Source organism: Rhizobium sp. CFBP 8762 (genome assembly GCF_014841565.1).
Taxonomy (GTDB): domain Bacteria; phylum Pseudomonadota; class Alphaproteobacteria; order Rhizobiales; family Rhizobiaceae; genus CFBP-8762.
Genome location: NZ_JACYUD010000009.1, coordinates 1 through 57,671, shown reverse-complemented (window position 1 = coordinate 57,671; position 57,671 = coordinate 1). Strand labels below are relative to the sequence as shown.

49 protein-coding genes and 1 pseudogene (1 of these 50 running past the window's edge) are annotated in these 57,671 nt (G+C 57.3%); 28 read left to right on the top strand and 22 right to left on the bottom strand.

Annotation, left to right across the window (positions count from 1 at the left end):
- The 3 genes in view from IFT84_RS18560 to IFT84_RS18550 are tightly spaced (at most 13 nt apart) and all read left to right on the top strand, a layout consistent with a single transcriptional unit that may run on beyond the window.
- A protein-coding gene (locus IFT84_RS18560; protein ID WP_192122107.1) for an AAA family ATPase crosses the window boundary here: on the top strand, positions 1 to 23 show its 3' end. It extends 1,891 nt beyond the left edge of the window; 23 of the gene's 1,914 nt are visible here — the last part of the coding sequence; the start codon falls outside the window, past its left edge; it ends in the stop codon at positions 21 to 23.
- A gap of 13 nt (positions 24 to 36) precedes the next feature.
- On the top strand, positions 37 to 1,338 hold the full coding sequence (locus IFT84_RS18555; RefSeq protein WP_192122106.1) for a DUF6638 family protein: 1,302 nt from the start codon (positions 37 to 39) through the stop codon (positions 1,336 to 1,338).
- Positions 1,331 to 2,485, top strand: coding sequence for a DUF2333 family protein (locus tag IFT84_RS18550; protein ID WP_192122105.1), 1,155 nt, complete (start codon positions 1,331 to 1,333; stop codon positions 2,483 to 2,485). Before IFT84_RS18555 ends, IFT84_RS18550 begins: the two co-directional genes overlap by 8 nt.
- Here IFT84_RS18550 and IFT84_RS18545 read toward each other — a convergent pair whose 3' ends face one another.
- Positions 2,486 to 3,292, bottom strand: coding sequence for an extensin-like domain-containing protein (locus IFT84_RS18545; RefSeq protein WP_192122104.1), 807 nt, complete (start codon positions 3,290 to 3,292; stop codon positions 2,486 to 2,488).
- 245 nt (positions 3,293 to 3,537) lie between these two features.
- On the opposite strand from IFT84_RS18545, the gene IFT84_RS18540 reads away from it, so the two are divergent.
- From IFT84_RS18540 to queF, 5 genes are all read left to right on the top strand, one after another.
- Positions 3,538 to 5,751, top strand: a complete 2,214-nt coding sequence (locus IFT84_RS18540; protein ID WP_192122103.1) for a TonB-dependent hemoglobin/transferrin/lactoferrin family receptor — start codon at positions 3,538 to 3,540, stop codon at positions 5,749 to 5,751.
- A gap of 399 nt (positions 5,752 to 6,150) precedes the next feature.
- Positions 6,151 to 8,439 carry a TonB-dependent hemoglobin/transferrin/lactoferrin family receptor gene (locus tag IFT84_RS18535; RefSeq protein ID WP_192122102.1) on the top strand — a complete coding sequence of 763 codons (2,289 nt, stop codon included), beginning with the start codon at positions 6,151 to 6,153 and terminating at the stop codon, positions 8,437 to 8,439.
- A 270-nt stretch (positions 8,440 to 8,709) separates the two neighbouring features.
- Positions 8,710 to 10,899: an anthranilate synthase gene (locus tag IFT84_RS18530; protein WP_192122101.1), complete on the top strand. Its 2,190-nt coding sequence runs from the start codon at positions 8,710 to 8,712 to the stop codon at positions 10,897 to 10,899.
- Positions 10,896 to 11,810 (top strand): cation diffusion facilitator family transporter, encoded by a 915-nt coding sequence (locus IFT84_RS18525; protein WP_192122100.1) that lies wholly within the window; start codon positions 10,896 to 10,898, stop codon positions 11,808 to 11,810. The genes IFT84_RS18530 and IFT84_RS18525 overlap by 4 nt, the downstream gene beginning before the upstream one ends.
- Complete coding sequence (gene queF / locus IFT84_RS18520) at positions 11,807 to 12,265, top strand: preQ(1) synthase (protein WP_192122099.1); 459 nt, start codon at positions 11,807 to 11,809, stop codon at positions 12,263 to 12,265. Before IFT84_RS18525 ends, queF begins: the two co-directional genes overlap by 4 nt.
- A 46-nt stretch (positions 12,266 to 12,311) precedes the next feature.
- Here queF and IFT84_RS18515 read toward each other — a convergent pair whose 3' ends face one another.
- Positions 12,312 to 12,881: a HupE/UreJ family protein gene (locus tag IFT84_RS18515; RefSeq protein WP_192122098.1), complete on the bottom strand. Its 570-nt coding sequence runs from the start codon at positions 12,879 to 12,881 to the stop codon at positions 12,312 to 12,314.
- A 180-nt stretch (positions 12,882 to 13,061) separates the two neighbouring features.
- Between IFT84_RS18515 and IFT84_RS18510 the strand changes: the two genes are divergently transcribed.
- Positions 13,062 to 13,640, top strand: a complete 579-nt coding sequence (locus IFT84_RS18510) for an ATP-dependent Clp protease proteolytic subunit (RefSeq protein ID WP_192122097.1) — start codon at positions 13,062 to 13,064, stop codon at positions 13,638 to 13,640.
- A 412-nt stretch (positions 13,641 to 14,052) separates the two neighbouring features.
- The gene (gene leuA, locus IFT84_RS18505) at positions 14,053 to 15,789 is read left to right on the top strand and encodes a 2-isopropylmalate synthase (protein WP_446737622.1); all 1,737 of its coding nucleotides are present in this window, start codon (positions 14,053 to 14,055) and stop codon (positions 15,787 to 15,789) included.
- Here the strand turns inward: leuA and IFT84_RS18500 are convergent.
- Positions 15,786 to 16,688: a metallophosphoesterase family protein gene (locus IFT84_RS18500; RefSeq protein ID WP_192122096.1), complete on the bottom strand. Its 903-nt coding sequence runs from the start codon at positions 16,686 to 16,688 to the stop codon at positions 15,786 to 15,788. The genes leuA and IFT84_RS18500 overlap by 4 nt on opposite strands.
- 59 nt (positions 16,689 to 16,747) lie before the next feature.
- Between IFT84_RS18500 and IFT84_RS18495 the strand changes: the two genes are divergently transcribed.
- Positions 16,748 to 17,227, top strand: coding sequence for an NUDIX domain-containing protein (locus tag IFT84_RS18495; protein ID WP_192122095.1), 480 nt, complete (start codon positions 16,748 to 16,750; stop codon positions 17,225 to 17,227).
- Between the two features lie 103 nt (positions 17,228 to 17,330).
- On the opposite strand, the gene IFT84_RS18490 is transcribed toward IFT84_RS18495, so the two are convergent.
- Positions 17,331 to 18,308 carry a glutathione S-transferase family protein gene (locus IFT84_RS18490; protein WP_192122094.1) on the bottom strand — a complete coding sequence of 326 codons (978 nt, stop codon included), beginning with the start codon at positions 18,306 to 18,308 and terminating at the stop codon, positions 17,331 to 17,333.
- 242 nt (positions 18,309 to 18,550) lie between these two features.
- Between IFT84_RS18490 and IFT84_RS18485 the strand changes: the two genes are divergently transcribed.
- The gene (locus IFT84_RS18485) at positions 18,551 to 19,057 is read left to right on the top strand and encodes a GNAT family N-acetyltransferase (protein WP_192122093.1); all 507 of its coding nucleotides are present in this window, start codon (positions 18,551 to 18,553) and stop codon (positions 19,055 to 19,057) included.
- Here the strand turns inward: IFT84_RS18485 and IFT84_RS18480 are convergent.
- Genes IFT84_RS18480 through IFT84_RS18465 form a run of 4 tightly spaced genes read right to left on the bottom strand, consistent with a single transcriptional unit; the run spans position 19,054 to position 25,876 of the window.
- Entirely contained in the window at positions 19,054 to 21,126 is a 2,073-nt protein-coding gene (locus IFT84_RS18480; protein WP_192122092.1) for a hypothetical protein, read from the bottom strand. The two genes, IFT84_RS18485 and IFT84_RS18480, sit on opposite strands and share 4 nt — an antisense overlap.
- Entirely contained in the window at positions 21,123 to 23,906 is a 2,784-nt protein-coding gene (locus IFT84_RS18475) for a DUF4159 domain-containing protein (RefSeq protein WP_192122091.1), read from the bottom strand. The genes IFT84_RS18480 and IFT84_RS18475 overlap by 4 nt, the downstream gene beginning before the upstream one ends.
- Positions 23,903 to 24,832 (bottom strand): DUF58 domain-containing protein, encoded by a 930-nt coding sequence (locus IFT84_RS18470; RefSeq protein WP_192122090.1) that lies wholly within the window; start codon positions 24,830 to 24,832, stop codon positions 23,903 to 23,905. Before IFT84_RS18470 ends, IFT84_RS18475 begins: the two co-directional genes overlap by 4 nt.
- 6 nt (positions 24,833 to 24,838) lie before the next feature.
- On the bottom strand, positions 24,839 to 25,876 hold the full coding sequence (locus tag IFT84_RS18465) for an AAA family ATPase (RefSeq protein ID WP_192122089.1): 1,038 nt from the start codon (positions 25,874 to 25,876) through the stop codon (positions 24,839 to 24,841).
- 138 nt (positions 25,877 to 26,014) lie between these two features.
- Between IFT84_RS18465 and IFT84_RS18460 the strand changes: the two genes are divergently transcribed.
- The 3 genes from IFT84_RS18460 to IFT84_RS18450 are packed head-to-tail and all read left to right on the top strand — an operon-like array spanning position 26,015 to position 28,525.
- On the top strand, positions 26,015 to 26,641 hold the full coding sequence (locus IFT84_RS18460; RefSeq protein WP_192122088.1) for a DUF1285 domain-containing protein: 627 nt from the start codon (positions 26,015 to 26,017) through the stop codon (positions 26,639 to 26,641).
- Positions 26,638 to 27,276: an NUDIX hydrolase gene (locus IFT84_RS18455; protein WP_446737621.1), complete on the top strand. Its 639-nt coding sequence runs from the start codon at positions 26,638 to 26,640 to the stop codon at positions 27,274 to 27,276. The genes IFT84_RS18460 and IFT84_RS18455 overlap by 4 nt, the downstream gene beginning before the upstream one ends.
- Entirely contained in the window at positions 27,260 to 28,525 is a 1,266-nt protein-coding gene (locus IFT84_RS18450; protein ID WP_192122087.1) for a CCA tRNA nucleotidyltransferase, read from the top strand. The genes IFT84_RS18455 and IFT84_RS18450 overlap by 17 nt, the downstream gene beginning before the upstream one ends.
- On the opposite strand, the gene IFT84_RS18445 is transcribed toward IFT84_RS18450, so the two are convergent.
- On the bottom strand, positions 28,510 to 28,707 hold the full coding sequence (locus IFT84_RS18445) for a DUF1059 domain-containing protein (protein WP_192122086.1): 198 nt from the start codon (positions 28,705 to 28,707) through the stop codon (positions 28,510 to 28,512). The two genes, IFT84_RS18450 and IFT84_RS18445, sit on opposite strands and share 16 nt — an antisense overlap.
- Before the next feature lie 154 nt (positions 28,708 to 28,861).
- Complete coding sequence (hemF, locus tag IFT84_RS18440; protein WP_192122085.1) at positions 28,862 to 29,773, bottom strand: oxygen-dependent coproporphyrinogen oxidase; 912 nt, start codon at positions 29,771 to 29,773, stop codon at positions 28,862 to 28,864.
- 143 nt (positions 29,774 to 29,916) lie between these two features.
- On the opposite strand from hemF, the gene IFT84_RS18435 reads away from it, so the two are divergent.
- Positions 29,917 to 30,177, top strand: coding sequence for a hypothetical protein (locus tag IFT84_RS18435; RefSeq protein ID WP_192122084.1), 261 nt, complete (start codon positions 29,917 to 29,919; stop codon positions 30,175 to 30,177).
- Here the strand turns inward: IFT84_RS18435 and IFT84_RS18430 are convergent.
- Positions 30,174 to 30,644, bottom strand: a complete 471-nt coding sequence (locus IFT84_RS18430) for a tRNA (cytidine(34)-2'-O)-methyltransferase (RefSeq protein WP_192122083.1) — start codon at positions 30,642 to 30,644, stop codon at positions 30,174 to 30,176. The genes IFT84_RS18435 and IFT84_RS18430 overlap by 4 nt on opposite strands.
- A 272-nt stretch (positions 30,645 to 30,916) precedes the next feature.
- On the opposite strand from IFT84_RS18430, the gene IFT84_RS18425 reads away from it, so the two are divergent.
- Positions 30,917 to 32,773, top strand: coding sequence for an ABC transporter ATP-binding protein (locus IFT84_RS18425; protein WP_192122082.1), 1,857 nt, complete (start codon positions 30,917 to 30,919; stop codon positions 32,771 to 32,773).
- Positions 32,774 to 32,915: 142 nt separating this feature from the next.
- On the opposite strand, the gene IFT84_RS18420 is transcribed toward IFT84_RS18425, so the two are convergent.
- On the bottom strand, positions 32,916 to 34,181 hold the full coding sequence (locus IFT84_RS18420; protein WP_192122081.1) for a Glu/Leu/Phe/Val family dehydrogenase: 1,266 nt from the start codon (positions 34,179 to 34,181) through the stop codon (positions 32,916 to 32,918).
- A gap of 167 nt (positions 34,182 to 34,348) precedes the next feature.
- Between IFT84_RS18420 and IFT84_RS18415 the strand changes: the two genes are divergently transcribed.
- From IFT84_RS18415 to IFT84_RS18395, 5 genes are all read left to right on the top strand, one after another.
- Complete coding sequence (locus IFT84_RS18415; RefSeq protein ID WP_192122080.1) at positions 34,349 to 36,211, top strand: ABC transporter ATP-binding protein; 1,863 nt, start codon at positions 34,349 to 34,351, stop codon at positions 36,209 to 36,211.
- 200 nt (positions 36,212 to 36,411) lie between these two features.
- The gene (petA, locus tag IFT84_RS18410) at positions 36,412 to 36,978 is read left to right on the top strand and encodes a ubiquinol-cytochrome c reductase iron-sulfur subunit (protein WP_192122079.1); all 567 of its coding nucleotides are present in this window, start codon (positions 36,412 to 36,414) and stop codon (positions 36,976 to 36,978) included.
- Positions 36,979 to 36,992: 14 nt separating this feature from the next.
- Complete coding sequence (locus IFT84_RS18405; RefSeq protein WP_192122078.1) at positions 36,993 to 38,282, top strand: cytochrome b; 1,290 nt, start codon at positions 36,993 to 36,995, stop codon at positions 38,280 to 38,282.
- Positions 38,283 to 38,313: 31 nt separating this feature from the next.
- Positions 38,314 to 39,186, top strand: coding sequence for a cytochrome c1 (locus IFT84_RS18400; RefSeq protein ID WP_192122252.1), 873 nt, complete (start codon positions 38,314 to 38,316; stop codon positions 39,184 to 39,186).
- 129 nt (positions 39,187 to 39,315) lie between these two features.
- Entirely contained in the window at positions 39,316 to 39,858 is a 543-nt protein-coding gene (locus IFT84_RS18395; protein WP_192122077.1) for an adenine phosphoribosyltransferase, read from the top strand.
- Between the two features lie 61 nt (positions 39,859 to 39,919).
- Here IFT84_RS18395 and ychF read toward each other — a convergent pair whose 3' ends face one another.
- The 4 genes from ychF to IFT84_RS18375 all read right to left on the bottom strand — a co-directional run bounded on the left by ychF (position 39,920) and on the right by IFT84_RS18375 (position 45,119).
- A complete protein-coding gene (gene ychF, locus IFT84_RS18390; protein ID WP_192122076.1) occupies positions 39,920 to 41,023 on the bottom strand; it encodes a redox-regulated ATPase YchF in 1,104 nt (367 codons plus the stop codon).
- Positions 41,024 to 41,122: 99 nt separating this feature from the next.
- Complete coding sequence (pth, locus tag IFT84_RS18385; protein WP_192122075.1) at positions 41,123 to 41,827, bottom strand: aminoacyl-tRNA hydrolase; 705 nt, start codon at positions 41,825 to 41,827, stop codon at positions 41,123 to 41,125.
- Between the two features lie 77 nt (positions 41,828 to 41,904).
- Positions 41,905 to 44,286: an EAL domain-containing protein gene (locus IFT84_RS18380; protein ID WP_446737620.1), complete on the bottom strand. Its 2,382-nt coding sequence runs from the start codon at positions 44,284 to 44,286 to the stop codon at positions 41,905 to 41,907.
- Positions 44,287 to 44,504: 218 nt separating this feature from the next.
- Positions 44,505 to 45,119, bottom strand: coding sequence for a 50S ribosomal protein L25/general stress protein Ctc (locus IFT84_RS18375; protein ID WP_192122074.1), 615 nt, complete (start codon positions 45,117 to 45,119; stop codon positions 44,505 to 44,507).
- A 326-nt stretch (positions 45,120 to 45,445) separates the two neighbouring features.
- On the opposite strand from IFT84_RS18375, the gene IFT84_RS18370 reads away from it, so the two are divergent.
- A complete protein-coding gene (locus tag IFT84_RS18370) occupies positions 45,446 to 47,527 on the top strand; it encodes a putative bifunctional diguanylate cyclase/phosphodiesterase (protein WP_192122073.1) in 2,082 nt (693 codons plus the stop codon).
- Positions 47,528 to 47,663: 136 nt separating this feature from the next.
- On the opposite strand, the gene IFT84_RS18365 is transcribed toward IFT84_RS18370, so the two are convergent.
- The 6 genes from IFT84_RS18365 to lgt form a co-directional block, all read right to left on the bottom strand.
- Positions 47,664 to 48,596: a ribose-phosphate pyrophosphokinase gene (locus IFT84_RS18365; protein ID WP_192122072.1), complete on the bottom strand. Its 933-nt coding sequence runs from the start codon at positions 48,594 to 48,596 to the stop codon at positions 47,664 to 47,666.
- Between the two features lie 232 nt (positions 48,597 to 48,828).
- Positions 48,829 to 49,689 carry a hypothetical protein gene (locus IFT84_RS18360; RefSeq protein ID WP_192122071.1) on the bottom strand — a complete coding sequence of 287 codons (861 nt, stop codon included), beginning with the start codon at positions 49,687 to 49,689 and terminating at the stop codon, positions 48,829 to 48,831.
- Positions 49,690 to 49,735: 46 nt separating this feature from the next.
- Positions 49,736 to 50,887, bottom strand: coding sequence for a M24 family metallopeptidase (locus tag IFT84_RS18355; protein ID WP_192122070.1), 1,152 nt, complete (start codon positions 50,885 to 50,887; stop codon positions 49,736 to 49,738).
- A gap of 1 nt (position 50,888) precedes the next feature.
- Complete coding sequence (gene pgeF, locus IFT84_RS18350) at positions 50,889 to 51,668, bottom strand: peptidoglycan editing factor PgeF (protein WP_192122069.1); 780 nt, start codon at positions 51,666 to 51,668, stop codon at positions 50,889 to 50,891.
- Between the two features lie 30 nt (positions 51,669 to 51,698).
- The gene (locus IFT84_RS18345) at positions 51,699 to 52,802 is read right to left on the bottom strand and encodes a class I SAM-dependent methyltransferase (protein ID WP_342212895.1); all 1,104 of its coding nucleotides are present in this window, start codon (positions 52,800 to 52,802) and stop codon (positions 51,699 to 51,701) included.
- Positions 52,799 to 53,659, bottom strand: coding sequence for a prolipoprotein diacylglyceryl transferase (gene lgt, locus IFT84_RS18340; RefSeq protein ID WP_192122066.1), 861 nt, complete (start codon positions 53,657 to 53,659; stop codon positions 52,799 to 52,801). The genes IFT84_RS18345 and lgt overlap by 4 nt, the downstream gene beginning before the upstream one ends.
- Before the next feature lie 258 nt (positions 53,660 to 53,917).
- On the opposite strand from lgt, the gene IFT84_RS18335 reads away from it, so the two are divergent.
- From IFT84_RS18335 to IFT84_RS18315, 5 genes and pseudogenes are all read left to right on the top strand, one after another.
- On the top strand, positions 53,918 to 54,196 hold the full coding sequence (locus IFT84_RS18335) for an accessory factor UbiK family protein (protein WP_192122064.1): 279 nt from the start codon (positions 53,918 to 53,920) through the stop codon (positions 54,194 to 54,196).
- A gap of 462 nt (positions 54,197 to 54,658) precedes the next feature.
- Positions 54,659 to 55,159: a YbjN domain-containing protein gene (locus IFT84_RS18330; protein ID WP_192122063.1), complete on the top strand. Its 501-nt coding sequence runs from the start codon at positions 54,659 to 54,661 to the stop codon at positions 55,157 to 55,159.
- A 3-nt stretch (positions 55,160 to 55,162) separates the two neighbouring features.
- Positions 55,163 to 55,978, top strand: a complete 816-nt coding sequence (proC, locus tag IFT84_RS18325; protein WP_192122062.1) for a pyrroline-5-carboxylate reductase — start codon at positions 55,163 to 55,165, stop codon at positions 55,976 to 55,978.
- A complete protein-coding gene (locus tag IFT84_RS18320; protein ID WP_192122061.1) occupies positions 55,975 to 56,316 on the top strand; it encodes a tRNA-binding protein in 342 nt (113 codons plus the stop codon). The genes proC and IFT84_RS18320 overlap by 4 nt, the downstream gene beginning before the upstream one ends.
- Before the next feature lie 126 nt (positions 56,317 to 56,442).
- A pseudogene (locus IFT84_RS18315) lies at positions 56,443 to 57,273 on the top strand (IS5 family transposase).
- Positions 57,274 to 57,671: the final 398 nt, after the last annotated feature.

The following is a 57,671-nucleotide window of genomic DNA, read 5'->3' as shown; positions in this document are numbered from 1 at the left end:
GTGACGGGCGGTGGAATTTATGAGGATTGACGCCTGATGGACCGCTTGAGCGAAGCTGAACTGATCTATGGCCGTCTGCTGGATATTACCGAGCCGCATCTGGTGGCGCGCTACAACAAGGCGCTGGCGGGTTTTGGTTTGCCCGCAACCAGGCTGGAGGCTTTCCGCATCGATATGACCGGGTTTTCTCCCGAAATCGCTGCGGAACTGTCAGACCGCGATTATCTTGATCCCAACCGGATTAATCGCCGGTTCATCATCCTGACGCCGGAGCAGGAAAATCTGCCCGTGGTGCATACAAGCTTTTCCAATACTGCCGGTTTGATGCACGAGTTCTTCAATGCCAATCGACGCGCGATCAATGCCGTAACCATCCGCGATGCCCTCTATGGCGAGATCGAGGACTCGGTGTCGGTGGTCAATTCCATCGACGATCTGTTGTCCATCAATGAGGTGCAGTTCCGTGTGCTGTCCGCCGAGGATATGCTCGGCAAGGCTTCCGAACTGCGGGAGCTGGTGGACCGGCTGCAAACGGTGCCCAATGCCTGGGCCAATGACGACATGCTGAACCGCATGGTGGAACTTGCCAAAATCACGGGCGATATTCGCCAGAATGCGCTGGTGCCGGACCAGCTGATGTTTCGCCATCAGGCCTATTGGGCCAATCATTTCGGCGGTGTCTATGTGTTTCTGGATGGCGGCAATACCACCGTGATCTGCGACCCGGCCACGCCGGGGTTCCGGCGCTCCCGGCCATGGCAGGTGAGCTATATTGGCATTGGCGATCACACCCGCATATTTGAATTTTTAAGTTCCACCGGGCGGCTGGACCTGCCGCGCAAATCCTGGGTGGAGGCATCCAGCCTGTATCGTCACCGCGCCGATATGGTGCTGCGCGGGCTGATTGCGCGCACCAATCCGGAAATCGATCTGGCCAATGTGGACCGGATTTGGCTGCAAACCTGGATGCACCGCAATGCGGGTCTTCTGGCGCAGGACGGGCTCTATCCGTTTTTGCAGGAAATGATCCGCAAGATCGCCAATGATGGCGCCATCCGCCTGGCAGATGTAGCACCGGACAGGCGGTTTGCGCTGGTGCGGGCAGCACCCGACCATCCTGATCAATGGCTGACCAACCGGCTGATATCGGAACTGGTGCCACAGGATTTCGTGTCGCGCTTTGTCTTTGACAAGCAGGGCTTTTATATTGCTTATGAAGCGTATAGCGAACCATTTCGTGCCTACGTCGTCGCAACGCTGACCAACACGTACTTGAAAGACAAGGCGGACTTCCGCCGCCGTCTCTACGGAATTACAGGGGATACCACTGATGCTTAACCCGATCGCGGCGTTTTTTGAGAAAATCTTTCGCGGTCTTGGCCGTGGCATCGGCCTGTTCATATCCTGGCTGATCTGGCCGTTTGCGGCGCTCTATGCGTGGGTGGTCAGCAAAAGCTTTGTCATCAAGGCGGTTGCCGGTTTCATTGTATTGTTGTTTGTCGGGCTTTACGGTTACTTCATCTGGCAAACCCAGTGGTGGGCGGGTTTCAGCCCCGACTACGTCAACTCTTACAATCTGGAAGCGCGCAAGCGCGCCGCAGGCCTGCCGCTGAACGTTGCCGTTAATGCCGTAACGGAACCGGGCGCCCCCGTTGAGGCACCACCGGCGGCCACCTGCGAGCGCTCGGCAATCGTGGATGTGGCGGCAGACCTGATTGACCTCAACGTCAACCAGAATGCGTGGGTTTCCTCCATGCTGCTCTACAAACTTGGCCTGTTCGGCATGGACTGGGACGACACGCCGTGGATGGACAATAAGGCATCCTTTCAGCGCGGTGTAAATCAGGCCATACGCCGGACCTCGGTGGAACTGGTGGATTCGCTGGGTCGTGTGCGCGGCACATCGGGCATCAATGCCGATTTGCAGAGCGCGCGCGGCAATATGCAGTTTGATGAATCGACCTGGTATTTCGGCTTCCAGCCCTTTGGTCCCAAATCGCCAAGCCCAAGCTACTACCGCGCCGCAATGAACAATCTGCGGGCGTTCAACACATCGCTGGTAAAATGCGAAGCCATTTTCGATGGTCGCTCAGACAACCTTGTGGAGTTTATCGACCGCATCGCAAACGATCTCGGCAACACATCCGCCATTATCCGCGAACGCTCGGAAAACTACAATGGCGGCTGGTTCGACGCGCGCGCCGATGATCGGTTCTGGTTCGCTTACGGGCAGCTTTACGGCTATTATGGCGTGTTGGCTGCCTCCGCCGCAGACTTTGAGGGCGTCGTCACCCAACGTGGTTTGAAGCCATTGTTTGATGAAACACTGAAGCAGTTGCAGGCTTCGCTGCGCATTCAGCCGACGATCATTTCCAATGGCCGCGAAGATGGCTGGATCATGCCGACGCACCTGTCGACCATGGGCTTTTACATTCTTCGGGTGCGGTCCAACCTTGTGGAAATGCGGGATGTATTGGCTCGTTAATTACCGGCAGTAACGATAGCCGCCTTTGCGTTCGATGACATCAAAATGCAGGTGGTTTTCGTGGGCCTCATCGCTGGTGGGGTCCAGAACCGTGGAAAAATACAGACAGCCAGTGGCGGTCACGGCGCGCTGAAAGGCTCCGACCAAGGTCGAATCTTCTTCTCGCGGCTGGATGGCGACCGTCAGGCCGCTTTTGAACGTGAATGAGGCAATATCCACGGCATTTCCGCGTGCATGTTCGGAGATTTTGCCGGTCGCGGCATTGTTGCGCAGTCGGCAGACATAGGCCGACGCCTGATTGATGGTGGTGACACCACCCTCCTTTTCCATGGCTGTTTGCGCGGCAGGTGCAACGGAGTCGCGCATCCAGCGGGCGAGTTCCAGCGCTGTCTCGCAGCGCATTGTGCCTGCGGGCGAAAGCTTGACGGATTGTGATACGGATTTGACGATCAACGGTTTGTCGATGCCACATCCGTTGCCATCATCAATCCGTGGGGCAGTCTCAAACTCCGCGCCCATGCTTTTCAACTCATCTATGCAGGATGCTAGCGCCTTTTCATCTTCAGGCTCAACCTTCGCGCCCGCATTCGGGTCCGCAGGCGGTTTCGTTGCTTCCGGAATCACGGTGGGTTTCGTGCTCTCAGCCTCTGGTTCGGACTTGGGGCTCGACTCGGGTTTAGGCGCGTTAGGAACTTTCCGCTCAACCTTCGGTTCCGGTTTTTTCTCCGGCACCGGCCCTGCTTCGGGAAGCGATGCCCCTGAAAGAAGGCCGACAGAGAGCAAGCTGATGCACGCGCGTTTGATCATGGAAATCCCCTGTAGTCATCCTACAACGCACCAGCCTCCATTCTGTTCAGGTGATGGTTTGTGTCAATTCGGCAACGTTTATAAGCTGTCCGTAAGCCCATGCATGCAACACCTCCGTTATTGTTGACAAAATATGTCATGCTTTATAATGAGTTTCTAATACCCTCTAATAAGGGTAAATTTGCCCAGCCAGCCACCGAGTGCATTCGCCAGCCAGCAAGGCCTTTTGATCAAAAGGAAGAACCATGTCTTTCCGACGCTCTCGCGCGGCCCTATTGGCGTGCTCTGCTGTCTTTGTCTCCGTGACTCTGGTGCAAGCGCAAACAGTCAACCCGTCATCCAGGCAATCCGGCACACAGGAAGGTGAGGCTGCCGTCCTTGATAAGGTTAATGTAAAAGGGGGCCGCGTCGGTCTTGCCAATACTCCGCTTGCCACCTCGGCAACGCGTTCGCAATTGGATGCCAATCAGGTAACAGCGGTAGACGACATCAGCCGTACGCTTGACCCGGGCGTGAATTATTCCAGACTCGACAATGGTTTCAATATCCGTGGTCTGTCCGGGGCACGCGTGTTGACCGTGATTGATGGTATTCCGATACCTTACCTTTCGAACGATGCTCGCAGTGGGGCATTTTCTGCTACCAATTCCAATGGCGGCAGTGATCAATTCGATTTCGAGGGGCTATCTTCCCTTGATATCATCCGTGGCGCCGATTCCAGCCGTGTCGGATCGGGCGCACTTGCGGGCACGGTCTCGCTTCGCACGCTGGAACCGGAAGATCTGATCTTCGGCAACAAGACGTGGGGCGCATTGCTCAAATCCACGTATGATTACGAGGATAGCAGCATCCTCGGCTCTGCTGCCTACGCGCAGAAAATTTCCAATACGTCCGTATTGCTACAGACGAGCTACAAAAACGGAAGTGAACGACGCAGCCAAGGCACTGTTGGAGGCTATGGCGCGTTGCGTACCGAGCCCAATCCAACGGATCTCGACCAGCGTTCCGTTTTGTTCAAAGTCCGTCAGGATTTGGAAGGTGGCCATCGTATCGGAGTGACGGCCGAGCGCTTCCGCCGTGATATCGACACGGATCAAAGGACTGACCAAGGATCGGGTCGAAGCTACAAAACAGGTAATTTTAAAACGTTTGAAGAGCGAGACCGGGACCGCGTATCGCTTGATTATGACTTCCAGTCCCCGGCGACGGATTCCCTGATCGATTCCATTCAGACCTCAATCTACTGGCAGAAACTGCGCCGCTCATCCGGTGCGGTCGGAACAGAGAATAGTGGGGCTGCCTATGGGCGCGATAATGAGGCTGAAAACCGCACCTTCGGTGTTGTCGGATCGGCAGAAAAGGGCTTCGATCTCGGCGGCTATACGCACGCTCTGACCGTTGCCTACGATGCAGCGTTTGGTGACTGGACCCAGTTTACCGCTGGCGTTTGCCCCACGCCGACGACCTGCCCAAGGGTTGCCAACCAGTCCGAAGTTTCAACGGTCGATACGGTAAAGCTCGGTCTGTCCATTAATGACAGGATCAGCATCGGCAATTCAGCTTTTGCGGTCACGCCGGGTGTTCGCTTCGACTGGTTCCGTTATGAGCCAAAAGAGTCCAGCGGATTTTCAAACAATCCGGCCCGCCGTCAATTCGGCCTGCCGGGCAGCACGGATGGTTTCCGCATTTCGCCCAAGGTGCTGTTCACGTACGATCTCAACCCGGGCGTACAGCTTTTCACGCAGGTTTCCACTGCGTTTCGAGCGCCAACCGTCGATGAGCTCTACGGTGTGTTCTACAATGAAAGACAGAAATACGCGTCAATTGGCAATCCGGAGCTGGAGCCCGAAACGGGGTATGGTATCGAGGCCGGCGCCAATATCGGTGACGAGGATACAGGCGGTCGCGCCGCATTCTTCTACAACAAATACGACAACTTCATTGATCGGAAAACGTCCACCGTTAACGGCATTAGCGAGATGCGCAACTTCAACGTTAACAACGTGCGTATTTCCGGACTTGAGGTCAACGCCTACAAGACCTTCCAGAACGGTATCCACCTTCACGGTGCAATTGCCTATGCCAGCGGTCTAAATACTGACACACGCGTGCGCAGACGTGATGTGGCTCCGGTCAAGGCTATTGTCGGCGTTGGTTACCGCGCGGATGAATGGGGTGCCGACGCGTCGCTCGTTGCCGCTGCCAATGTCAACAATGACCAGAAACCGACCACGTTCGATGCACCCGGTTACGGGGTCGTTGATCTGACCGCATGGTGGACGCCAGCCAAATTTGCCGGTTTGAAGGTTCAGGGCGGAGTCTATAACGTATTCGACAAGGAGTACTACAACGGGTTGAACCTGCGCGACCTGGATCTGACTCGCTCCTCAACCCAGCCAAGATCCTACTATTCCGAGCCGGGCCGCACCTTCAAGGTTTCAATCGCAAAACAGTTTTAATGAATGAAGACCGGTGACGGGTGACGAAGGTTGCCCGCTACCCTCGCGTATACGCACAAAAAAGCCGCCTCACGTTGAGGCGGCTTTTTTGTTAGAGCGCTATTCGATCTGATTGAATCAGATCGGCGCTCTAAGTCATTTATTTGTAAGCATAATCTTTTCGATCCTCGCGTCGCTCCGGTCGGATTATGCTCTAGCTGACACGCGTGGCTTGTGGCAAATTTGCAACGGCATATTCAAGCCAATCATACCGGTAAAAAAACCCATTAGTTTTTATTGACAATTTTCATCATGTTTTCTAATCCCATAATCATAACCCTTAAAAAAATAGGGTAAATCGCCCAGCCAGCCACCGATTGCGTTCGCAGCCAGCAAGGCATCTGATCATAAGGATGAACCATGTCTCTCCGACGCTCTCGCGCGGCCCTATTGGCGTGCTCGGCTTTCTTTGTCTCAACGCTGTGGGTACACGCGCAAACTGCCACTGCGCCATCTACACAAACCACCACACAGGAAGGCGAGCCAGCCGTTCTTGAAAAACTGAACGTGAAGGGTGCCCGCCTCGGTGTTTCTGATACGCCGCTGGCAAGCACCGTCACGCAGACGGAAATTGAGGACAAGCAGGTCCAGTCGATCTCCGATCTTGGACGCTCGCTTGAGCCCGGTGTCTACTTCAATCGCACCAACGGTTCGGTCAACATTCGCGGGCTGGAAGGAAGCCGGGTTCTGACGACCATCGATGGAATTCCGTTACCGTACCTGTCGGATGCAACCAGAAGCGCCAGCGGCGGCGTCGATACGTTTGATTTTACAACGCTTTCGGCTGTCGATGTGGTTCGTGGCAGTGATTCCAGCCGGGCGGGGAGTGGCGCTCTGGGCGGTGTGTTGGCATTGCGGACGCTGGAACCGGAAGACCTCATCAAAGACGGTCGCGACTGGGGCGGTATTGCCAAGTTCATCTATGATGGATCCGATAGCAGCTTCACGCCGTCGGCAGCCATTGCCAAGCGTTTTGGCCAGACCTCCGTGCTGTTTCAAGGTGCTTACCGCAACGGCAGCGAGACCCGCAATGAGGGAACAGTTGGCGGCTATGGTGCATTTCGAACAGAGCCGAACCCTTCGGACTTCGACCAGCATGATCTGCTTTTCAAAATCCGTCATCTGGCTGACGGTGGACATATGTTCGGCCTGACTGCCGAACGGTTTGCCCGCGACCGTACGACGGATTCGCTCATCAACCAGTCCCTTACCGGAAACTATCGCCCCGGCGACTACACCACGATTGAAGACAGCGAACGCAAGCGGTTGTCGCTGGACTATGCTTTTACGTCCGAAAGTGACGATAGCCTGTTCGATGCCGCAGCCGCCTCGTTGTACTGGCAGGATGTTTCGCGTGCGACAGGTTATAACGGCTATCGCTCGACGAGCGTTGTGGGGCCTATCACGCGCTACAATACTTATTCGGAAAAAACCTATGGCCTGATTGGCTCGGTGGAAAAGACGATCGATACCGGCAATCTCTCCCATCGGTTTACGTTCGGCTTTGATCTGGCCCACAGCACCGTCAATCAATATTCGCGCGGTACGGACAATTGCCCGGCACCACTCGCCAATGGCAGCTACCCAGCAGGCTTTACCGCTTGCGCCAACCTGCACTCCAACCAGGCGGACACGCCGCGCGTGGAAAGCAACAAGATTGGCCTTTACCTCGATGACGCAATTGCGTTGGGGCAAAGTGGATTTGTGCTGACGCCGGGTGTGCGGTTTGACTGGTACGAGCGCAATCCAAAGACGACGGCTGCCTACGAAGCCAACAGCAATAATCCCGCACTTCCCGGTGATACCAGCGATACGGCCATTTCGCCAAAGCTGCGCCTGTCCTACACGCCGACCAATGCCGTGGAACTCTACGGTCAATGGGCAATGGGCTTCCGGGCCCCGACTGCTGGTGAACTCTACAGTACGTTCGGCGGTCCCGGCACCTATCTGCGCATCGGTAATCCGAATCTCGAAGCCGAGACCAGTAATGGCTTCGACGTGGGTGCCAATCTCGGCGACGAGAATTTTGGCGGTCGCGTCAGCGTCTTCCACAATCGCTATCACGACTTCATCGATACCTATAGCCTGACCGAGGCACAGGCGAACGCGTTGGGCTATAGCCTGAGCAACTATCGTCAGGGCGGCATTTCCAGCTATTACAACATTCGCCGCGCCCGCATCTACGGCACCGAAATCGCAGCGCATAAGAGCTTCGACAACGGCATTCGTCTGCGCGGTAGCCTGTCTTATGCCAAGGGTGAAAATCTCGATACGGACGAATTCCTGCAATCCGTTGCGCCTATGAAGGGCGTTTTGGGGGTCGATTACAATCAGGAGCAGTGGGGCGTCAGCCTTGACTGGATCGCGGTCAAAGCGTCGCGGGGACAGACGACATACAGCGCTCAACCGTCGGCCACATCTCCGGGCACGAAGTCGTACTTCAAGACACCGGGTTACGGCCTCGTCGACCTGACGGGTTGGTACGAGCCCGAGCAGTTCAAGGGTCTGAAAATCAACGCGGGTGTCTACAACGTGTTCGACAAAGCCTATTACGATTACGTCAACGTGCGCGGTGGCGGGGGGCAGGCCGACCAGTTCTATACGGAGCCGGGCCGCAGCTTCAAGGTTTCGCTGACGCAGCGGTTTTAACCTAACTCAAAGGGCCGCCATGAGCGGCCCTTTTTTTATGGGCTCACCATAGAAAGTGGTACTGGCTCGCTTGCGAAAGTAACGGCACCACGCTAACAGTTTCGCCATGGAACATACACGCAATGCTCTCGTCTGGTGGTGGGTTCGCTTTTAAGCGGCCTTGCACCGTCATGCGTGTCAGCAGACAACAAGCCGCCCTTCGTTTCAAGGCGGCTTTTTTGTTGTGAAGGCGCCGGGTGAAACAGGGGCTTCGACCAAGCGGAGTTGGAAATGGTTACGAGCAGTCAGGATACCATCGCACAGAGCTATGAAACGCGCGGTGGTATCGCCATTACGCGGCGCAGGCGCAGCGCAGACTATGCGCAGGCCATCTCAAGCTATGTGGATAAGCTCGATGAGCGGCGCGGTGCCGTTTTCTCTTCAAACTATGAGTATCCGGGCCGCTACACCCGCTGGGACACTGCCATCGTCGATCCGCCGCTCGGTATTTCCTCCTTCGGTCGTGCACTCTGGATCGAAGCCTACAATGCGCGGGGCGAAGTTCTGCTGACCTTCATCGCCGACAAGCTTAAAACGGTTACCGATATTACACTCGGAGCGCAGGACGCACGGCGTCTGGATGTGACGATCAATCCGCCCTCCCGCGTGTTTACGGAGGAAGAGCGTTCCAAAATGCCGACGGTTTTCACGGTGCTGCGCGCGGTGACTGACCTGTTTTACTCGCAAGAGGATTCAGCGCTCGGGCTCTACGGTGCCTTCGGCTACGATCTGGCCTTCCAGTTCGATGCCATCGACATGAAACTGAAACGGCCCGATGACCAGCGCGACATGGTGCTGTTCCTGCCCGATGAAATTCTGGTGGTGGATCATCATGCGGCCAAAGCGTGGGTGGACCGCTACGATTACGCGCTGAACGGCCAGACCACGGAGGGCCGCGACGGCGAGATTGCGCCGGAACCCTTTATCAAATCCGATATCACCCCGCCGAAAGGCGACCATCGCCGGGGTGAATATGCCGAGCTTGTGACCAAGGCCAAGGAAAGCTTCCGCCGCGGGGATCTGTTCGAGGTGGTGCCGGGGCAAAAATTCTATGAACGTTGCGACAGCAAGCCATCCGAGATTTCCAAGCGGTTGAAGGATATTAATCCGTCACCGTACTCGTTCTTTATCAATCTTGGTCATCAGGAATATCTGGTCGGCGCATCGCCGGAAATGTTTGTGCGCGTATCCGGTCGCCGGATCGAAACCTGCCCGATTTCCGGCACGATCAAGCGCGGTGCGGACCCGATTGCCGATAGCGAGCAGATCTTGAAGCTGCTGAACTCCAAGAAGGACGAATCCGAGCTGACCATGTGCTCGGATGTGGACCGCAACGACAAGAGCCGGGTGTGTGAGCCGGGTTCCGTCAAGGTCATTGGTCGTCGCCAGATCGAAATGTACTCGCGCCTGATCCACACGGTGGATCATATTGAGGGCCGTTTGCGTGACGATATGGATGCGTTTGACGGGTTTTTGTCGCACGCCTGGGCGGTTACGGTCACCGGCGCGCCGAAGCTGTGGGCGATGCGCTTCATCGAGGGGCATGAAAAGAGTCCGCGCCAATGGTACGGTGGTGCTATCGGCATGGTTGGCTTCAACGGTGATATGAACACAGGGCTGACGCTGCGCACCATTCGCATCAAGGACGGTATTGCAGAGGTGCGGGCAGGGGCTACGCTTCTGAACGACTCCGACCCGCAGGAAGAAGAAGCCGAAACCGAACTGAAGGCATCCGCCATGATTGCTGCCATTCGCGATGCAAAATCCGGCAACGCCGACAAGGCCTCCCGCGACGTGTCATCGGTCGGGGTTGGTGTGAAGATTCTGCTGATCGACCATGAGGATTCGTTCGTCCACACACTGGCCAACTATTTCCGCCAGACCGGGGCAACCGTCACAACGGTGCGCACGCCGGTGCCGGAGGAAATTTTCGATCGGGTCGACCCGGATCTCGTGGTTCTATCACCTGGACCCGGCATGCCGAAGGATTTCGATTGCAAGGCGACCATCAAAAAGGCGCGCAGCCGTTCTCTGCCGGTTTTCGGCGTCTGCCTCGGTTTGCAGGCGCTGGCTGAAGCCTATGGCGGAAATTTGCGGCAATTGGCCGTGCCAATGCACGGCAAGCCGTCGCGCATCCGCATCATGGAGCCGGGAATCGTGTTTTCGGGGCTGGGTAAGGAAGTCACGGTCGGTCGTTATCACTCAATTTTCGCTGATCCCTCGACCCTGCCGAATGAATTCACCATCACTGCTGAAAGCGAGGATGGCACGATCATGGGCTTTGAGCATGTGAACGAGCCCGTTGCCGCCGTGCAGTTTCACCCGGAATCGATCATGTCACTCGGCGGTGATGCCGGTATGCGCATGATTGAAAACGTAGTGGCGCATCTGGCCCGTCGCGGAAAGTCAAACCGGGCATGACCTCGCCGCGCAACAACGCCCAGCGGCTGGCCTTCTGGAGCATTCCGCTGGCGCTCGGTGTCATGGGGTTGAAACTGGTGGCGTGGTGGGTCACGGGGTCCGTGGCTTTGCTATCGGATGGTCTGGAATCCACTGTCAATGTGGTGGCAGCGGTCATCGCGTTTGTGGTGATCGGGTATGCGGCAAAACCGGCCGACGATTCGCATCCCTTCGGACACCACAAGGCAGAATATCTGTCGGCCGTGGTCGAAGGCGTGCTGATTGTCGTGGCGGCGCTACTCATCATCATGGAGGCCGCACCGGCCATTCTCAATCCCGTGCTGCCGGAAGCGCCTGTTCTGGGTATCGCCATCAACTTTGGCGCGGGCGTCATCAACGCCGTCTGGGCCTTTGTTTTGATCCGTGCCGGAAAGCGGTATCGCTCACCGGCCCTGACCGCCGATGGCCAGCATATCTGGTCGGATGTGGTAACATCGGTCGGCGTGCTCGTTGGTTTGATACTGGCACTATGGACAGGCTACGCGGTGCTTGATCCGCTTCTGGCGGTCATCGTCGCGGTTAATATTCTGTATCAGGGATGGAAGGTTATCTCCCATTCGGTGTCCGGGTTGATGGACGGCGCGATAACGCCGGAGGAGGACGCCGAAATTCGTCAGGCCATCGCCACCAATGCCACCGGCTCGCTGAATGTGCATGACCTCAAGACCCGGCAGGGCGGGTCCGTGATTTTTGTTGATTTTCATCTGGTCGTGCCGCATGCCATGCCCGTGGGCGATGCGCATGCCATTTGTGACCGGCTGGAAGACGCCATCAAGGCCGTGCATCCGGGTGCACAGGTTGCCATTCACGTGGAGCCTGAAACCGAAAAAGCCCATGGAATTCGTGTAGCATTTGAGGACAATACCCCATGACAGACGTGTCAGGTCTTTCCCAGCTCGGCAAAAATGTCGAGCAACCGCAGAGCCCGGAACAGGCGATTCTCGAAAAGGTGCCAAGCGGCAATCAGGGAACCGATTTTGTCGTGCGCTTCACCGCACCGGAATTCACATCCCTTTGCCCCATGACCGGCCAACCGGACTTTGCACATATTGTGATCGACTATATCCCGGACGCATTTCTGGTCGAATCCAAATCGCTGAAACTTTATCTGCATTCGTTCCGCAATCACGGGGCTTTCCACGAGGATTGCACGATTGAAATTGCCAAGACGCTGGTGGCCCTGTTGCAGCCAAAATGGCTGCGCATCGGTGCTTACTGGTACCCGCGCGGTGGTATTCCCATTGACGTGTTCTGGCAGACCGGAGAGGCCCCGGCTGGCGTCTGGTTGCCGGATCAGGGCGTGCAGCCCTATCGCGGGCGGGGTTAGGATGAGGGTATTGCGGGCAACATAGCTTACCCGCAATACCTGTTCTTCACGCAAATATCAGGGCGACACCGGCCAGCGCCGTGAAGGCGCCCAGCATGCGCGAAAGGGCCATGCGTGTGCCGATCATCACGCCCAGCCCAATGCCTGCTGCGTGTAGCAGTGCGGTGGCGACCACAAAGCCAAGGCCAAAGGACAGCGCGCCCGCAGCTCCCAGTTCGCTACCATGGGCAAAGCCGTGGAACAGCGCAAAGACGCTGACGACAGCGCTACTTACCGCCAAGGGCACACGGACTGCCATTGCGACCAACAGGCCAAGAGCGACAACGGACGCAAGAATTGCAGGTTCAACAAAGGGCAGGGATACCCCGGCAAGCGCTGCGCCAAACCCGAGCGCCATGGTGCCGACAAAGGCAGCCGGTACGGCCCACAGTGCGCGCCCGCTGATCTGCGCTGCCCATAGGCCCACGGCAACCATGGCTAGGATATGATCCAGCCCTGAAAAAGGGTGGGTCACACCCGCCAGAAACGAGCCGTGCGCGGCCGGATCAAGATGGGCAAAGGCGGGTGCGCTGGCTGTCATGAAGACAGCCGCAGTGAGAGATAGTCGCTTCAACATATGGGTCCCCTCGAAATGCTGATTTCTTGTTATCGTTGCGATGCAGCAATTTAGCCATGCGGCTGCTGCGCTGTCCAGCGCCGATGCAAATGCAATCCTTGATAACAGGCGCATTGTTTTCTGGTGCAACTGGCATTATCTGATGGGCAACATGGTTCGCTAGAATGGAGAGAGTTGCGTATGAACGACGAAGAAGACAAGAAAACAGAACTGCCTTTGGGCAAGGAAACAGAAGCGAATCTATTCAAGTCGCGCTCCATTTTCATCTACGGCCCCATCACGCAGGAACTGGCGCAGAAGGTTTGCTCGCAACTCGTTGCCCTTGCATCTGCCGGTGATGACGACATTCGTATTTTCGTCAATTCGCCCGGCGGTCATGTGGAGTCCGGTGACAGCATTCACGACATGATCAAGTTCGTGAAGCCGAAGGTCTGGACCATCGGCACCGGCTGGGTTGCATCCGCTGGCGCGTTGATCTTCGTTGCAGCCGATAAAGAGCGCCGCATTTGCCTCAAGAATACGCGCTTCCTGTTGCATCAACCTTCTGGCGGCACACGCGGTATGGCATCGGATATCGAGATTCAGGCCCGCGAAATCATCAAGATGAATGAGCGTCTGAACCGCATTTTCTCCGAGGCCACGGGCCAACCAATCGAGAAGATTGCCAAGGATACGGACCGTGACTACTGGCTCTCGGCCGAAGATGCCAAGACCTATGGTCTGGTTTCGCGCATTGTCACGTCATCTGCTGATATCTGAAACTGCTGGTAACCCCTACAAAATGCCTAGTTACGCCTGACGTAACCGGGCACTTTTGCGTTTTGAAGCGGGAAAACGTGTCAATGTGGCTTGCGAGGTCGCAATCCCGGTTGTAGACATGGGCGCATGAACAGCAAACGCGAACAGTTTATGGACCAGATGGCGCGCCGCCGTGAAGCGGCAGTGCAGCGGTCTCGCGCGTTCACAACTCTCCTACTCCTCGGCCTTACACGCGGTTGCCGGGTCCTGTAGGGAGCGCCCGGTGGCCGATAGCCCACCGGCACAAAAGCTCCCTGTGTACCACATCGCGAAGTGTATCCCTATTTTTCGTCCCGCAGGGACGTCGTTTCCGGTTCAAGTGCAACGCCTTTTCAGCTAAGGCTTATGCACAGGCGGATGTAAGGAAGAGACAATGACAGACAGCACGCAGACCGCTTCGAAGGCCCGCCCGGACATGGTCAACACCGGCAGAGGCATGGCCGCAGCCAGCACCAAGTACCGGCCCTATCCCCCCATCGACATTGCTGATCGGACATGGCCGTCCAAATCCATTACCAAAGCACCGATCTGGTGTTCGGTGGATTTGCGCGACGGCAACCAGTCGCTCGTGGACCCCATGGGGCACGACCGCAAGGCACGCATGTTCCATTTGCTGCTGGACATGGGTTTCAAGGAAATCGAAATTGGTTTCCCGTCTGCATCGCAGACGGATTTCGATTTCGTCCGCTGGTGCGTGGAGGAGGGCAGTGTTCCCGCCGATGTATCCTTGCAAGTGCTGGTGCAGTGCCGCCCGGAACTGATCACCCGCACATTCGAATCACTGGAAGGCGCGACCAAGCCCATCGTTCACTTCTACAACTCCACCAGCGAGTTGCAGCGCCGTGTGGTGTTTGCGAAAGACGTGAAGGGCATCAAGCAGATTGCGACCGATGCCGCCAAGATGGTGGCCGATATGGCTGCCAAGGCGGGGGGCGGCTATCGCTTCCAGTATTCCCCGGAAAGCTTTACCGGCACCGAGCTCGAAGTGGCGCTGGAGATTTGTAACGCGGTGACGGAGATCATGCAGCCGACCGCTGACAACAAACTGATTCTCAATCTGCCCTCCACCGTGGAACTGGCAACGCCCAACGTCTACGCCGACCAGATCGAGTGGATGTGCCGCAATCTGGACAACCGTGAGAATTTGATCATTTCGCTCCATCCCCACAATGACCGGGGCACGGGCATTGCCGCCACCGAACTGGGGTTGATGGCGGGTGCGGACCGTGTGGAAGGGACATTGTTTGGCAATGGCGAGCGCACCGGCAACGTGGATGTCGTGACCCTGGCGCTCAACATGTTCACGCAAGGGCTGGACCCGGAACTGGACTGCTCGGACATCGAGCGGATCAAGGCCGTGTACGAATATTCCAACCAGATGATCATTCCCGAGCGTCATCCGTATGTGGGCGAACTGGTCTACACCGCGTTTTCCGGCTCGCATCAGGATGCCATCAACAAGGGCATGAAGGCCATCAAGAAGGCAAACACATCCCTGTGGGAAGTACCGTATCTGCCAATTGATCCGCAGGATGTCGGTCGGTCCTATGAGGCGATCATCCGTATCAACTCGCAGTCGGGCAAGGGCGGTATCGCCTATATTCTGGCTGAGGATTACGGCATCAACCTGCCGCGCGCGCTTCAGGTGGAGTTCCGCGAGGACATCCAGCGCATCACCGATGAGGAAGGCAAGGAACTGCCGTCCAAGGCCATCCATGCGCGCTTTATCGAGCGCTATGTCGACCAGCCAAATGGCCGCCTCAAATTCATCGACCATCACAGCTACCCTGTGGGCGAGCACAAGGGACCGCGTGTGGTGGCGGCTGAAATTACTGATCATGGTGAGACGAAGCGGATCGAAGGAAAAGGCACCGGGCCAATCGACGGCTTCATCAACGCGCTGTCGATCTACACCGGTATCGACATGTCGGTGGCCAATTATTCCGAGCACTCCTTGCAGCATGGCTCCAATGCTGCCGCCATTGCCTATGTCGAGATGGAATATCCCGGCGGAAAGCTGTTCGGCGTCGGCATCAATACCAACATCGTGGCCGCGTCTCTGGAAGCCATCGTTTCGGCAGCCAACCGTGTTCTGGAATTGAACGCCTAAAACTGATTGGTTTCTGCGAGTTCTATGCCACTGCCTTCCGCATTCAGGGCATAGCGCTCGCGGACAACCGACCAGTTTCCGGGCTCACCGGAAATGGAAAACAGATTGTAGCCCGCTGGCGGCTTTTTGCCGCCGGGGGACTGTGAGGCAGACGCAATGCCCACCACTGGCACACGGGTAATCTGGCCTTTGAGGTCATACACCGTGTTCAGATGGGTATGGCCGTGCAGCACCAGTTCTGCACCGCCCGCACGGATTGTCGCACCAAAGCGGCGAATGCCCAGCATACGCTTGTGCGCGGAGGCTGCCCCTCGAATGGGGGGATGGTGAATCATAACCACCCGAAACAAACCCGCTTCGCCGGCGGCACGCAGCAGATTGACCGTTTCACGTGCCTGTCTACGCCCGAAATAGCCACTGGCTGCAAAGGGAGGTGTTGCCACAGCCGTCGAACAGCCGATGATGGCAACGTTTCCGCGCACCCGCACATAGGGGAAAACGTGGTCATCCTCGTCCCAGACGGCGGGGCCTTGATCGCCGCGCATGTAGGGATACCATGCCTTTGTTGTCTTGTCGTAAGCGCCGGGCACATAGGCATCGTGATTGCCGGGAACGAGCGATATGTCCTCCGGTTTTCCCGCATCCGTCAGCCAGGCGGTGACGGCTTCGATTTCCAGATTGGTCGCGAGATTGACCAGATCGCCGGTTATAGCCATATGGTCGGGTTTCTGGCGCTCCATATCGGCCATGATCAGTTCCAGCGTGTTGCTGAACATATGTTTGCGCCGGTTGCGATGCCAGTTCACAAAACCGGTGATGCGCTTGGATGCCAGCTCCATAAAGCTGAGATCGGGCAGTGGACCGAGATGAACATCGGAGATATGTGCGAGCTTGAACATTCTGGGGTAGCTAACGCAGTTTCTGCGCAAAGCAAATACAAAAGCATCGGGTCGCAGTCATGCACGCAAAACGACGGGATTACAGGACATATGTGCTGACACGATTGGCCCATGTCTATTTTCGGTTTTCACGCGGAATGACGATGGGCGTGCGCGCCGCCTGTTTCAACGGAATGGGGCACATCTTTCTGGTCAAGCATTCCTACGTTCCCGGCTGGCACATGCCGGGCGGCGGGCTGGAGCATGGCGAAACTGCCTTGCAAGCTTTGGAAAAGGAACTGCGTGAAGAGGGCAATCTCGTGCTCACCCGCCCGCCGGTTCTGTTCCAGGTCTACTTCAACCGTCAGGCCAGCAAGCGGGACCACGTTCTTTTTTACCGGTGCGATGGTGTGGAGCAAACCACCCACAAAGTGCGCGATCGTGAAATCATCGAAAGCGGTTTCTTCGCGCTGGATTCGCTTCCCGACGATACGACACCGGCAACGCGGCGGCGGCTGGCCGAAATGATCGGCCATGCGCCGCCGTCTGATGTTTGGTAGTTAGAGCATTTTCAGCGACCATGTGTCCGCCAGAAATGCTCTAACCTCTTGTTTTGTCGCATTGTCCGGACGTAAAAGTGATTCCACTTTCACTGGAAATGCTCTAAATGCTATCGCGATTATGCGGCGCGTCGAGGTCGAGGATCGGTCCCATCGGCACGATCCCGGTAGGGTTGATCGTCTTGTGGCTCTCGTAATAATGCCGTTTGATATGGGTGATGTTGACCGTCTCGGCGATGCCGGGCATCTGGTAGAGGTTCCGCAGATAATTTGAGAGATTGGGATAGTCGGCAATGCGGCGCAGGTTGCATTTGAAGTGTCCGACATAGACCGGATCGAACCGAACAAGTGTGGTGAACAGGCGCCAGTCAGCCTCGGTCAGTTGCGAGCCCGCAAGATAGCGCTGCTGCGAGAGCGTGTCTTCAATCCAGTCCAGCGTATCGAACAGCGGCGGAATATGCTCCTCATAGGCACTCTGGGTTGTGGCAAAGCCTGCTTTGTACACCCCATTGTTGACGGTGTTGTAAACCCGGTCATTGATGGCGTCGATTTCGCTGCGCAGGGCGTGCGGGTAAAAGTCATCGGTCGATCCTGTCAGCGAATCGAAAGCACTGTTGAACATGCGGATGATATCGGCGGACTCGTTGGAGACGATGGTATCGCTCGCCTTGTCCCATAATACCGGCACGGTTACGCGACCGGAATAGTCCGGCTTGGCGCGCACATAGATTTCCCAGAGTGCGGCTGCGTCAAACAAGTGGTCCTTCGTGCCGCCGTCGATGTTTCTGAATTCCCAGCCGTTTTCGCCCATGAAGGGGTCAACGACCGAAACGGAAATCAGGTCGGTCAACTTTTTCAACTGCCGGAAAATCAGCGTGCGATGGGCCCACGGGCAAGCAAGCGACACATAGAGATGGTAGCGTGAAGCTTCCGCCTTGAAACCGCCGGTTCCCGTTGGGCCGGCTGCGCCATCGGCCGTTACCCAGTTGCGAAACCGGGAGGAGTCACGCTGAAACTGCCCCTTGCTGGAGGCCGTGTCGTACCAGACATCGTGCCAGACGCCATCCACAAGCATACCCATCATCGTCTCCCTGTTCTGTTCTTTCCTGAGATAGAGGAACTCACGGTTTTCGAACACCCGCGCAAATGATGAACAGTGCGTTTTTGGCTTTGACAGCGACCTGTTTTCTGCTATCGGCGATGTGAACTCTTTGGGACCGATCCATCATGATGCCTACAGGAACCTTGCGACGACGCTGATGCTTGAAAAGTGTCTCTGTACACTCCGCCATCCCGTTCTGTTGCTTGCTGGTTTCTGATCCCATGAAAAAACATGATCTCGTCTATCTGACCGAGGACGCTTCCCACGATACTGCCATTGAGGATATCAACCGCGAAGCCTTTGGGCCGGGACGGTTTGCCAAAACGGCAGCCCGTATTCGCGAGCAGGGACCGCACGACCGGCAGTTATCGTTTATTTGCGCCGATGATGGTGAAACCATCGCGTCTGTGCGCATGACGCCGGTTTTGGCGGGCTGTGTGAACGCGCATCTGCTGGGGCCGCTGGCCGTGCGACCATCGCATCAGGGCAGGGGCATTGGCCGGGAACTGGTGCGTATTGCAGTGGAAGCGGCGCGGCGCAAGGGCTCCGAAGGCGTGATCTTGGTGGGCGATCCGCCCTATTATCAGCCACTCGGGTTTGAGCCTGTGCCCTATGGCGCTCTCGTCTTTCCCGGCCCGGTCAACCCGGCCCGGGTGCTGGTGGTGCCTATGGGCGACGAGATTCCCGCCCGGATCGCTGGCACAATCGGTTGGCGAGCGAGCGATTAACGCCCTTCGCGATACCATGTGGCGGAAATCAGCAGCAGCAGCGCCGCCACACCGGCGAAACCGGCAAACAGCGGCAGACTGTTGATGCCCTTCAACACGGATTCGTTGGTCATACGCACAGCCATGCGCTGATCATCCTGCACCCGCACGGTGCCGTTGACCGGTAAAATCTGTGGCATGGCCGTTGCGCTTCCGTCCGAGGCCAACAGCCGGTGAACGGTCCCCTTCGTCGCTTTTGCCATGGGGGCCAGCGTGTCCGTTGTCGATACCGTGGCTTTGAACTCCGGTGCATCAACGGCGCCAACATGGACAAGCGCACTGAGATCTCCGTTCTTGATCTCGAACAGGCCGGTTTGCGTGGTGGCAACCTCGGCTTTGAACTGGCCGGGGGCATCCGGGTTCAGTGTCAAAGGCTGCGTTTCGCCGGATGGCAGCGTGAGAGTGGCTTCACCGGGCGCGTCCTTTAGCGTCTGGCGGGTTACTTCCAGCGTGCGGCCAAAGGCCCGCGCCGTCAGGGCTTCTTCCTCCAGCGCCGGTTCCTTCATCAGCCAGTGGGCCATGCGGCGGTAGAGGGAGGCATGCGGGCCGCCCCCTTCAAACCCGCGTGCCCAAAGCCAGCCCTGATCTGATAGCAGCATAGCGACCCGGCCTTCGCCGACACGGTCCAGCACCAGCAGCGGCTTGCCATTGGCCCCTTCCATGACCGTGGTGCCCTTGGGGCTATCCACATCCACGGTGCGGAACCAGCGGCCCCACTTTGGCGGTTCGGACTGCGACCCTTCGAGACCACGGGTGACCGGATGTTTTTTGCCGTCTTCCGACAAGCGGGGATAGAAGGGCGCATCGTTCATCAAACCCGTGGGGCTGGCGGGAAGAATGGAGGACAGGGGCGTGAGTGCAACCGAATCCTCTCCTGCATGTTCCGGCCCCGCCGCGATCAGCAGCGCGCCACCGCGCTGCACATATTGGGCAATGTTATCGTAATAGACGATGGGCAACACGCCGCGGTGCTGGTAGCGATCAAATATGATCAGATCGAATTCGTCGATCTTGTCGATGAACAGTTCCTGCGTGGGAAAGGCAATCAGCGACAGTTCGTTGATGGGCGTGCCATCCTGCTTTTCAGGTGGGCGCAGAATGGTGAAGTGCACCAGATCCACCGCCGCATCTGATTTCAACAGGTTGCGCCATGTGCGCTCGCCGCTATGAGGTTCGCCGGATACCAAGAGAACGCGCAGGTTCTGGCGAATACCATCGATCACCTGAACAGCGCGATTATTTGCAGTGCTCACCTCACCGGCGATGGGCGCGAAGCTCAACTCGACAATGTTGTTGCCACCGCGTGGCAAGCGGAATGACAGGGGCACATCGGCTCCCGGAACGGCGCTCTGGCGCGCAATCTCATCCCCGTTCAGGGTAATGATGACATCGGATGGCCCCTGTGGCACGGGGCCATCGTCAATGAGGCGGAAACTGAGCTGGCTGTCCTGCCCGACAATGCCGAAACGGGGTGCGCTGGCAAACTCGATCCGGCGATCAAATTCTGCCGGACGGCCCGTAATCAACCCATGCAGAGGGGCATCGAAGCCGGGGAGGCTGGAACTGGCGGGAATATCGTGGATTTGCCCATCGGTGATGAAGAATGCACCGCCGATCCGTGCCGAGGGTACATCGGACAGGGCGGAGGTGAAGGCTGAAAACATGCGGGTCGAAGGCCGTTCCTCGGTCTCGTCATTGGTCACCGAGACTTCGCGCACGTCGATATCCGGGTAAGCGGCAAGACGGGATTTCAGCGTGGCCAGAGCCGCGTCGGTCGTGGCCGTGCGTTCGCCATTCTGCTGGCTTTGGCTTCGGTCGACCACGACGGCCACGACCGTCGATAGCGGCTCTCGCTCTTCGCTGGATACGACCGGGTTCAGGAGCGCCAGCATAAGCAGCGCCAGGGCGAGTGCGCGCAGCACCGCGCCGCGCATACCGCGCCACAGGGAAAAACCGGCAATCAGCACGGCAAGGCTGCCGAGCAGCGCCAGCGCGAAAGGCCCAAGAAGGGGTGAGAGGGTAACCGTCATTGGCCCAGCCTTTCCAGAAGCGCGGGCACATGGACCTGGTCGGCCTTGTAGTTGCCAGTCAGCATATACATCATGATATTGGTGCCGGTGCGAAAGGCGTGTTCACGCTGCACATCATCCGGCGGCACGGTGGGCAACAGGGGTGCGCCTGCGGCATCAATGGCCCAGGCCCCGGCAAAATCATTGCCGGTGATGAGAATGGGCGAGACGCCATCGCCGGAGCGGCTGCGCTGAGATTGGTTGCCATCCAGCCGTGATTCTGTCCACAACGGGCTGCCGCTGTAGCGGCCTGGAAATGCGTTGAGCAAATAGAAGGACTTGGTCAACACATGGTCCGGCGGCACGGGCTCCAAAGGCGGGATGTCCAGATTGGCAAGAATGGCCTGAAGACGCTCGGCATTTGGTCCCTGATCGGCATTGCCGGACAGCGACGAAAACTGGTCCCGTGTGTCAAACAGCACTGTGCCGCCACCGCGCATATAGGCTTCGATACGGCTGACGGCCTCAGCACTTGGCATGGGGGCCGTTGCCGAGATCGGCCAATAGATCAGCGGGTAGAAAGAGAGTTCATCGCTGGCAATATCGAGCCCGACTGCTGCTGCCGGTTCCAGCGTCGTGCGCCATGTCAGCCAGTCGGTCAGGCCCGCCAGCCCACGCTCGGATATCGTATCCACATCGCTTTCGCCGGTTTTGACATAGGCCAGATGCGTGGTGGCAAGATTGTCCATGATCTGGCTTTCATTGGGCCGGGAATCGTCCGCTTTCGTGGGGTCGACGGGCAGGAGAAGGCAGCTGAGTGCCAGCAGCAGCATCGGCAGGGCAGCACGCCGTGTCCATTTCAGGCCGCCGCGCAGGAAGAGGACGATCAGCGTATCGATCAGCATCAACAAGAGCGCTGTGGTCAAGAGTGCAGGTTTCAAAGCGTGCTGCGGGCTTCCCGCCAAGGTTTCGCGCACCACAGAGGGGGCATCGGCGAGGGGGCGGAGCGTTGTGTCTTTTCCGAAAAGATTCAAAGCGGTAAAGCCGTCCTGTGACCCATAGAGTCCGGGTGGGTTATCCTGACTTACGACCGGCGCCGCGCCTTCGCGCAGAGTGAGCGGGCGGGCAGAGCCGGTCTCGGTGATCAACGCGCCATTTGCGTTCAACAGGCGATAGGGGGCGAGGGTCGTAGCTTCAACGATATTGCCGGTCGCGGCACTGCCACGGGAAAGCTGCACGGTGCGCCGCAGCATGTCCACGAAATCGCCCGTTACCGGCAGGTTGGACCACGAGGTCTCGGCGCTGACATGGAACAGGATGATGCGGCCCGCCCCAACCGTGCTGGTGGTCACCAGCGGTGTGCCATCGGCAAGGCTGGCCCATGTGCGCTCTGCCAGATCTGGGGTGGGTTCGGCCAAAACCTGCCGGTTGACACGAACGCTTTCGGGCTTCGCCATTCCTGAAAACGGGCTGGAAGCCGGGTAATCAGCGAGCGGTTGCGGTTCTGACCACGAGAGCGCCCCGCCTAGCGCCCGTTCGCCCTGGCGCAGCGTGACGGGAACCAGAGGATCTTCCGCAGGCGCACCGGCAAGGCGCGGTCCGGCAAAGCGGATCAGCGTTCCACCCTGCTCGATCCATGTTTTCACAGGGCCGTAGATCGGTTCGGGAAGGCGACCGATATCGGCCATGATCAACGCCGAAGGCTTCTGCGCCAGCAATTCCGGCACGGCAATGGAAAGGTCGGTTTCCCGTGGTTGAATCAGGTCGGCATAGGGGCTCAGCGCACGGTTGATGTAGTAGAGCGGCGATAGCAGCGGCTGCGTCTGGTCGGAAACCTCGCCGCTCAACAATGCCACGCGACGGCGGCGGAAATTATCGTCCAGCAGATAGGTGGCCCCGGCAGTCGACAGGCCGTCTATGCCGATACGGGCGAAGTCGTTGCGCAGTTCGAACGGCGCAGAAATGGATCCGGTGGCGGTGTTTGCCCCGGCCTCAAACGTGGCCGTGCCGTTGCCAATCGCGCGGCCACGGCTGTCATAGGCGGTTAGCGGCACGGTCTGTGCTGCTGCACTGTTCAGCCGTGTCAGCGTGACGGACATGGTATCGGCATTGTTTGCCGCTGTTGTCACCGCAATGGCGTTGTCGCCGGTATCGGTGATCAAGCGGATATCTGCCGATTGAAGCGTGGCGAGGTCGTTCAGCGTGGTATCCCGCTCACCCTCGGCAATACCATCTGTCATGAAAACGAGGCTGCCCGGTGTAACGCCTAACAGGCCCGTTTTCAGCGCCGTGAAGGCTGCGGCGCGCTGTGGCAATAGCGGTTGCGCGGTGGCAGCGGTGAGCCTTTGACGGGCCACATCGGCGGATACGGGCACGGCATCGTGTGCCGCGTCTGCCGTCAACAGCAGCGAGACGGCGACGTTGCGATCCTCCGCATCATCCAGAAGCGCGTTTGCCGCAGTCAGCCGCTGGGGCCAATCGGGCGCGCTGGTCCAGCCATTGTCGATGATCAGGACCAGCGGGCCTGTGTCCGCCACGGCATTTTGCCGCGGGTTGAGAACAGGATTGGCGATGGCCAGAATAACGGCAGCAGCGGCCAACATCCGCAACACAGTCAGCCACCACGGGCTTTTCGCCGCTGTTTCATCCCGCTTCAACACGCTCGCCAGAATGCGCAGAGGGGGGAAAACTTCCCTGTTGGGGCGCGGTGGCGTTAGCCGCAATAGCCACCAGATCGCAGGCAAAGCCAGCAGCGCCAGCAGAACTGCCGGGCTGGCAAAGGCAAAGGGCAGGCTGCTCATGGTGTCCGCCCCTGAATTGCCGTGGTCATGCCACCGGCACCACCGGAAAGATAGGTGTGGATGCTGGCCAGCGCCTGCGATGCGGGATGGTCGGTGCGGTGCGTGGTAAAGGTCCAGCCCAGACGGCGCAGCCCCTGCCCAAGGGTTGTGCGGCGCGCAATGTAGGCGCGGCGGTAATCGTCGACCAAGGTTTCGGCCCGTCCTGCGGTCAACGTCTGGCCGGTTTCCGGGTCGGTAAATTCGGTGCGACCCGCATAAGGAAAGCTCTCCTCTGCAGGATCGGCGATCTCCAGAACATGGCCGCGCAGGCCTCGGCGCGCCAGTTGAGATAGTGATTCAAGAACATCGGACGGAGAATCCAGAAAATCGCCTATCACTATGATTTCGCTGGGAGAACGTATCATCTGTGTATCCGGCAAAACCGTGGTTGCGCCGTTGTGGTACAGGGCACGGGCCAGGCGTTCGGCCCCATTGCGGGCAGCCACAGGTTCCATCACGCCGGGGTAACCGACGCGCTCCCCGGAGCGCGACAGCACCTCGGCCAGCGCCAGCAAAATCACCAGTGCACGGGCTTCCTTGGAGTCAAGCGCCAGCGTGGATTTGAACCGCATGGACTCCGACAAATCGGCCCACAGCCAAAGCGTATGGGCGGCTTCCCATTCGCGATCGCGCACATAGGTGTGGTCGTCACGGGCGGAGCGTCGCCAGTCGATACGCGCAAGGCTTTCGCCTTCGCCATAGGGGCGGAATTGCCAGAAATTTTCGCCAATGCCGCGTTTGCGGCGGCCATGCCAGCCGGAAATTACCGTGTTGGCAATGCGTTTGGCGTCCACCAGACAATCCGGCAGCAGGCTGGCGCTTTCGCGCGCTGCCAGCAGCCTGTTGCCCGCTCTGGTTTTTTCAACGGTTTGGCCGAGAGGTGCCACGCGCTGTTATGCCCCCATCCGGGCGACAAGACCGGAGATAACGTCGCGCACGCTCAAGCCATCGGCGCGCGCAGCAAAGGTCAGCGCCATGCGGTGCTGCAAGACCGGCTCTGCCAGCGCTTTCACGTCATCAATCGAGGGCGCGAGGCGACCGTCATAAAGCGCGCGCGCCCGCGCCGTCAGCATCAGCGCCTGTCCGGCACGGGGACCGGGGCCCCATGCAATGTGCCGGTCCGTATCGGTCTCAGCGCCACCGGTGCCTTGATTTGCCCCCTGATTTGGACGCGCCGAGCGCACCAGCGCCAGAATGGCATCCACAACGCTCTCGCTCACCGGCATCCGGCGAATAAGAGTCTGGATTTCCATCAGCCGCGTGGCGTCGATCACCGCGTGGGCATGGGCTTCCTGACCCGCCGTCGTTTCCAGGATGATGCGGCGCTCGGCGGCCAAATCCGGGTAGCCGACATCCACCTGCATCAGAAACCGGTCCAGTTGTGCCTCCGGCAGCGGGTAGGTGCCTTCCTGCTCCAGCGGGTTCTGGGTGGCAAGAACGTGGAACGGTTTGGGCAGGTCATAGGGACGTCCCGCCACCGTTACGTGGTATTCCTGCATGGCCTGCAACAGGGCTGATTGCGTGCGCGGGCTGGCGCGGTTGATTTCGTCTGCCATCAGCAATTGCGCAAAAATAGGACCTTTGAGAAAGCGGAACGACCGGCGGCCATCCTCATCCTGATCCATCACCTCGGAGCCCAGAATATCGGACGGCATCAGGTCGGGCGTGAACTGAACGCGGTTTGCGTCCAACCCAAGAACGGTGCCAAGCGTATTGACGAGCTTGGTCTTGGCAAGCCCCGGAAGGCCGACCAGCAGCGCATGTCCGCCGGACAGCACCGCAAGCAGGGTCTGCTCCACCACGCTTTCCTGACCGAAGATGACGGTCGCGACCTCGCGGCGTATGGCGGAGATATGGTCAAGCGCCTGTTCCGCCTGCGCGATGATGGCTTTCTCATCGAACGTGGCGTCGGTCGTGGTCATTACACCCATCATCAGTTCCCTTATTGCCGAATCGGTTCAGCGTCCGTTCTGTCCGTCTTGCCTTACCTTATAATTTGGCGGAAGGCTGACAAGTCACACGCGAAAGACTATGTTTCGTTGACGATGACACGCAACCGGGACCGAACCATGGCAACGCAGGAAATAGATGGCAAGGGAAACGCGGACGCGCTGGCGGCACTGATCACCCGTGCCGGTGCGCAAGCCGATCAGGGCCGGTCCTTGCCCCCGGTCGAGCGCTGGAACCCGGCCTTTTGCGGCGATATCGACATGGAAATTCGCGCCGATGGCACATGGTTCTACATGGGCACACCCATTGCAAGACAGGCTTTGGTACGGTTGTTTTCTACCGTGCTGCGCCGCGATGAGGATGGCAAAACCTACCTTGTTACGCCTGTGGAAAAACTGGGTATCCGCGTTGTCGATGCGCCATTTCTGGCAGTGGAGATGAGCGTGAGCGAGCGTGATGGCTTGAAAGTACTGACATTCCGCACCAGCGTTGGCGATGTGGTGGAGGCGGGGCCTGGCAACCCCCTGCGGTTTGTGCAGGACGGCGACACGCAGGGGTTAAAACCCTATCTGCTCGTGCGCGGGCGTCTGGAAGCACTTCTTTCCCGCGCCGTTATGTATGAGCTGGTTGAGCAGGGCGAAACGGTCGATGTCGCCGGTCAGTCCGTGTTTGCCGTGCAGTCGAACGGTGTGGTGTTTCCTGTTATGCCTGCGGATGCCCTTGCTGTTGATGTTTCGGCGCAATGATGCTGTTTTCTGCCGATGATTTTCGCCGCCGCGCGCTGGTGCAGGCGGGTGGGCCGGTTGATACGGCGTGGCGGGAGCACGGCGATTTTCTGCTGAACCCCGATGTGGTGCCCACGCTCGAGCGCATGTCGCTGCGCGACGCAGCCGTGCTGGTGCCGGTGATTGACGATGGCGCGGATGCGCGTGTGATCTTCACCGAGCGCACGGCCAAGCTGCGCAAGCATTCCGGCCAGATCGCCTTTCCCGGCGGGTCCATCGATGCGGGCGATCATGGGCCGGAGGGCGCGGCTTTGCGCGAGACCGAGGAGGAAATCGGCATCGATCGCCGGTTCGTGGAGCCGGTCGCCCGCCTGCCGCATTACATGGCACTATCCGGGTTTCGGATTACGCCCATTCTGGCGGTGGTGCAGCCGGGTTTCAAAATCACGCCCAACCCGGACGAGGTAGCCTCGGTTTTCGACGTCCCGCTGTCATTTCTGATGAACCCGGACAACCACGCGCGCGGGGTCGCCAACTGGCTGGGCGGTGACCGGCATTACTACAAAATGCCCTATGAGGGGCGCAATATCTGGGGCATTACCGCAGGCATTGTCCGCATGCTCTACGAAAGGCTGTATCATGACCTCGATTGCTGATCAAAGCTGGTTTGCAGCGCCCGCGCTGCGCCGCGTGTTCACGCTTCTGAATGCCGATGGCGGCGAGGTTCGTGTGGTGGGCGGCGCGGTGCGCAACAGCCTGATGCAGCTGCCCGCAGGCGATATCGATATGGCAACCACACTGACGCCCGATGTGGTGACCGAGCGGGCCAAGTCGGCGCATATCCGCGTTATTCCAACCGGTATCGAGCATGGAACGGTAACGCTGCTGGTTGACGACACGCCTTTTGAGGTCACCACCTTGCGGCGTGATGTGGAAACGGATGGCCGCCACGCACAGGTGGCGTTTGGCACGGACTGGGCCGTGGACGCCGGACGCCGTGATCTGACGATCAACGCACTCTATGCGACGGCGGATGGAACGGTTGTCGATCTCGTCGGTGGCCTCAAGGATATCGAGACCCGCACAGTGCGCTTTATCGGCGATGCGGGCACGCGGATTGAAGAGGACACTCTGCGTATCCTCCGCTTCTTCCGCTTTTTTGCACTTTATGGCGCGGGCCGGCCGGATGCCGATGGGCTTCGCGCCAGTGCGCGGGCAAAGGACAAAATTTCCACCCTGTCTGCCGAGCGGATTTGGGTTGAAACGCGCAAGCTGCTGTCGGCAAAAGATCCCGGCCGCGCATTGTTGTGGATGCGGCAAGCGGGCGTTTTAACCGCTGTGCTGCCGGAAACGGAAAAATGGGGCATCGATACGATCCCGGCTCTGATCGCAACCGAAGCCACGCTCGGCTGGGAGGTGGATCCGCTGTTGCGGCTGGCTGCCATCGTGCCGCCAGATGGTGAGCGGCTGGCGCAGATGTCCACACGGCTGAAAATGTCGAGGGGGGAGGCCGCGTGTTTGCAGACCTATGCGAATGCACCGGTGGTGACGGATGCGACGGCTGATCTTGTGCTGGATCGTCTGCTGTATCGCAACGGTGCGGCAGGCATTGTCATGCGGCTGAGAATTGCGCTGGCGAACGCCCGCCAATCGGTGGGAGAAAGCGAATCAGCCATGCGCAAGGCTGGCGCGTTGCAGCGCTTGCTGGATCGGGCGCTGGGATGGACGCAACCTCAATTCCCCTTAAGCGGGGCAGATGCACTGGCAAACGGTGTTGCGTCGGGGCCGCGCGTCGGAAAACTGCTGGCGGGCCTTGAGCAGGAGTGGCTGGATGCAAATTTCACGATGAATCGCGAAGCCTTATTGTTGCGTCTGTCTGAAAAGATTGATCAGGCCGAAGCCTGATCAACTTCCGTATCGTCGGCAATCCGCGCTTTGATGTTGTCGACCATGGTTTCGCGAATATCCGTCTCGCCATGGGTGGTTTTTAAATGATCGACCGCGCGTCGTACGACTTCTGCATCGGTGGCAGCCCGGGTGTGCCAATTGCAGCCGGGAACCAGTGATCCACACTCAAACGTTTTCATGATGCTTCCTCCATCCTCAAAGATAGAAGACAAAAACGGCTGATTTGTTCCGTTAGAGCACGTCCGGCGAGCACGTGTTCGCTGGACGTGCTCTAACCTCTTGTTTTGTCGCATTGTCCGTGCGTGAAAGCGATTCCACTTCACTGGAAATGCTTTAAGGCCAGCGCACAACCGGGGGCAGGGACGACAGGATCGAATCGACGTTTCCACCGGTTTTCAGGCCGAAAATCGTGCCACGATCATAGAGCAGATTGAATTCCACATAGCGGCCACGGCGGACCAGTTGCTCATTGCGCGCTTCCTGAGACCATGGCGTGTTGAAGTTTGAGCGCACGATCTTGGGGTAAACCAGCGCGAATGCCTTGCCGACATCCTGCGTAAACGCAAAATCGGCTTCCCAGCCACCCGCTTGCGGCGAAGAGTGCTGCCAGTCGAAGAAAATACCGCCGACACCGCGTGGCTCGTTGCGATGTTTCAGGAAGAAATAATCATCGCACCAGTCTTTGAACTTGGCATAATCTGCAACCGCATGGCGGCGGCAGGCAATTTCCATGGCCTTGTGGAACAGCAACGTATCCGGGTCGCTCTGCGTGCGGCGGCTGTCCAGCACCGGCGTCAGGTCCGCGCCTCCACCAAACCACTGGCTGGTGGTCACGACCATGCGCGTGTTCATGTGCACCGCTGGCACATTGGGGTTGACCGGGTGGGCAATCAGCGAAATGCCGGAGGCCCAGAACCGCGGGTCTTCTTTTGCGCCGGGCATTTGCTCGCGAAACTCCGGCGAAAACTCACCATATACGGTGGAAGTATGGACCCCGACCTTTTCAAACACCCGGCCTTCCATCATCGACATGATGCCACCACCGCCAGCACCTTCATCGCGCGCCCAGGGGCGGCGGGTAAAGCGGCCCGGCGGCTCATCCGAAAGGGGACCGGTTACGTCGTCTTCAATGGCCTCAAACGCCTGGCAAATCGTGTCACGCAGGCTTTCGAACCATTGGCGGGCCAAATCTTTTTTGGCCTCGATATCGTCTGGCAAGCCCTGCGGCAGCTCTGGTCGTTCCATGGTCTTCAGGTCCTGTCGATTCGTCTTTGATCCGCACCGTTTCACGGATTGGTTCAGCTTTGCAACGGCCCGGCCATGTCATGTGAACGAAATGACTCGCAAAACGTGCCATCCGACCTTATCTTGGCTGACGGAGATTGAAGATGGCCAAGCTTTACCGGACGCCGCCGCTGGATGGGCTGCGCCGACAAATAGCGAAAAGCCGCCGCGAGAAAGCGGGGCAACCGGAAAGCCTGTTTGTGCGCGAGACCTATTGTCTCACGCGCGGCGAGGCGCGTGCCAAAGCCAAAGAATGGTTCGAGTCCTGGCCGAAAGCTGCCTATTGGACTACGGTCGAAAGCTGGCGGCAGCTCGATACAGGCGAAATTGAATTCACCATGCGGCGTCTTCCAACAGCCGATTAGCTGACAAAGTATGCAAAACCACGGGTCTGGCGCAAGGCTTCACCGGCCACCATAGCCGCTGCCATGGCGACATTCAGCGAGCGCTGCCCCTCAACCATCGGGATGAGAATACGCGCATCTGCCGTGTCGTGCACCGTATCCGGCACGCCTGCGCTCTCGCGACCGAACAGGAGAATATCGTCCGGTTCGAATGCAAATGTGGTGTAGGCCACCGCGCTTTTAGTGGAGCCAAGGATCAGGCGACGCCCGCTAGTTTTGCGCCAATCCTCAAAATGCGCCCAGTCGAGATGGCGGGTTAGCGTCACGGAAGCAATGTAATCCATGCTAGAGCGTTTCAGCGAACGGTCAGACAGATCGAAACCGGCAGGTTCGATAACATCCAGCCCAAGGCCTAAACAGGCGGCAAGCCGCATGATTGTTCCTGTGTTTCCGGGAATATCGGGCTGATAAAGGGCTAGACGCAGCATTTTTGGTCTCATATGCGCAAATTCTACAAAAAACGTGTTTCACTTCTAGCCATTTTTACCAAACCGCGATAGGTTCGGCACAATCTTATCCCGAGAGCAGGAGGCCGTGCCCATGAGACAGTTCAGACACCGCCTCCGCCCTGTAGGCATTGTTTTACAGGCCTGACGACTCTCCACCCTCTTTTTGATTCTTCTAACGTTACCGACTGTCGCAACTGGCGACTCTGCTCGGGTCTGACAGCGCTTTCAGCGCTGGTTCTTTGGAGTCTGACATGTTTGGCTGGTTTGAACAGCGTATCAATCCGTATCCAGAGGCTGCGCCTACGCAGCCACCGGCAACATTCAAAGCCTTTTTGTGGCATTACTCGAGGGATGCTGCGCCATGGCTGGCGCTGATGGCCGTACTGACCGCCTTGATTGCGGTGGGAGAGGTTTTTCTATTCGGTTTCCTCGGGAAAATCGTAGACTGGCTATCTACAGCGGGACCAGAAGGGTTTCTGGCGCGCGAAGGCTGGCGGCTTGCTGGCATGGGTGTGCTGGTCGCCATCATTCTGCCGTTTCTGGTGTTTCTGGATGCGGTGATCGTGCATCAAGTGCTGCTTGGCAATTACCCGATGATTGGCCGGTGGCAGATGCACCGCTATCTGCTGCGCCAGAGCGTCTCGTTCTTTTCCAACGAGTTTGCGGGTCGTGTGGCAACCAAGGTCATGCAGACATCTTTGGCCGTGCGTGAAACGGTCATCAAGATGCTGGACGTGTTCGTCTACGTCGTCGTGTTTTTCCTGACGATGACGGGGCTAATCATCGCCGCTGATTGGCGTCTCGCGGTGCCGTTGATTGTCTGGGTGGCCGTCTACGTTCTGCTGCTGCGGTATTTCGTGCCGAAACTGCGCGAGATTGCGTCCGTGCAGGCGGATGCGCGCTCCTCCATGACTGGACGTCTGGTGGACAGTTACACCAATATTTCAACCGTCAAGCTGTTCTCTCACGCAGGCCGTGAGGAGGATTACGCACGTGACAGCATGGATATTTTCCTGCAGACCGTACATCGGCAGATGCGCCTTGTCACCAAGCTCAATTCATTGATTTACTTTAACAATAGTCTGTTGATCTTTGTCGTCTCGGCCTTGGCGATTGCGTTCTGGCTGTCGGGCACTGTCACTGTTGGCGCAATCGCGGTGGTCATCGGTCTTGCCTTGCGCATCAACGGCATGGCGCAGTGGGTGATGTGGGAAGTGTCCGCGCTGTTTGAAAATATCGGCGTCGTTCATGATGGCATGGAGATGCTTGCGCGCAAGCACGATATCGAAGACCACCCAACCAGCACGGCATTGGTCGCGAAAGCCGGTGCTATCAGCTTTGAAAATGTGCGCTTTCACTACGGCAAGCAGCGCAGCGTCATCGAGAATTTTTCGCTCGAAATTCGGGCAGGTGAGCGCGTGGGTCTGGTTGGACGGTCAGGCGCTGGCAAAACGACGCTGATCAACCTGTTGCTGCGGTTCTACAATCTGGAATCCGGGCGCATTCTGGTGGATGGCGAGGATATTTCGCTTGTCACGCAGGACAGTCTGCGGGCGAGAATTGGCGTGGTGTCGCAGGATACGTCGCTGCTGCACCGCTCCATTCGGGAAAATATTGCCTATGGCAAGCCGGACGCGACCGATGAGGACATCATCCATGCGGCCAAGCGTGCCAATGCCTGGGATTTCATCGAGACGCTGGAGGATCATCAGGGCCGCAAAGGGCTGGATGCACAGGCTGGTGAGCGTGGCGTGAAACTATCGGGCGGCCAGCGCCAGCGCATTGCCATTGCCCGCGTGTTCCTGAAGGACGCGCCGATCCTTGTTCTGGATGAGGCCACATCGGCGCTCGACTCCGAGGTGGAAGCCGCCATTCAGGAAAACCTGTTTGCGCTGATGCAGGGCAAAACCGTGATTTCCATCGCGCACCGTTTGTCGACGCTGACGCAAATGGACCGGCTGATTGTGCTGGAGCAGGGCAGGATTGCGGAAACCGGTTCTCACGATAAGCTGGCCGCAGGCAATGGATTGTATGCCGATCTCTGGTCCCGCCAGTCCGGTGGGTTCATTGCCGATGATGCAAAAGCGGACCCGGTTCCTGCGCAGTAATACAAATGGCCGCCGGATTGGGAGCATAATCCGACCGGAGCGAAGCGAGGATCGATAAGATTATGCTTCAAGAATAAAGGTTTAGAGCGCCGTTCCGATTCAATCAGAACGAAAAGCGCTCTAAACCCGGCGGCCATTGTTCCTAGCTTGTGAAGAAATTCTGCGTGCCGTGCGCCTCTATAGCATCGGCCAAGCGGCTGAGGGCATGAACGTAGGCGGCGGTGCGCACCGACAGGGACTTGTCCGTGGCGACGCCCCAGATTTTACGGCCTTCGCGCTCCATGATCACCTTCAGGCGCTCATGGATTTCTTCCACCGGCCAGTAATAGCCCTGCCGGTTTTGAACCCATTCGAAATAGGACACAGTCACGCCCCCGGCATTGGCAAGAATATCCGGCAGAACGACGATGCTCTTTGCTTCGAGAATTGCGTCCGCGTCACTGGTAATCGGCCCGTTTGCGAGTTCCAGAATAACCTTGGCCTTGATGCTGTTGGCATTGCCCTCGTGGATCATGTTTTCCAGCGCGGCAGGCACCAGCAGGTCGCATTCGGCGGCAATCAGGTCGTCGGCGGAAATGGCGACGTGACCGTTTGCGCCAGCCGTCGCCGCCACCGACTTTCCATCCTTCTTGGCAGCAAACAGCGCATCCAGATTAAGTCCTTCAGCGCACATCACTGCGCCTTGCGTATCAGATACCGCGACAATTTTATGGCCGTCGGCTGCAGCCAGACGGGCATAGTGTTGCCCGGCATTACCGAATCCCTGAATGGCAACCGAGTGCGAGGCCCCGAGTTTCAGATCCTGTGCCAGATGGTTGACAAGGTAGAAACCACCGCGCGCGGTCGCATCTTCACGTCCAAGTGAGCCACCCAGCGCAATCGGTTTGCCGGTAATGACAGCCGGGCTCGATTGGCCGACGATCTGGCTGTACTCGTCAGCCATCCAGCCCATGATCATGGAGTTGGTGTAGACGTCGGGTGCCGGAATATCGCGGTCCGGACCAATGATATTGGCAAATGCCTGAACATACGCGCGCGACAGGCGCTCCAGTTCTGCTTTTGACAGTGTACGGGGATCAACCTGAACGGCACCCTTGCCGCCGCCATAGGGCAGGTTCATGACCGCGCATTTGAACGTCATCCAGAATGCGAGCATTTCGACTTCATCGGCGCTGGCATCCGGGTGGTAGCGAATGCCCCCTTTGGTTGGCCCACGCGTGTCGTCATAGCGGCATCGCCACGCCAGAAAGGATTTGCGCGAGCCGTCATCCATGCGAATCATCAGGCGGACTTTGGTCGTTTCCCGGGCATATTTCAGTTTCTCGATAACGTCCGCGTCGATTTCGAGCTGCGCAGCAGCAGCATCAAGGCGCAGAAGGGCGTGATCCAGCAGGCCGGGATGGGACATCATTATTCCTTTAAAACGATTGAATCTCCAGGAGCGAACACTACTCAAGCATTTCAAAAATGCAATGTACCTGATGTAGAAATTCAAGATTTACAATCGTTGATTCCGGTCACGTCATTATTGCGAAACCGCTGCACAATCTCGCCCGACCTGCCTATATACGGCTCATGCTGAAAAACATTGCTCGCCGTTTCGAAACCTGGATTGAACCTTTCGCGCCCCGCCAGAACTTGCGTCCACCATCCGGTGTGCTGGCGTTTATCTGGTTCTATGTCTCGCAGGCCAAGCTTCCCTTTCTCGCCATGCTGGTGCTGGGTGGGCTTGTGGCGATGCTGGAAGCGGGCCTGTTCTACTTCGTCGGTCGGCTGGTGGACATCCTGGATAGCGTGAAGCCGGAGGCCGGATGGACCGGTCTGATGGCCGCGCACGGTGCTGAGCTTGCATTCATGCTGGCCATTGTGCTGATTGCGCGGTTTGTGGTGGTCACGCTACAGGCATTGGTCGAGGAGCAAACCATTGTTCCAGGTTTTTTCAATCTGGTTCGCTGGCAGGCCTATGCTCATGTGGCGCGCCAGAGTATCTCATTCTTTCAAAATGATTTTTCCGGACGCATTGTCACCAAGGTCTGGTCTGCGGGGCAATCGACGGGCGATCTCATGGTCGCCATTCTGCAGGTCGTCTGGTTTGTCGTCATCTACGCCGCCTCCACCATGGCGCTGGTGTTTCAGTTGGACTGGCGGCTGGCAGCCATCGTACTGGTCTGGATCGTGACGTTCCTGTGTCTTGCCCGCTACTTCGTGCCGAAAATCCGCAAGCTCGCACGCGAGAGCGCCGAGGCCTCGTCTTCGCTCAACGGGCGTATGGTCGATGCCTATTCCAACATCCAGACGCTGAAACTCTTTGGCCGGGATGACGAGAACGACCGCTATGTGCGCGCAGGTTTTGACCGGTTTCAGCGGGCGATCATACCGTTTACCCGATATCTCACCAGTGTCCGCGCCTCGCTTGCACTCCTGTCCGGCCTCATGATTTCCAGCATTGCGGCTTTTGCAGTGCATTTGTGGCTATCCGGTACCATCAGCGCCGGTGCGGTGGCTTTCACGCTGGCGCTTGTGCTGCGCCTGAATATGTTGCTTGGCCGAATGATGAGCCAGTTCAACTCTATTATGCGCAACATAGGCACCATCCAGAACTCTGCCGAACTGATTTCAAAGCCGCTTGGCATGGTGGATAGGCCGGAAGCACCGTCTCTTGTGGTGGAACAGCCCGATATCCGGTTTGAAAACATCCGCTTTCATTACGGCAAGGGTGCCGGAATCATTGATGACCTGTCGCTGACCATCCGCCCCGGCGAGAAGGTCGGCATTGTCGGCCATTCCGGTGCGGGTAAGTCCACGCTCGTGAATCTGCTGTTGCGGTTTTATGATCTGGAAGGAGGGCGTATTCTGATCGACGGCCAGAACATTGCCGATGTTGCTCAGGAATCGCTGCGGGCACAAATCGGCATGGTCAGTCAGGATACTGCACTCCTGCATCGCTCCGTGCGCGACAACATCCTGTTCGGTCGCCCGGATGCAGGCGAGGATGCGCTGGTGCAGGCGGCCAAGGAGGCCGAAGCGCTGGATTTCATTCAAAGCTTATCCGACCAGAACGGCAGGCGCGGGTTCGATGCGCATGTGGGAGAACGTGGCGTGAAGCTGTCGGGCGGCCAACGCCAGCGCATTGCCATTGCCCGCGTGTTGTTGAAAAATGCACCGATCCTGGTGCTGGACGAGGCCACCTCGGCGCTGGATTCCGACGTTGAAGCGGCCATCCAGTCAAACCTCCAGCGGCTGATGGGTGGCAAGACCGTGCTGGCCATTGCGCACCGTCTGTCAACCATCGCTGCACTGGACCGTCTCGTGATTTTGCAGGCCGGGCAGATTGTCGAGCAGGGGACTCACGCTGAACTGCTTCGCGCTGGCGGTGTTTATGCCGGGCTCTGGGCACGCCAGTCCGGTGGCTTTATCGGGGTCAATTCCGAACTTTGAAATCCGCATTTTGAGACTGCGAGATTTAGCGACATAAATTCACGCGACATTGTGCCAGCGGGGCCTGCCGACACTGGACATAAAATACGATCAAGCATAGAAATTGAGCCATTGCCCGGAGGATATATGGCAATTTTTTGGCTGTTTTCCGGATTTTGACAAAAGGTAATTTGTAATGTTGCGCAGAGGATGGACCAGCTGTGAGCGAACACGAAACGATGCGCGAGCCCACGCGCCGCGATTTTCTATATCTGACGACGGGAATGGCGGGCGCTGTCGGCGCTGTCGCTGTCGCCTGGCCCTTTATTGACCAGATGCGACCGGATGCCTCGACGCTGGCACTTGCCTCCATCGAGATAGACGTTTCCAGCTTGCAGCCGGGCATGTCACTGACTGCGAAATGGCGCGGCAAGCCAATCTTCATCCGCAACCGTACGGCCAAGGAAATCGAAGAAGCCAACGCCGTTCCCCTGACAGACCTGAAAGACCCTGTCGCGCGCAACGCCAATGTTGCACCGGACGCACAGGCGACCGACATTGACCGCTCGGCCGGACAGGGCAAGGAAAACTGGATCGTGATGATCGGGTCCTGCACCCATCTCGGCTGCGTGCCGCTGGGCCAGGCCGGTGACTTCGGCGGCTGGTTCTGTCCCTGCCATGGCTCGCATTACGATACGGCGGGCCGCATTCGCAAAGGTCCCGCACCGGAAAATCTTCCCGTGCCGACCTTCTCGTTCGTGTCCGATACAGTGATCAAGATCGGTTGAGGGGAGACAACCTAATGAGCAGTGAACATTCAACCTATAATCCCAAAAGTGGCATCGAAAAGTGGGTGGATACACGTCTGCCCCTGCCGCGTATGGTGCATGACAGCTTCATCTCCTACCCCGTTCCCCGCAACCTGAACTATGCCTATACCTTCGGCGCCATGCTGTCGGTGATGCTGATTGTGCAGATGCTGACGGGTATCGTGCTGGCCATGCATTACGCGGCTGAAACCAATGTTGCGTTCAACTCGGTCGAAAAGATCATGCGCGATGTCAACAACGGTTGGCTTTTGCGCTACATGCACGCCAACGGCGCATCCTTCTTCTTCATCGCCGTGTATCTGCACATTGCGCGTGGGCTTTACTACGGCTCGTACAAGGCGCCCCGTGAAATCCTCTGGATTCTAGGCGTGGTCATCTACCTTCTGATGATGGCAACCGGCTTTATGGGTTATGTGCTGCCGTGGGGGCAGATGTCGTTCTGGGGTGCCACGGTTATCACCGGCTTCTTCACGGCTTTCCCCGGTATCGGCGAACCAATTCAGCAGCTTCTGCTCGGTGGCTTTGCGGTGGACAATCCAACCCTGAACCGCTTCTTCTCGCTGCACTATCTGCTGCCGTTCATGATTGCAGGCGTTGTCGTTCTGCATATCTGGGCGCTGCATGTCAGTGGGCAAACCAACCCGACAGGCGTTGAGATCAAGACCAAGACGGACACCGTGCCGTTTACGCCATACGCGACGTTGAAAGATGCCCTGGGCGTTTCCGTCTTCCTTATCGCTTACGCGTGGTTCATCTTCTACATGCCCAACTATCTCGGCCATCCGGATAACTATATTCCGGCGGATGCGCTGAAAACTCCGGCTCATATCGTGCCGGAATGGTACTATCTGCCATTCTACGCCATGCTGCGCGCCGTGACCTTCAACATTGGCCCGATCGATTCCAAGCTTGGCGGTGTTTTGGCCATGTTCGGGTCCATCATCGTGCTGTTTTTCGTTCCATGGCTGGATACGTCGAAGGTGCGTTCCGCCGTGTATCGTCCATGGTACAAGCTGTTCTACTGGCTGTTTGTGGCCAATGCCATTCTGCTCGGTTGGCTCGGTTCCCGTCAGCCGACGGATACCTACACGCTGATGGCGCAGTTCGGCACCTTGTATTACTTCGGGTTTTTCCTGGTCATCATGCCCGTTCTCGGACTTCTGGAAACGCCACGGCGTATCCCCAATTCCATCACCGAGGCTGTGCTGGAAAAGCGCAATGGTCTCAAGCCCGCTGACACTCCGGCCGCGACGATTGCGTGAAGACGAGCATCGGATCAAGGAAAGCAAAATGATGAATAAGCTTGCCAAAAGCCTCCTTTCTCTGGCGCTCATAAGCTGTCTCGGTATGGGGGCAGTTGCCGCCGCCGAGGGCGAGGCAGCACCCGCCGGAGAAGAGCACGCAACGCCGCATTACCCGATCCACAAGCCCAAGAATGTGGATTGGTCTTTCGCTGGGCCGTTCGGCAAATACGATAAGGGCCAGCTGCAGCGTGGCCTGAAAGTGTACACCGAAGTCTGTTCCGCCTGTCACTCGATGAATCTGGTGTCGTTCCGCTCCTTGAGCGATCTCGGCTATTCGGAAAATCAGGTGAAGGCGTTTGCGGCCAATTACGAAACGCAGGACGGGCCGAATGCGGACGGCGAAATGTTCATGCGCAAGTCCGTGCCATCGGATCACTTCCCATCGCCCTTTGCGAACAAGGAAGCAGCGGCTGCATCCAACAACGGCGCGGTTCCGCCGGACTTCTCACTGCTTGCCAAGGCACGTGGCGTGGAGCGCGGCTTTCCCCTGTTTGTCTTCGACATTTTCACACAATATCAGGAGGGTGGACCGGATTACATCTACTCGCTGTTAACAGGCTATCAGGAGCCTCCAGCCGGCCATGAAGTGGCGGAAGGCACACACTACAATCCGTACTTCATCTCGGCTGCCGCGCTTGCCATGGCGCAGCCAATTACAGACGGGCAGGTGACCTATGATGATGGTGCACCCGCAACGCTGGATCAGTATGCCAAGGACGTTTCCGCGTTCATGATGTGGGCGGCGGAGCCGCATCTGGAAGCGCGCAAGCGCACGGGTTTCATGGTGCTGGTTTTCCTTGTCATCTTCACCGGGCTGATTTACCTGACGAAGAAATCTGTCTATGCGAGCAAGGAACACTAATAATCGGTGCCCAAGCTTCTGAAGGCGGCCTTCTTGGCCGCCTTTTTTATGGCTTAGGTGTTTGTCTTACGCATTATGCTCACGTAAAAGCGACTCTGCTTTACTGTCATGCTCGAGGAAAAAAGAACCATGTCCACCGTCGAACAGGAATTGATTGCCGCGATCCGTAACATTGCGGACTATCCGAAGCCCGGTATCATGTTTCGCGATATCACCACGCTTCTGGGTAATCCTCGTGCCTTTCGCCGGGCGGTGGATGAACTCGTTCATCCTTTTGCCGGATTGAAAGTGGACAAGGTTGCTGGCATCGAAGCGCGCGGCTTTATTCTGGGCGGCGCGATTGCGCACCAGCTTTCGGCGGGCTTCGTGCCGATCCGCAAGAAAGGCAAGCTTCCCCACGATATCGTGCGTGTGGCCTACAGCCTGGAATATGGCGTGGACGAAATGGAAATGCACCGTGATGCGATCACGCCGGGTGAAAAGGTCATTCTGGTGGACGACCTGATTGCGACCGGCGGCACGGCGGAAGGTGCCGTGAAGCTGCTGCGCCAGATGGGCGCTGATGTGGTATCCGCCTGCTTCGTCATCGATCTGCCCGATCTCGGCGGACGGGCCAAACTGGAAGCGCTGGGCGTGGATGTGAAAACACTGGTGACCTTCTCCGGTCACTAAGCCTTGCGAGGGGTCATTAAAAAAGGGCGCTTCCAGTTTGGATGCGCCCTTTTCAGTTGGATTATGTATTGAAGCGGAAGTGAATCACATCACCATCCTGCACGACATATTCCTTGCCTTCATCGCGTGCTTTGCCGGCGTCTTTCGCGCCAACTTCGCCGTTCAGCGCGATATAATCGGCATAGGCAATCGTGTTGGCGCGGATGAAGCCGCGTTCGAAATCCGAATGGATGACGCCCGCAGCCGCTGGGGCCTTGGTGCCGCGTGCGATCGTCCAAGCGCGCGTTTCCTTCGGGCCAACGGTAAAGTAGGTGATCAGATCCAGAAGCGCGTAGCCAGCACGGATCAGGCGATCAAGACCAGCCTCCTCCAGCCCAAGAGCGCTTAGAAACTCTTTGGACTCCTCGTCGGAAAGCTGCGCCACATCGGCCTCGATGGCAGCGGAGATAATGACGCTCTGCGCACCCTGTGCTTTGGCCATCTCGGCGACAGCTCTGGTATGTTCATTGCCATCTACCGCATCGGCCTCTGCCACGTTGCAAACGTAGAGAACCGGCTTGGAGGTCAGAAGGTTAAGCGCGGAGAGGATGGCTTTTTCTTCAGCATCCAGCGTTGGCAACAGTGTGCGAACCGGCTTGCCCTCTTGCAACAGCTTCAGCGACGCATCCATGACGGGCAGCACACTGAGGCTTTCCTTGTCCTTGCTGGCTGCACGCTTGCGTGTCTGCTCGGTGCGGCGCTCAAGGCTTTCAAGGTCTGATAGCATCAGTTCCGTTTCGATGGTCTCCGCATCGGCCACCGGGTTGATACGGCCTTCCACATGGGTGATGTCGTCATCTTCAAAACACCGCAGCACATGCACAACGGCATCCACTTCGCGGATATTGGCAAGGAACTGGTTGCCCAGACCTTCGCCCTTGGACGCGCCGCGCACCAGACCGGCGATATCGACGAACGAGATCCGGGTCGGTATAATTTCTTTCGACTTTGCCACATCGGCCAATGCGCGCATGCGTGGGTCCGGCACGGCCACTTCGCCGGTGTTGGGTTCAATCGTGCAAAACGGATAGTTGGCTGCTTGCGCCGCTGCTGTTTTGGTCAGCGCGTTGAACAGGGTGGACTTGCCGACATTGGGAAGTCCGACGATACCGCATTTAAAGCCCATGGGAGATGGTCCGTATTCTTTTGACAAATGTTGCAGTGGCTATGGGGGATAGGGCAGGGCAAGGTCAAGACCCCCGCGTTAAATCCGTTTATCTGCCGGTTATTTGTCGCCGCCAAACAGCTTTTTCAGCATATCAGCCATCGGCCCGGTGGCGGGCAGTTTTGCAGGCTGCGCATGGTTGCGCGCCGCATGGATATGCGATTTCGCCACGTTCGGCTTGTCCACCGCAGGCTTGACCCCGGTTGCCAAGGCAAGCTTGTTCAGGAATGAGGATTCATCCTTGGGGTGTATCAGCAGTTCGGCATTCCCGGCAATCGCATCGAGCAGTGGCTCCAGCCAGACCTTGTCGGATTTAGCAAAATCCCCTAGCACATGATTGTTGACCAGTTCCTTGTTGCCGGGATGGCCAATGCCGAGCCTTAAGCGCCTGTAATCTTTACCACAATGGACGTCGATGGATTTGATACCGTTATGGCCACCATGTCCGCCACCGATTTTAAGGCGGGGTTTGCCCGGGGCCAGGTCCAGTTCGTCGTAAATCACAAGAATGTCGCCGGGCGCGCATTTGTAGAACCGCATGGCGTCGCCAACGGATTCGCCAGAAAGGTTCATGAAGGTCTGTGGTTTGACCAGCAGCACTTTTTCGCCGCTCAACTCACCCTCGGAGACGTCTGCCTTGAATTTTTTTGACCACGGTGAAAAACCGGCATGGTTCTGGATAGCGTCCACCGCCATGAAACCGATATTGTGCCGGTTGCCCGAATATTTGCTGCCTGGATTTCCCAGGCCCGCGATAATGCGCATGATGGGTCCATCAATTGGAGGAGCCTTTAGCCCCGTTTGGCCGCTCCATACCATGTTTTGAACGCGATGACAGCGGGTTAAACCTTGGCTAGTCGGTAATCCGGGTTGCCTTGCAGCAAGACCATCAGGTCGTCAATGTGCTGGGGCCTGCTGAACAGGTATCCCTGACCGCTATCGAGCCCCATCTTTTTCAACTGGCCCCATTGCTCGTGGGTTTCAATCCCTTCGGCGACGACAGTATAGCCCATCTGGTGGGATATGGTCTTGATACCTTTGACCAGCATGCGGCTTTTGCGGCGCACATCGGGTGCTTCATTGACGAGCGAGCGGACAAAGGACTGATCGACCTTGACGATGTTGACCGGGAAACGGTTGAGGTAGCTGAGAGATGAATAGCCCGTGCCGAAATCATCGAGCGCAATCCGGCAGCCAATGCGGATCAAGGCGTTGAGTGTCCGCAAGATCTCAGGATTGTCGAGCATGAGCACCGCTTCCGTGATCTCCACCACGATGCGGGAAGCGTCGATTTCATAATGGGCCAGCAAGCGGCCAACTTTGGTTGGCAGTGTCACATCCAGTTGCAGCGGCGAAAAGTTGATGGCGAGATAGGTCGGTCGCATTCCCGGCAGGGTAGAGACCCGCTGCAAATGGGCAATCGACTTTTCGATCATGCAGTCGCCAATGCGCACGATTGCATTGTTTTCTTCTGCGACACCGATGACCTTTGCTGCCGACAGACTGCCTTTTTCCGGGTGAGTGAGACGCATCAGTGCCTCGAAGCCGATAACATGACCGTCGCTCAGGCTGACAATGGGCTGCAACGCGGCGTCGAACCAGTCGTCCCGCAACCCCTGTTCAATACACTGTTCAATTTCATGGCGCTCACGCGCCATGTCGACGATATCAGGCGAAAACAGTTGAGTTCCGTTTTTCTTGTCGCGCTTGCGCGCATACATCGCCATATCCGACTTTTGTAACAATTCCGCGGCGTTGCGGGCATGTTCGGGGTAGAGCGCAACTCCGATACTGGCACTGACGGAAACCTCCGTATTCTGTACCATGATAGGCTCAGCCAATGTTTGAGCAATACGCTTGCCCAGATCGAGTGCCAGATGCTCTGCCTGCGTATCGGCGATCAGAATGGCAAATTCATCACCGCCCAACCGCGACATGGGATCGAGTGATGATGTGATTTCCTTGATACGATGCACGGTCTCGCGCAGGACGGCATCGCCGGAGGCATGACCGAAGGTATCGTTGATCCACTTGAAACGATCGAGATCAATGAAAACGCAGGCCAGTTGCAGCCCGGACTGGTCGACCTGTTCGATGGTTTTATTGAGGACCGATTCAAATCCCTGCCGATTGAGCAGTCCGGTCAGGTGATCGGTAATGGCTTGGCGATGATTGCGCAGCTCCGCTTTTTTCAGCTCGCTTACATCGGTCATGACCGACAAGGAAATCTGTCCATCCTCCACCACACCATGGGTGTGGGTCTCCAGTATCAGCACCGACATTTCCGATCCGTCCGCTCGAATGAACTGGACCGTGACTTCGGCAGGATGATCGCCCGGACGATCCCGTATCTTCCGGCCCTGATACTCGCGGCGCGAATCCGTGCTGATGAAGTCCGTGAAATCCTTGCCGATAACGGCCTCGCGCGTATAGCCCGTTGCTTCCAGCCAGTAATCACTCACTGCAATCAACTCATTCTCCCGATTGAGCGAGTAGAGCATGGCGGGTGTTCGATTGTAGATATCGGTTGCACGCTGATGGGCGCGTTGCAACTGGCGCTCCTCCGCCTCCAGCTGGCTCTGCATATCGTTGAAGTTTGCAGCCAGCGTGCCCATCTCGTCGTTGGAGAACCAGTTGACGTGACGGCGGGAGCCAAGCTGACGCGTGGCCTTGATCGCTTCCGTCAAGTGGAGCAACGGCCTGATGATGGTAAAGCGGTTACCAACAATTGCGGCGGCAAAAACAATACCGACAGCCATAAGCAGAATAATGAGGATGCTGATTTCGTCGCGCCCGAAGCGTGCGAACATGCCTGGTGTGTCCACCCGAATGGTCAGCGTACCGACTTTCTGCTCGCCAGTGGCAGAATTGTAGATGATATCGGCAGACAGCTTCGTCTTGGTCTTGTCGACACCAACGGGCTCATCCGGCGGTATCTGAATCTTGAACGTGTTGGCCAGCCCCGAGATGGATACGCCTGCGACGTTCTTGGCATCCAGCATGGTTTCGGCGATGCGTCGTGCGCTGGCCTTGTCGAAATCCCAAAGTGGTTTGCCCAGCGCCTGCGCATTGGCAGTCAAAATCACCCTCGTATAGGAGAGCTGCTCGCGCGCCACCCGCTCCGAGGATAACGAGAGAAACAGAACGAACAGCGGTGCAACAAACAGGACCACGGCGCCGCAGACGATGGCAACGAAACGGTGCTCAATCGAATGCATTTTCATGCTGGCCCTCTGCGGCAACGTTCAAGCGGAATATGCATTTATGTCTCGTGTCTGCCGCCCGGGCCTATCTCTAGCGCATACACCTACACCATAAAAGAATTAACTTATGTTGAAGTTCGAATTTAAGAAAGATTGAACCTTTCGTTTTTGCACAGAAAAGCCCGCTCCATGGTTCATGAAGCGGGCTTTTGAATAGCCAGAGGGTAGAGCCGAAAAGCTTACTCGGCTTCGGGTGCAGTCTCGGTTTCTTCTTCGCTGACACCAGCTGCAGGAACAGCAATGGTAGCGATGGTGAAATCGCGATCCGTAATAATTGGGGTAGCGCCAGCAGGTAGGGTCACATGCGAAATGTGCACAGTGTCGCCAACCTTCAGGCCCGACAGGTCAACTGTCAGAAACTCTGGAATGGCATCGGCGCTGCAGGACATTTCAACATCATGGCGAACGATGTTCAGCACGCCACCAGCCTTGATGCCGGGGGACTTTTCATCGTTGATGAAGTGAACGGGAACAGCAACCGTTACCTGGCTGTCCTTGGATACGCGCAGGAAATCGACGTGCATGGTGAAGTCACGCACTGGATCCAGCTGGTAATCCTTCGGCAGAACGCGAATTTTCTCGCCGCCAACATCGATGGTGGCAACCGTGGTCATGAAACCACCGGCGTGAATCTTCAGCGTAACGTCCTTGGACGGCAATGTAATGGCGATAGGCTCCTGCTTGTCACCGTAGATGACTGCAGGAATAAGACCGTTGCGACGCAATTCGCGGGAGGACCCCTTACCAACCCGTTCGCGTTTTTCGGCCTTGAGCTCGTATGTATCGTGGCTCACGGCATTTCCTTTCAACGTTAGCACGGCGTAAAGGACTGTGCCCTTTAAAACGTCCGCGTCTTTTCTTAAATGTGGAGCGCATTTCTATCGGTGAACCGATGAAATACGGGGGCGACTGGCACCCCATCCACGTTGCCTCCAAGGGTGTCTACGTGGACTGGTGGTCCATATCCCAGAAACCTTCGTATTGCAACTCAGTAGAAGTCGACGGAGATAGAGACAGTGAGGTCAACGTTTCACGTCTTTATCGTTAGATAAATATTTCCACTTTCTTGTTAAGTTTGCTCGGTGTTGCAAGCACCGTCTATTTTTGTCTCGGAATATTCATGTATCAATTATTGAGCCATATTGGCATGCATCATAATCTCTGGTTGCTCGCACTGGCGACCTTGATCTGCACTTTTGGTTGTGTGTTGTGCATGCGGTTGTTTGTGCGCGCCAAACGGTCAACCCGCCTGGAAAAAGCCAACTGGGTGTTTCTAGCGGCCATGATTGGCGGTTCGGCGATCTGGACCACGCATGTGGTCTGTATGCTGGGATACAGTGCCTTGCAGGAACATGGATACGATCCCATTCTCATCCTGCTGTCCCTGCTGGCTGCCATCGCCGTGACGTTGACCGGCCTGCTGATAACCGCTCTGCCCAAAGCGGGCTTTACGGTGGAACTGGGCGGCGCTGTCATCGGCCTCGGCATTGCGGTGATGCATTATTTGGGTATTGCGGCCTATCAGTTCTCCGGCGCTATTCAATGGGACTACCGTCTGGTCGCCTTGTCGGTTATTTTCGGTGTGGTATTCGGCATGATTGCGACCAACCGTGTTGCGCGGCCGGTCACCCGCTTTTGCAAGCATGGAGGGGCGGTGGGACTGTGCCTTGCCATTCTCTTCACGCATTTTCTGGGCATGGGCGCGATGACGCCTCTGCCGGGAGATTACGTGGCGCAAATCGAGACAACCATACCCTCCAGCAGCCTGCTGGTGCTGGTTATCACCATTACGGCCATGATGTTGTCGCTCGGTGTGGCGACCTATTCCATCGACGCCAGTTCCAGCCGCACAGCGCAGGAGAATGTTCTGCGTCTGTCTGCAGCAGACCCGCTGACCGGCCTCGCAAACCGGTCGGGGTTTCGCGACCATGTCCGCAGCCTGCTGCGGCGGCATGGCGATACGACGGGGCGGGTGGCTGTACTTCTGTTCAACCTTGATCGCTTCAAGGAAGTCAACGAAGTGCATGGCCATGCCGCTGGTGATGCCGTCCTGCGGGATATTGGCCAGCGCATGTCCCTTGTTTTCGGCGAGAACGAGTTCGTCGCGCGGATGAGCGCTGACGAATTCGCAGGCGTTACGGTCAATTTTTTGTCCCGCAACGAAGTCAAGACATTGGCAGCGCGTGTTCTCGAGGAAATATCAAGGCCGACGGAGTGGGAAGGGCTCTCTCTGCAGGTTAATGCAGCCGTTGGAATTGCCCTGTTTCCCTCGGACGGCGGCACGAAAGAGGAGCTGCTGGCCAAGGCCGATCTGGCGCTTCACCGAGCGAAATCGAAAGAGCATTCACCCATCCAGTTCTATGATGCATCTATGGATGACGTGACGCGGGACCGCAGCGTGTTGGCGCTGGACATGCGTTACGCAATCGAACGGGGTGAATTCGAACTTTATTATCAACGTCAGAACAGCGCAATCAACAGCGTTGTCACCGGGTTGGAAGTGTTGTTGCGCTGGCGTCATCCGGTGCGCGGCTTCGTGTCGCCCTATGAGTTCATCGGAATTGCGGAGAGGACGGGCTATATCAACGAGATCGGCAACTGGGTTCTGCGCACCGCCTGTCTGGAGGCAGCAAGCTGGACAGTACCGCTGAAAATTGCGGTGAACGTTGCGCCCAGCCAGTTGTCGGACCCGACATTGCCGCAACGTATCGCACAGGTATTGAAGGAAACCGGATTGCCTGCTTCGCGGCTGGAGGTGGAGATCACCGAGTCCGGACTGCTGGGCGATCAACGCCATGCGCTGCACATTATGCGCCAAATCAAAGCGCTGGGCGTCAGCATCGCCATGGACGATTACGGTACGGGCTACTCGTCCTTATCGACGCTGCAAAGCTTCCCGTTCGACAAGATCAAGATCGACCGTGCCTTTATCAAGGATGTTACGACCAATCGCCAGTCTGCGGCTATCGTTCGTTCAACGCTGATTCTGGCCCAAAGTCTGGATGTGCCGGTGTTGGCCGAAGGCGTGGAAACGACGGCACAGATGCAGTTTTTGTGCCGGGAGGGCTGCAACGAGGTTCAGGGCTACCTGTTCGGTAAGCCCGCGCCCGTATCAGAACTGCGCCCGCTGGTTGGCTGCAGTGCGGAAAAGCAGACTGAAAGTACGGCTTATTCCATCTTGCCCAAAGCAATCGCGATTTGAAGGCAACCCTCGATACATGTTGCGTCGTTGATGCCAATTTCCTGCTACAATCGGATGAATTTAGCACATGAAGCTGCGACCCCAAGGGCAAGTATGAAGCGAGGCCGGTTACGACGGTCGTTAACGGCTCGTTCCATCAATCGAACAGGCTGGATACCGACTCTTCCGCCGATGTGCGGTTGATGGCTTCCCCAAGCAGGCTGGCCGTCGAGATAACGCGAATGTTCGGCGCTGATTGGACCGCTGTTGTCGGCTGGATCGAGTCCGTGATCACCAGTTCCTTCAATTTGGAGGAGGCAACACGGGCAACAGCGCCGCCGGACAGAACGCCGTGTGTAATATAGGCGGTAACGCTCGTCGCGCCATTCTTCAACAATGCCTCAGCGGCATTGCAGAGTGTGCCACCGGAATCAACGATGTCGTCAAGAAGAAGACAGTCCTTACCCACTACGTCCCCGATGACGTTCATAACCTCGGATTCACCGGGACGGTCGCGTCGTTTGTCAACAATTGCCAGCAGACAATCCAGACGCTTTGCCATGGAGCGCGCACGCACCACGCCGCCGACATCCGGCGACACGACAACGACGTTGTCGAGATTGTAGTGTTCCTTGATATCACGCGCCAGAATCGGCACGGCATAGAGGTTGTCGGTCGGGATATCGAAGAAACCCTGTATCTGGCCTGCATGAAGATCCAGCGTCAGTACGCGGTCAGCGCCGGCATGGGTAATAAGGTTGGCGACCAGCTTGGCGGAGATCGGCGTGCGTGGTCCGGGTTTGCGGTCCTGCCGGGCATAACCGAAATAGGGTAGAACGGCTGTGATGCGTCTGGCAGACGAGCGACGAAATGCGTCGATCATGATCAGCAGTTCCATCAGGTGGTCGTTTGTCGGGAATGACGTGGACTGAACGACGAAAACATCCTCACCGCGGACATTGTCCTGAATTTCTACAAAGATTTCCTGATCCGCAAAGCGCCGCACCGTGGCCCGGCCCAAGGGAAGATTGAGATAGGTGCAGATCGATTCAGCGAGGTGCCGGTTCGAATTGCCTGCGAAAACCTTCATGTTGGTCCGCCTGTGCTTGCGTCAGCGGGTTGGCCGCCGAACGCGCATGATACATTTCGTTCGTTTCCAGGTCCACGTGCAACCCGGCAGCGACTTTGAGTGTGCAGTCCAGCGCGCCACGTCATGAGTCTTGCATGAAACCCGCCTTCAGCTTTTGGCCTTTTAGCGTTGTTGAAACTGAATGCAAGCGTCTTGCCCGTGTCACCCGTTTGTATCCCACAAAAAATCGATTTCAACCGCGATGAGAGGCCCGCCACGTCATATATTCGGCAATGGTTTTGTCGCCGATCCGCTGCATGGTTTCTGCCGGAACCGCCGCCCACGGGTCGGCAGCCGTATTGGCAACGCTGTCCTGACCCTGAATGCGGTGCAGGCGGTTGCCGCTGTTGTCCAGCACGTCCCAGACAAATGTAACGGTCGTTTTGCCACCATCGGGGAAGGCTGAGAAATAGCCTTTCAGGATATGTTCGGTGGTCTGGTCCGTCGAGCTTTTGATGTTCAAGCCGTTAGCGCGTGCCTTGACGCCAAGCTCGCGAGACAGCGGTGTGACGGACTGTACCGGAGCGCCGATGATGGGCAGAAAGCGGATGGTGCCGCTGACAGAAGGCGCAGCGGACAATGCCGCCGTGTCCGTTGCCGCTTGCGGTTGACTGGGTGTGTCCAGGGGTTCAGCCTGAGTGGTTTCCTCAGGTTGTGGCATCTGCCCGCCTGTGCGCCCCGCAGGCGTTTGGACAGGTTCACGGCTGTTGCTGACAAGTTGTCGCGCCTGTGCCTCCAGCGAGCCGGGCGGGTCACGATAGTCCGTCTGGGCGGCAGCCAATTGTGTCTGCGCTGTGCTGACGGGAGTTTCGGCAGCGAAGGCGGATGTCTGGCTCGGCGGTTCCAGATTTCGGGTGGCAACCGGTGTCGTTTGATAGGAGACCACCGGCTGCTGGCGCTCCATCGCATCCAGATCAGCCGTGGTAACGGGAGACGACCGGGAGGTGCCACCGCCGACATCCATCGGCGGTATCATCAGGGCGTCTGTGCTGTTGCAGCCCGCAAGACCTGTGGCCAGACCCAGGACTGTAAAAATCGAGGTCAGCTTTTCCATGCTCGCTAGGATACGGCAGGGTTTCTTAACGTTTCATGAGTGGATTCTATATTGCGATAAAATCCAGCCCAAAACGCGAAAGAGCACGGGGCGCACCCTCTGTAGTGATGTAGGTCTGGCCGAGCGTCATGGCGGTTCCGGATTCCGAGTCCATGATGATCATGTGCACGAACAGCGACATGTCGGGCTCAATAGCCTGCGTATTGCCGAGGTGGAACATCTGGTGCTCCATCCATGACGGCGAGAACCGTGCCCCAAGCGAGTAGCCGCAGGCATTCAGACGATGGCGGGCGAGGCCGCGCTCATCCATGATCTTGGCATGAACGTCAAACACTGTGCCAAACGTGTTGCCCGGACGCAGAACCATTTCAATGCCCTGAATGGCCTCCCGGCAGGCGCTGTAGAGTTCACGATGGCGGTTTGAGGGTTCGCCGATCACAATCGTGCGCATCATGGCGGCATGATAATGGGCGCTGGCACCCGCCCATTCCAGTGTCAATTGATCGTTTGCGTCGAGCGTGCGCCGCCCGGCCTTGTAGCGGCACAGCAGTGCATCCGCGCCTGAGCCGATGATGAACTCGTTGGCCGGGTAATCGCCGCCACCGGCGAAAACCGCCCCTTGCATGGCCGCCAGAATATCCGCTTCGCTGCCACCGGGTCTGATCAGTGGCAGGGCGGCATCCAGTGCATCATCGGCAAGGCTTGCCGCCTGTTCCACATATTTGAGTTCCGCGGGGCTTTTAATCAGCCGAAGACTGCTGACAACCATGGAGGCATCGATCAACTCGCCGAAGGTTGACAATTGCCGGTCCAGCAGCCGCGCAACACGCCCGGTCATGCCATGGGTGTCGTATTCGATACCGATGCGCATTCCAAGCAGATCGAGTTCGCTCAGCAGGTTCTTGAGGTCCATTGTTGGGTCGGCGTTCACACGATCCACCCAGACCTGAATAGTCTCGATATTGGACGTATGCCGCGCCTGACGCAAATCAGCCGAGCGTGTCAGAAGCGTCATCGAGCCGTCGGCTTTCACCACCAGCGTTTGAAAGAAGCAGTAGCCGAACGTGTCGTAACCGGTCAGCCAGTACATGCTTTCCTGCGCAAACAGCAGCAGGGCATCGAGCTTTTCCGCCTTCATGGCGGCGGTCAGGCGTTCAAGGCGTTCGGCATATTCCACCGGTTCAAAATGCAGGGCCATGTCAAGTCTCCAGTATCTGTATTGCCGAAATCTGCCGACCGTAATCGGGCTCACCCCGGTGTGTGGTGCGCCTGTAGGAGAAGAAACGCTCCTCATCGTCATAGGTGCACAGATCGAGGTTTTCGGATGTTATGCCGGCTGCTGTCAACCGCCCGCATGTGTAACCGGGCAAATCGAACATAGAATGTCCCGGCTGACGGGACGGTGAGAAGAATGATTGCGACCGGGTGTCCGCTTCCAGAAAACGCGATACGAACTCCGGCCCCACTTCATAATTGCGTTTGCTGATCGATGGCCCGAGGCAGGCGCGAATGGCAGCCCGGTCCGCACCGAGGCTGACCATGGCATCAATGGTGTTTTCCAACACCCCGCTCAACGCACCCTTCCAGCCCGCATGGGCAGCGCCGATCACGTGTGCCTTCGCATCGGCAAACAAAACCGGGCCGCAATCGGCGCTGAGTGCGCCGAGAATCAAACCCGGGGTTTTTGTTACCAGCGCATCGGCTTTGTGGCGTGTGCCGTCATAGGTGTCATCGACCACGACCACATCCGGCGAGTGGATCTGATGCACCGTTGCCAACCGCTCAAGACCGGATTGGAACCATGCCGCAACCCGTGCGCGGTTCTCCATCACATGGTCGGCGGCGTCGTTCGAGCCGACGCCAACATTCAGGCTTGCATAGATTCCATGCGAAACGCCGCCCTGACGCGTGAAAAATCCATGCCGGATGCCAGGAATATCAAGCTCCGCCATCAACAGGCTTTGGATGGGAGACAACATGCAAAGCTCCGTTTGTTTGCAAAGAGAGGCTTAAGTAGGTGGAAGCTTGAACGGAACAAGGTCTACAGCCGGATGGCTGACCGCCAGCACTTTGAACAATTCGCCCATTTTACCCTCGCCGGAACCGGCCAGACGCGCCACATCCATGCGGATGCTTTCCTGAATGACCGCATCCTTGTTGCGGCCTAAGGCGGCGGCCCGCTCCAGCAGACCGAGCATGACAAGGAAATCGCCCTGCGGCAGAATGCCGTTGATGTGCAGGCCGGTGGCACGTGCGCGACGCGCCAGCGCCTCAAAATCCACATGGCTTGTCAGGTCCGCGTCGCCGGGGTGGGCCAAAGGCGGATCGAACTGGTGCTGATAGACGGCCTGCAGTGTATCACCCAGACTGGTGGCCATATGTCCATAGTCAATGATGAGCGCTGTACCGCCAAACGAACGGATGCGCTCCGATAATTGCTGCATGATGGCGTCGCGGGCCGGAGCCAGTTCGAAGATCGAGCCGGTGCGGGCAGTGTCGTAGCCCGTTGGCAATGAAACGGGGTCCAGCGTTGCCACGCCTGCGGCAAAGGTCAGATTGTCCTGTTCATCCAGCGCGACCATACGCTCACGAAAGCCTTGGCCGGTTGCCACAAACTGGCGCATGGGGATGGCGTCGAATAGTTCGTTCGCCACCGCCAGCGTAAACCCTTCGGGCACGGTTTCCAGACTGTCGTGCCATGTGGTCTTGAACTTGTGTTCCACAACCGACTGGCTTTGGACCTTCTGCAAGCGCTCGCTGGATTCCACCAGATGCACCTGCAACTGCCCATAGAGTGCCGGTGCCAGCTTCTGGATCACGCGCAGAATATCGGTCATCATCGTGCCGCGGCCCGGACCGATTTCCACCAGATGCGGATTGTCGGGAGCGCCATGGCTTTGCCAGGCATGAACGAGAAAAATGCCGATCATTTCGCCAAAAAGCTGGCTGATTTCCGGTGCGGTTATGAAGTCGCCATCCACGCCAAACGGATCATGCGTCTTGTAGTATCCGTATTGCGGATCGGAGAGACACAGATGGAAGTAATCGGCAACACTGATGGGTCCAGTGGTGCGGATCAGCGAGCGGAGATGGTGTTCAAGCTTCGTCGTCACATCGGCACCGCACCGCTCAAACCACTTGCCGCGCGGCGCGCGCGCCATATGCCCCAAAGACCAATGGCCAGCATGGGAATGGAAAGAACCATGCCCATAGTCAACCAGCCGCCAGCGAGATAGCCGATTTGCGCATCCGGCTCCCGGAAGAACTCGACGAAAATTCGTGACAAGGCGTAGACGCTGACGAAGACGCCGCTGACCAGCCCTGGCATTTTCAGCGAATGCATCTTGAAAATCATGATGGCGAGCAGGGTAAAAAGGACGATGCCTTCCAGAATGGCCTCATACAACTGGCTCGGGTGGCGGGCAAACGGCCCACCCGTGGGGAACACGAATGCCCAGGGCACATCGGATACTCTACCCCAGAGTTCACCATTGATGAAATTGGCGATGCGCCCGCAAAATAGCCCGATGGGAACGACGGCGGCGACAATGTCAAACAGGCTCCACAGGGGAATGCTATGTTTGCGCGCAAAGATAACCATGGCAAGAATGGTGCCGAGCAACCCGCCGTGAAACGACATGCCCCCGTTCCAGATCTGGAAGATTCGAAGTGGATTTTCGACGACGTTGGGAAAATCGTAGAACAGCACATAACCGATGCGCCCGCCCAGAACGATGCCAAGCGCCACCCACAAGAGAAAATCGTCGAGGTTCAGTTGCGTGATGGGCGATGTGTTGCTGCGCCACAGGGTATTGTTGGCGGCAATGCGTTTGGCATACAGCCAGCCCAACAGGATACCCGCGACATAGGCCAGCCCATACCAGTGAACGGACACCGGACCGATGGAAAACAGCACCGGATCGATATTGGGGAACGGCAAAATTGCCATGGAATTTGCAAGGGTGTTCAAATGACAGGTCCAATCGATTTACGGTTCTCGTGTTAAGCAAACGAACGCGAGCCGTAACATACTTAAATCACTGCATATTTTGCACGCGAATCCTAGCGTGAACCTTGCAGCCACGTGAACCATGGCGCTCGATTTCGGCAGGGTCAAGACGAATGCCTGTCCAATTCCCGGAAATCCCGGTAAATTCAAAGGCAATTTCACTTGCATCGCCCAAAGCGAAACCCTACCTCAACAGCAACCAACACTGGAGACAGACACATGACCACGGGCACAAACCGCATACTCGATGATTTCGCCAAGCTGATGACGGATGCAGCCGGGGCCGCGCAGGGCGTTCGCCGTGAGGTTGAGACCGCGTTTCGCGGGCAGGCGGAACGCCTCCTGAACTCCATGGATCTGGTCAAGCGTGAGGAATTCGATGCCGTGCATGAAATGGCCATCAAGGCGCGCGATGAAAACGATGCCCTGAAGGCGCGGATCGATGCGCTGGAAATCCGCCTCGGCGGCACACAGACCGAAGGTGCCGATACCATTTGAATTTTGGGGCGTGAGAGATTGTCTTTCACGTCCTTTCCTTATGTGTCAGGGGTTTAGCGCGGACTCCCGGTCAGTTTGAGTCAAGTTGCACCAATTGATTTGCTTTTGTCATTCGCGTTTTGCCTTATATTGCAAACCAATTTTTTTCTAAAAGTTTTCCACCTGTGGACACAGTCAAAAAAGCCTTATGGCAGAGTCGGTTATGACTCCTGTTTGAATCTTTTTCCCAATGGCTGTCCACAACCCGGCGCCTTAATTTTCAGTTAAGGGGGCTGGCACGCTGACTCCACCGTTATACACTGATTTTAAATGATGATTCGAAACGGATCACGCAAGTTCGGGGCAGGGTTCTGCCGCTAGAGGTGCGGTGCATTCAGCAATCATCGAGTGTTTGGTCCGGTGTTGGTGTGCATGGTCGTGAAGCCACGATTGCGCATGGCTGCACTGGCATGAAGGTGACGCATGAGCCTGATGGAAATGGGATTTCAACGCCAGTCAAATCCGGTCGATATGATCGAATTTGTTGCTGCCAATAATGACTGGTCGTTTGAACGCTCCGGCGAAGACGAAATCGCCATGACGGTTGAGGGCAAGTGGACGGACTACCACGTGTCCTTCTCGTGGATGGAAGAGTTCGAAGCCCTGCATCTGGCCTGTGCATTTGATATCAAGGTGTCCGAAGCGCGCGTAAACGAGGTCATCCGGCTGTTGTCGCACATCAACGGACAGGTGCTGATGGGGCATTTTGACCTGTGGCGGCAGGAAGAAGTGGTGATATTTCGCCAGTCGCTGCTGCTCGCAGGCGGAGCCGAGCCGACCAACCAGCAGGTGGAAGTTCTGCTCTCCAGCGCCCTTGATGCTTGCGAATGCTATTATCAGGCGTTTCAGTTCGTCGTCTGGTCGGGTCTCGATGCGCAGCGCGCTGTCGATGCGGTGCTGTTTGAAACCGTAGGCGAAGCGTGAACCATGAGTGACATGTCCAATCCAATTGTTCTGGTAGGCGCTGGCAATATGGGTGGCGCTATGCTGTCCGGCTGGCTGAAAAGTGGAATTGACGGCGCATCTGTCGTGGTGCTGGATCCCGGCCCGTCGGAAAGCATGGCCGGTTTGATCGCCGAGCATGGAGCACGTCACGTCCGCCACGCTCCGGATGACCTGAAGGCGGGCGTACTGTTTCTGGCGGTCAAGCCGCAGATCATGGAAGCCGTGATTGCGCCGCTGAAAGGTCTGGTTGGGCCGAACACCGTCATCGTTTCCGTTGCTGCTGGCAAGACATTGGCGTTCATGCAGCAGCATCTGGGGCAGGCTGCCATGGTGCGGGCTATGCCCAATACTCCCGCAATGATCGGACGCGGCGTGACCGGCGCGTTTGCCAATGCGGCCGTGAGCGAGGCACAACGCCAGACGGTCGATCAATTGCTGCGCGTCAGCGGTCCGGTTGAATGGGTGGACAGCGAAGCCGATATCGATTCTGTTACGGCTGTGTCCGGCAGCGGTCCAGCCTATGTTTTCTATCTCGTGGAAGTGATGGCCGAGGCTGGCCGCAAGCTTGGTCTGCCGGCGGAACTCGCCATGCGGTTGGCGCGCGAAACCGTTGCGGGTGCGGGCGAACTGCTCCACCAATCGAGCGATGAGGCGGCGACCTTGCGCAAGAATGTCACGTCTCCCGGGGGAACTACGGCGGCGGCCCTGTCCGTTCTGATGGCGGACAAGGGTATCCAGCCGATTTTCGATGCGGCTTTGGAGGCGGCACGCACACGCGCACAGGAACTGGCGGGATGAGCGATCCGATTTCCTACGAGGATTTTGCCAAGGTCGATATCCGCGTTGGCACCATTGTCGAGGCGGAAGTTTTTCCGCAAGCCCGTAAACCGGCTTACAAGCTGGTGATTGATTTCGGGCCCGAGATCGGCCTCAAAAAGTCATCTGCTCAGATCACTGTGCATTATTCCCCGGAAACGCTGATCGGGCGACAGGTTCTGGGCGTGGTCAATTTTCCACCAAGACAGATCGGGCCGGTACGCTCCGAGGTTTTGACTCTGGGGTTTGAAGATAGCGCTGGCGCTATTGTGCTTGCAGCCGTGGAACAGACCGTTCCAAACGGGCAGAAGCTTCTCTAGAGCATAATCCGACCGGAGCAAAGCGAGAATTGGTAAGATTATGCTTCGAGGCTGCCTTAAAAAGGTATGAGTAATTTCAGTCAGTTGTGGTTCCTTCGGATTTGCAAAGATTCGACGGAGAGCATGATGGCCTGGACGGAAACCACCCGGCGGAATTATGTCCGTCGGACGCTGCGATAGGCAAGCGACGTTACGGATTGCGAATGGGAATTTGTTGCGGCGTTCATGACCGCGCCACGGCGTTTGGGTCGGCCGCGCAAGACCAATTTGCGGGAGGTTGTGAAAGCTCGTCTCTAAATCGCCTCGACGGGTTGTCAGTGGCGGATGCTGCCCAGGGACTTTCCTCCCTGTCCGACGTTCAGCGGTGTTTCTATGAATGGCGGGCCATGGGCCTTTGGTCACGGATCAACCATCACCTCGTCATGGAGGCGCGGGAACTGGAGGGGAAAGAAGCCTTACCGACGGCCGGTGCCGTCGATAGCCAAAGCGTCAAAACAACCGAAAGCGGCAGTATCTGGGGCTTTGATGCGTGCAAGAAATTCTAGGGCCGCAAGCGCCACATCATCGTAAATACACTTGGGCTGGTATTCTGCCTCATCGTGTACAGTGCCGATATTCAGGATCGAGACGGCGCTCCCGATCTCCTAAAATCCATCAGGAACCGATGGCCATGGCTGCTTCTTATCTTCGCCGATGGCGGCTATGCGGGCGACCAGCTGAAAAAGCGGTTGCAGAAAATCGGGAAATGGACACTCGAAATCATCAAACGTTCGGAAAAGGCCAAGGGTTCGAATCCTGCCGCGCCGCTGGGTCGTTGAGCGGACCTTCGCATGGCTGGGTCGATGCCGTAGGTTGGCAAAGGACTTCGAAAAATCCGTTGCTTCAGCAGAAGCTTGGATCACGATCGTTCACATCCGAATGCTCACAAGAAGCCTCGCAAGATATAGATATCGTTGAACCCTTTTTGAGTCCGGCTCTTAGGCCTCCCGTATAATTAAATTCCGCCTGCGTTAATATGTTGAACGATAAAAATAATAATTGGCGTTCACAATTCTAACTTTTGGTTGTATCAACCCTCGGCTTGATCATGTAAACGTATCAATACTCGGCTTTACTTGCTACGTAACTTAAAATATCTCTTTCTAGCTCGGGATCGAGACCATTCTCCTCCGATTTATAGAAATTGTGCCCCCGCCCAAGATACACCTTCGCTAGGCTAGGAATTTCCATGTCCCAACTTTGCGCAGGACGATACATATCTCTTTCGCCCCAAATAACATATGTTGGAATTGCTAGGGCGTGTCGTCAGTTGAGTAGCTTCCGGCGGCAGATTCCCAAATCAGATTTTATGTGAT

Excerpts from the sequence above, each read along its gene's own strand:
- IFT84_RS18365 (WP_192122072.1), bottom strand. The coding sequence starts at position 48,596 with ATGAAGGTTTTCGCAGGCAATTCGAACCGGCACCTCGCTGAATCGATC.
- IFT84_RS18335 (WP_192122064.1), top strand. The coding sequence starts at position 53,918 with ATGACCACGGGCACAAACCGCATACTCGATGATTTCGCCAAGCTGATG.
- IFT84_RS18445 (WP_192122086.1), bottom strand. The coding sequence starts at position 28,707 with ATGAAAACGTTTGAGTGTGGATCACTGGTTCCCGGCTGCAATTGGCAC.
- ychF (WP_192122076.1), bottom strand. The coding sequence starts at position 41,023 with ATGGGCTTTAAATGCGGTATCGTCGGACTTCCCAATGTCGGCAAGTCC.
- IFT84_RS18370 (WP_192122073.1), top strand. The coding sequence starts at position 45,446 with ATGTATCAATTATTGAGCCATATTGGCATGCATCATAATCTCTGGTTG.
- pth (WP_192122075.1), bottom strand. The coding sequence starts at position 41,827 with ATGCGCATTATCGCGGGCCTGGGAAATCCAGGCAGCAAATATTCGGGC.
- IFT84_RS18550 (WP_192122105.1), top strand. The coding sequence starts at position 1,331 with ATGCTTAACCCGATCGCGGCGTTTTTTGAGAAAATCTTTCGCGGTCTT.
- IFT84_RS18500 (WP_192122096.1), bottom strand. The coding sequence starts at position 16,688 with ATGTTCAAGCTCGCACATATCTCCGATGTTCATCTCGGTCCACTGCCC.
- IFT84_RS18530 (WP_192122101.1), top strand. The coding sequence starts at position 8,710 with ATGGTTACGAGCAGTCAGGATACCATCGCACAGAGCTATGAAACGCGC.
- IFT84_RS18485 (WP_192122093.1), top strand. The coding sequence starts at position 18,551 with ATGAAAAAACATGATCTCGTCTATCTGACCGAGGACGCTTCCCACGAT.
- IFT84_RS18480 (WP_192122092.1), bottom strand. The coding sequence starts at position 21,126 with ATGACGGTTACCCTCTCACCCCTTCTTGGGCCTTTCGCGCTGGCGCTG.
- proC (WP_192122062.1), top strand. The coding sequence starts at position 55,163 with ATGAGTGACATGTCCAATCCAATTGTTCTGGTAGGCGCTGGCAATATG.
- IFT84_RS18465 (WP_192122089.1), bottom strand. The coding sequence starts at position 25,876 with ATGGGTGTAATGACCACGACCGACGCCACGTTCGATGAGAAAGCCATC.
- IFT84_RS18360 (WP_192122071.1), bottom strand. The coding sequence starts at position 49,689 with ATGGAAAAGCTGACCTCGATTTTTACAGTCCTGGGTCTGGCCACAGGT.
- queF (WP_192122099.1), top strand. The coding sequence starts at position 11,807 with ATGACAGACGTGTCAGGTCTTTCCCAGCTCGGCAAAAATGTCGAGCAA.
- IFT84_RS18435 (WP_192122084.1), top strand. The coding sequence starts at position 29,917 with ATGGCCAAGCTTTACCGGACGCCGCCGCTGGATGGGCTGCGCCGACAA.
- IFT84_RS18330 (WP_192122063.1), top strand. The coding sequence starts at position 54,659 with ATGAGCCTGATGGAAATGGGATTTCAACGCCAGTCAAATCCGGTCGAT.
- IFT84_RS18405 (WP_192122078.1), top strand. The coding sequence starts at position 36,993 with ATGAGCAGTGAACATTCAACCTATAATCCCAAAAGTGGCATCGAAAAG.
- IFT84_RS18535 (WP_192122102.1), top strand. The coding sequence starts at position 6,151 with ATGTCTCTCCGACGCTCTCGCGCGGCCCTATTGGCGTGCTCGGCTTTC.
- IFT84_RS18355 (WP_192122070.1), bottom strand. The coding sequence starts at position 50,887 with ATGGCCCTGCATTTTGAACCGGTGGAATATGCCGAACGCCTTGAACGC.
- leuA (WP_446737622.1), top strand. The coding sequence starts at position 14,053 with ATGACAGACAGCACGCAGACCGCTTCGAAGGCCCGCCCGGACATGGTC.
- IFT84_RS18460 (WP_192122088.1), top strand. The coding sequence starts at position 26,015 with ATGGCAACGCAGGAAATAGATGGCAAGGGAAACGCGGACGCGCTGGCG.
- IFT84_RS18495 (WP_192122095.1), top strand. The coding sequence starts at position 16,748 with ATGCACGCAAAACGACGGGATTACAGGACATATGTGCTGACACGATTG.
- IFT84_RS18540 (WP_192122103.1), top strand. The coding sequence starts at position 3,538 with ATGTCTTTCCGACGCTCTCGCGCGGCCCTATTGGCGTGCTCTGCTGTC.
- IFT84_RS18425 (WP_192122082.1), top strand. The coding sequence starts at position 30,917 with ATGTTTGGCTGGTTTGAACAGCGTATCAATCCGTATCCAGAGGCTGCG.
- IFT84_RS18455 (WP_446737621.1), top strand. The coding sequence starts at position 26,638 with ATGATGCTGTTTTCTGCCGATGATTTTCGCCGCCGCGCGCTGGTGCAG.
- pgeF (WP_192122069.1), bottom strand. The coding sequence starts at position 51,668 with ATGTTGTCTCCCATCCAAAGCCTGTTGATGGCGGAGCTTGATATTCCT.
- IFT84_RS18400 (WP_192122252.1), top strand. The coding sequence starts at position 38,314 with ATGAATAAGCTTGCCAAAAGCCTCCTTTCTCTGGCGCTCATAAGCTGT.
- IFT84_RS18490 (WP_192122094.1), bottom strand. The coding sequence starts at position 18,308 with ATGGGTATGCTTGTGGATGGCGTCTGGCACGATGTCTGGTACGACACG.
- IFT84_RS18510 (WP_192122097.1), top strand. The coding sequence starts at position 13,062 with ATGAACGACGAAGAAGACAAGAAAACAGAACTGCCTTTGGGCAAGGAA.
- IFT84_RS18415 (WP_192122080.1), top strand. The coding sequence starts at position 34,349 with ATGCTGAAAAACATTGCTCGCCGTTTCGAAACCTGGATTGAACCTTTC.
- IFT84_RS18395 (WP_192122077.1), top strand. The coding sequence starts at position 39,316 with ATGTCCACCGTCGAACAGGAATTGATTGCCGCGATCCGTAACATTGCG.
- IFT84_RS18545 (WP_192122104.1), bottom strand. The coding sequence starts at position 3,292 with ATGATCAAACGCGCGTGCATCAGCTTGCTCTCTGTCGGCCTTCTTTCA.
- IFT84_RS18320 (WP_192122061.1), top strand. The coding sequence starts at position 55,975 with ATGAGCGATCCGATTTCCTACGAGGATTTTGCCAAGGTCGATATCCGC.
- IFT84_RS18430 (WP_192122083.1), bottom strand. The coding sequence starts at position 30,644 with ATGCTGCGTCTAGCCCTTTATCAGCCCGATATTCCCGGAAACACAGGA.
- IFT84_RS18450 (WP_192122087.1), top strand. The coding sequence starts at position 27,260 with ATGACCTCGATTGCTGATCAAAGCTGGTTTGCAGCGCCCGCGCTGCGC.
- IFT84_RS18475 (WP_192122091.1), bottom strand. The coding sequence starts at position 23,906 with ATGAGCAGCCTGCCCTTTGCCTTTGCCAGCCCGGCAGTTCTGCTGGCG.
- IFT84_RS18515 (WP_192122098.1), bottom strand. The coding sequence starts at position 12,881 with ATGTTGAAGCGACTATCTCTCACTGCGGCTGTCTTCATGACAGCCAGC.
- IFT84_RS18380 (WP_446737620.1), bottom strand. The coding sequence starts at position 44,286 with ATGAAAATGCATTCGATTGAGCACCGTTTCGTTGCCATCGTCTGCGGC.
- IFT84_RS18420 (WP_192122081.1), bottom strand. The coding sequence starts at position 34,181 with ATGTCCCATCCCGGCCTGCTGGATCACGCCCTTCTGCGCCTTGATGCT.
- IFT84_RS18525 (WP_192122100.1), top strand. The coding sequence starts at position 10,896 with ATGACCTCGCCGCGCAACAACGCCCAGCGGCTGGCCTTCTGGAGCATT.
- hemF (WP_192122085.1), bottom strand. The coding sequence starts at position 29,773 with ATGGAACGACCAGAGCTGCCGCAGGGCTTGCCAGACGATATCGAGGCC.
- IFT84_RS18555 (WP_192122106.1), top strand. The coding sequence starts at position 37 with ATGGACCGCTTGAGCGAAGCTGAACTGATCTATGGCCGTCTGCTGGAT.